The organism is Enterobacter sp. PL1 (assembly GCF_945957325.1).
GTDB lineage: Bacteria > Pseudomonadota > Gammaproteobacteria > Enterobacterales > Enterobacteriaceae > Enterobacter > Enterobacter roggenkampii.
In genome coordinates this window covers 1-56996 of the sequence record NZ_CAMFKT010000011.1, presented here as the reverse complement: position 1 = coordinate 56996, position 56996 = coordinate 1, and the positions used below count along the sequence as shown (strand labels likewise).

The 56996-nt window shown below is 58.2% G+C and carries 56 protein-coding genes and 1 pseudogene (1 of these 57 running past the window's edge); 31 read left to right on the top strand and 26 right to left on the bottom strand.

Translation table 11 applies throughout. From position 1 onward, the window contains the following. From mrdB to lipA, 7 genes are all read left to right on the top strand, one after another. A protein-coding gene (gene mrdB / locus N6P30_RS12005; protein WP_008501037.1) for a peptidoglycan glycosyltransferase MrdB crosses the window boundary here: on the top strand, positions 1 to 520 show its final stretch. The gene continues 593 nt to the left of window position 1, outside the view; the window shows 520 of its 1113 coding nt (coding positions 594-1113); its start codon lies beyond the left edge, outside the window; the stop codon is at positions 518 to 520. A 16-nt stretch (positions 521 to 536) separates the two neighbouring features. After that, positions 537 to 1649, top strand: a complete 1113-nt coding sequence (gene rlpA, locus N6P30_RS12000; RefSeq protein WP_023293035.1) for an endolytic peptidoglycan transglycosylase RlpA — start codon at positions 537 to 539, stop codon at positions 1647 to 1649. A gap of 139 nt (positions 1650 to 1788) precedes the next feature. Next, positions 1789 to 3000: a D-alanyl-D-alanine carboxypeptidase DacA gene (dacA, locus tag N6P30_RS11995; RefSeq protein ID WP_008501035.1), complete on the top strand. Its 1212-nt coding sequence runs from the start codon at positions 1789 to 1791 to the stop codon at positions 2998 to 3000. A gap of 106 nt (positions 3001 to 3106) precedes the next feature. Next, entirely contained in the window at positions 3107 to 3370 is a 264-nt protein-coding gene (ybeD, locus tag N6P30_RS11990; protein WP_003858718.1) for a DUF493 family protein YbeD, read from the top strand. A 94-nt stretch (positions 3371 to 3464) separates the two neighbouring features. Continuing rightward, a complete protein-coding gene (gene lipB, locus N6P30_RS11985; RefSeq protein ID WP_023293036.1) occupies positions 3465 to 4106 on the top strand; it encodes a lipoyl(octanoyl) transferase LipB in 642 nt (213 codons plus the stop codon). Between the two features lie 291 nt (positions 4107 to 4397). Then, positions 4398 to 5351: a YbeF family transcriptional regulator gene (locus tag N6P30_RS11980; protein WP_021242582.1), complete on the top strand. Its 954-nt coding sequence runs from the start codon at positions 4398 to 4400 to the stop codon at positions 5349 to 5351. A 207-nt stretch (positions 5352 to 5558) separates the two neighbouring features. Beyond that, positions 5559 to 6524 carry a lipoyl synthase gene (gene lipA, locus N6P30_RS11975; RefSeq protein WP_023293037.1) on the top strand — a complete coding sequence of 322 codons (966 nt, stop codon included), beginning with the start codon at positions 5559 to 5561 and terminating at the stop codon, positions 6522 to 6524. 81 nt (positions 6525 to 6605) lie between these two features. Here the strand turns inward: lipA and tatE are convergent, their stop codons facing one another. Together tatE and N6P30_RS11965 are read right to left on the bottom strand one after the other, a co-directional pair. Beyond that, positions 6606 to 6809: a twin-arginine translocase subunit TatE gene (tatE, locus tag N6P30_RS11970; protein WP_008501031.1), complete on the bottom strand. Its 204-nt coding sequence runs from the start codon at positions 6807 to 6809 to the stop codon at positions 6606 to 6608. Between the two features lie 125 nt (positions 6810 to 6934). Next, positions 6935 to 7723, bottom strand: a complete 789-nt coding sequence (locus N6P30_RS11965; protein WP_021242583.1) for a deaminated glutathione amidase — start codon at positions 7721 to 7723, stop codon at positions 6935 to 6937. 67 nt (positions 7724 to 7790) lie between these two features. Here N6P30_RS11965 and crcB point away from each other — a divergent pair, with 67 nt between their 5' ends. After that, entirely contained in the window at positions 7791 to 8174 is a 384-nt protein-coding gene (gene crcB, locus N6P30_RS11960) for a fluoride efflux transporter CrcB (protein WP_008501029.1), read from the top strand. Positions 8175 to 8393: 219 nt separating this feature from the next. Here crcB and cspE read toward each other — a convergent pair whose 3' ends face one another. Both cspE and pagP read right to left on the bottom strand, forming a co-directional pair. Further along, the gene (gene cspE, locus N6P30_RS11955) at positions 8394 to 8603 is read right to left on the bottom strand and encodes a transcription antiterminator/RNA stability regulator CspE (RefSeq protein WP_002439184.1); all 210 of its coding nucleotides are present in this window, start codon (positions 8601 to 8603) and stop codon (positions 8394 to 8396) included. Between the two features lie 190 nt (positions 8604 to 8793). Then, complete coding sequence (pagP, locus tag N6P30_RS11950; RefSeq protein ID WP_008501026.1) at positions 8794 to 9411, bottom strand: lipid IV(A) palmitoyltransferase PagP; 618 nt, start codon at positions 9409 to 9411, stop codon at positions 8794 to 8796. Positions 9412 to 9805: 394 nt separating this feature from the next. On the opposite strand from pagP, the gene dcuC reads away from it, so the two are divergent. Together dcuC and rna are read left to right on the top strand one after the other, a co-directional pair. Beyond that, positions 9806 to 11173, top strand: a complete 1368-nt coding sequence (gene dcuC, locus N6P30_RS11945) for an anaerobic C4-dicarboxylate transporter DcuC (protein ID WP_021242585.1) — start codon at positions 9806 to 9808, stop codon at positions 11171 to 11173. A gap of 94 nt (positions 11174 to 11267) precedes the next feature. Beyond that, entirely contained in the window at positions 11268 to 12077 is an 810-nt protein-coding gene (rna, locus tag N6P30_RS11940) for a ribonuclease I (RefSeq protein WP_023293038.1), read from the top strand. Here rna and N6P30_RS11935 read toward each other — a convergent pair. Continuing rightward, positions 12071 to 12688 carry a flavin reductase family protein gene (locus N6P30_RS11935; protein WP_008501022.1) on the bottom strand — a complete coding sequence of 206 codons (618 nt, stop codon included), beginning with the start codon at positions 12686 to 12688 and terminating at the stop codon, positions 12071 to 12073. The two genes, rna and N6P30_RS11935, sit on opposite strands and share 7 nt — an antisense overlap. A gap of 246 nt (positions 12689 to 12934) precedes the next feature. Here N6P30_RS11935 and rnk point away from each other — a divergent pair, with 246 nt between their 5' ends. Further along, positions 12935 to 13345: a nucleoside diphosphate kinase regulator gene (gene rnk / locus N6P30_RS11930; protein ID WP_023293040.1), complete on the top strand. Its 411-nt coding sequence runs from the start codon at positions 12935 to 12937 to the stop codon at positions 13343 to 13345. A gap of 139 nt (positions 13346 to 13484) precedes the next feature. Beyond that, positions 13485 to 13574 (top strand): small membrane protein YldA, encoded by a 90-nt coding sequence (gene yldA, locus N6P30_RS24585; RefSeq protein WP_008501020.1) that lies wholly within the window; start codon positions 13485 to 13487, stop codon positions 13572 to 13574. A 10-nt stretch (positions 13575 to 13584) separates the two neighbouring features. Here yldA and N6P30_RS11925 read toward each other — a convergent pair whose 3' ends face one another. Then, positions 13585 to 14823, bottom strand: a complete 1239-nt coding sequence (locus N6P30_RS11925; protein ID WP_008501018.1) for a zinc-dependent alcohol dehydrogenase — start codon at positions 14821 to 14823, stop codon at positions 13585 to 13587. Between the two features lie 180 nt (positions 14824 to 15003). Between N6P30_RS11925 and uspG the strand changes: the two genes are divergently transcribed. After that, on the top strand, positions 15004 to 15432 hold the full coding sequence (gene uspG / locus N6P30_RS11920) for a universal stress protein UspG (protein WP_008501017.1): 429 nt from the start codon (positions 15004 to 15006) through the stop codon (positions 15430 to 15432). A gap of 61 nt (positions 15433 to 15493) precedes the next feature. Here the strand turns inward: uspG and ahpF are convergent, their stop codons facing one another. Together ahpF and ahpC are read right to left on the bottom strand one after the other, a co-directional pair. Then, positions 15494 to 17059, bottom strand: a complete 1566-nt coding sequence (gene ahpF, locus N6P30_RS11915; RefSeq protein ID WP_023293041.1) for an alkyl hydroperoxide reductase subunit F — start codon at positions 17057 to 17059, stop codon at positions 15494 to 15496. 187 nt (positions 17060 to 17246) lie between these two features. Beyond that, positions 17247 to 17810 (bottom strand): alkyl hydroperoxide reductase subunit C, encoded by a 564-nt coding sequence (ahpC, locus tag N6P30_RS11910; protein WP_008501015.1) that lies wholly within the window; start codon positions 17808 to 17810, stop codon positions 17247 to 17249. Between the two features lie 675 nt (positions 17811 to 18485). On the opposite strand from ahpC, the gene citR reads away from it, so the two are divergent. The 3 genes from citR (at position 18486) to N6P30_RS11895 (ending at position 21377) form a co-directional block, all read left to right on the top strand. After that, complete coding sequence (gene citR / locus N6P30_RS11905; RefSeq protein WP_023293042.1) at positions 18486 to 19385, top strand: DNA-binding transcriptional repressor CitR; 900 nt, start codon at positions 18486 to 18488, stop codon at positions 19383 to 19385. Positions 19386 to 19542: 157 nt separating this feature from the next. After that, a complete protein-coding gene (locus tag N6P30_RS11900) occupies positions 19543 to 20766 on the top strand; it encodes a phosphoadenosine phosphosulfate reductase (protein WP_023293043.1) in 1224 nt (407 codons plus the stop codon). Continuing rightward, positions 20751 to 21377: an IbrB-like domain-containing protein gene (locus N6P30_RS11895; RefSeq protein WP_023293044.1), complete on the top strand. Its 627-nt coding sequence runs from the start codon at positions 20751 to 20753 to the stop codon at positions 21375 to 21377. Before N6P30_RS11900 ends, N6P30_RS11895 begins: the two co-directional genes overlap by 16 nt. Here the strand turns inward: N6P30_RS11895 and N6P30_RS11890 are convergent, their stop codons facing one another. After that, positions 21378 to 22538: a pyridoxal phosphate-dependent aminotransferase gene (locus N6P30_RS11890; RefSeq protein WP_032663967.1), complete on the bottom strand. Its 1161-nt coding sequence runs from the start codon at positions 22536 to 22538 to the stop codon at positions 21378 to 21380. A gap of 123 nt (positions 22539 to 22661) precedes the next feature. On the opposite strand from N6P30_RS11890, the gene N6P30_RS11885 reads away from it, so the two are divergent. Genes N6P30_RS11885 through N6P30_RS11875 form a run of 3 tightly spaced genes read left to right on the top strand, consistent with a single transcriptional unit; the run spans position 22662 to position 24501 of the window. Continuing rightward, positions 22662 to 23276: a methylthioribulose 1-phosphate dehydratase gene (locus tag N6P30_RS11885; RefSeq protein WP_008501010.1), complete on the top strand. Its 615-nt coding sequence runs from the start codon at positions 22662 to 22664 to the stop codon at positions 23274 to 23276. Next, the gene (mtnC, locus tag N6P30_RS11880) at positions 23273 to 23962 is read left to right on the top strand and encodes an acireductone synthase (protein ID WP_008501009.1); all 690 of its coding nucleotides are present in this window, start codon (positions 23273 to 23275) and stop codon (positions 23960 to 23962) included. Before N6P30_RS11885 ends, mtnC begins: the two co-directional genes overlap by 4 nt. After that, positions 23959 to 24501 (top strand): 1,2-dihydroxy-3-keto-5-methylthiopentene dioxygenase, encoded by a 543-nt coding sequence (locus N6P30_RS11875; RefSeq protein ID WP_023293046.1) that lies wholly within the window; start codon positions 23959 to 23961, stop codon positions 24499 to 24501. The genes mtnC and N6P30_RS11875 overlap by 4 nt, the downstream gene beginning before the upstream one ends. 53 nt (positions 24502 to 24554) lie before the next feature. Here the strand turns inward: N6P30_RS11875 and N6P30_RS11870 are convergent, their stop codons facing one another. After that, positions 24555 to 25025: an SRPBCC family protein gene (locus tag N6P30_RS11870; RefSeq protein ID WP_023293047.1), complete on the bottom strand. Its 471-nt coding sequence runs from the start codon at positions 25023 to 25025 to the stop codon at positions 24555 to 24557. 42 nt (positions 25026 to 25067) lie between these two features. After that, entirely contained in the window at positions 25068 to 26084 is a 1017-nt protein-coding gene (gene mtnA, locus N6P30_RS11865; RefSeq protein WP_023293048.1) for an S-methyl-5-thioribose-1-phosphate isomerase, read from the bottom strand. Positions 26085 to 26188: 104 nt separating this feature from the next. On the opposite strand from mtnA, the gene mtnK reads away from it, so the two are divergent. After that, complete coding sequence (gene mtnK, locus N6P30_RS11860; protein WP_032663969.1) at positions 26189 to 27388, top strand: S-methyl-5-thioribose kinase; 1200 nt, start codon at positions 26189 to 26191, stop codon at positions 27386 to 27388. A gap of 87 nt (positions 27389 to 27475) precedes the next feature. On the opposite strand, the gene N6P30_RS11855 is transcribed toward mtnK, so the two are convergent. The 4 genes from N6P30_RS11855 to N6P30_RS11840 form a co-directional block, all read right to left on the bottom strand. Next, positions 27476 to 28717 carry an LVIVD repeat-containing protein gene (locus tag N6P30_RS11855; RefSeq protein WP_023293050.1) on the bottom strand — a complete coding sequence of 414 codons (1242 nt, stop codon included), beginning with the start codon at positions 28715 to 28717 and terminating at the stop codon, positions 27476 to 27478. Positions 28718 to 28800: 83 nt separating this feature from the next. Continuing rightward, positions 28801 to 29865: a sugar ABC transporter substrate-binding protein gene (locus N6P30_RS11850; protein WP_021242602.1), complete on the bottom strand. Its 1065-nt coding sequence runs from the start codon at positions 29863 to 29865 to the stop codon at positions 28801 to 28803. A 19-nt stretch (positions 29866 to 29884) separates the two neighbouring features. Next, a complete protein-coding gene (locus N6P30_RS11845; protein ID WP_023293051.1) occupies positions 29885 to 30880 on the bottom strand; it encodes an ABC transporter permease in 996 nt (331 codons plus the stop codon). Further along, a complete protein-coding gene (locus N6P30_RS11840; protein ID WP_023293052.1) occupies positions 30877 to 32379 on the bottom strand; it encodes a sugar ABC transporter ATP-binding protein in 1503 nt (500 codons plus the stop codon). The genes N6P30_RS11845 and N6P30_RS11840 overlap by 4 nt, the downstream gene beginning before the upstream one ends. 159 nt (positions 32380 to 32538) lie before the next feature. On the opposite strand from N6P30_RS11840, the gene N6P30_RS11835 reads away from it, so the two are divergent. The 4 genes and pseudogenes from N6P30_RS11835 (at position 32539) to N6P30_RS11820 (ending at position 35293) form a co-directional block, all read left to right on the top strand. Then, the gene (locus tag N6P30_RS11835; RefSeq protein ID WP_021242605.1) at positions 32539 to 33627 is read left to right on the top strand and encodes an oxidoreductase; all 1089 of its coding nucleotides are present in this window, start codon (positions 32539 to 32541) and stop codon (positions 33625 to 33627) included. Between the two features lie 57 nt (positions 33628 to 33684). After that, entirely contained in the window at positions 33685 to 34428 is a 744-nt protein-coding gene (locus N6P30_RS11830; RefSeq protein WP_008500999.1) for an SDR family NAD(P)-dependent oxidoreductase, read from the top strand. 183 nt (positions 34429 to 34611) lie between these two features. Further along, entirely contained in the window at positions 34612 to 34908 is a 297-nt protein-coding gene (locus N6P30_RS11825) for a type II toxin-antitoxin system RelE family toxin (RefSeq protein WP_023293053.1), read from the top strand. Next, a pseudogene (locus tag N6P30_RS11820) lies at positions 34889 to 35293 on the top strand (helix-turn-helix domain-containing protein). Before N6P30_RS11825 ends, N6P30_RS11820 begins: the two are co-directional and overlap by 20 nt. Here the strand turns inward: N6P30_RS11820 and N6P30_RS11815 are convergent. The 7 genes from N6P30_RS11815 to entC form a co-directional block, all read right to left on the bottom strand. Next, positions 35290 to 35487: a YbdD/YjiX family protein gene (locus N6P30_RS11815; RefSeq protein ID WP_006809671.1), complete on the bottom strand. Its 198-nt coding sequence runs from the start codon at positions 35485 to 35487 to the stop codon at positions 35290 to 35292. The pseudogene N6P30_RS11820 and the gene N6P30_RS11815 overlap by 4 nt on opposite strands. Positions 35488 to 35546: 59 nt before the next feature. Then, a complete protein-coding gene (gene cstA / locus N6P30_RS11810) occupies positions 35547 to 37652 on the bottom strand; it encodes a pyruvate/proton symporter CstA (protein WP_023293056.1) in 2106 nt (701 codons plus the stop codon). Between the two features lie 145 nt (positions 37653 to 37797). Beyond that, on the bottom strand, positions 37798 to 38211 hold the full coding sequence (gene entH / locus N6P30_RS11805) for a proofreading thioesterase EntH (RefSeq protein ID WP_008500995.1): 414 nt from the start codon (positions 38209 to 38211) through the stop codon (positions 37798 to 37800). Further along, positions 38212 to 38964 carry a 2,3-dihydro-2,3-dihydroxybenzoate dehydrogenase EntA gene (entA, locus tag N6P30_RS11800; RefSeq protein WP_032663971.1) on the bottom strand — a complete coding sequence of 251 codons (753 nt, stop codon included), beginning with the start codon at positions 38962 to 38964 and terminating at the stop codon, positions 38212 to 38214. Further along, the gene (locus tag N6P30_RS11795) at positions 38964 to 39818 is read right to left on the bottom strand and encodes an isochorismatase (protein ID WP_023293058.1); all 855 of its coding nucleotides are present in this window, start codon (positions 39816 to 39818) and stop codon (positions 38964 to 38966) included. The genes entA and N6P30_RS11795 overlap by 1 nt, the downstream gene beginning before the upstream one ends. Positions 39819 to 39828: 10 nt before the next feature. Further along, entirely contained in the window at positions 39829 to 41439 is a 1611-nt protein-coding gene (gene entE / locus N6P30_RS11790) for a (2,3-dihydroxybenzoyl)adenylate synthase EntE (RefSeq protein ID WP_023293059.1), read from the bottom strand. A 9-nt stretch (positions 41440 to 41448) separates the two neighbouring features. Then, positions 41449 to 42624, bottom strand: coding sequence for an isochorismate synthase EntC (gene entC, locus N6P30_RS11785; protein ID WP_023293060.1), 1176 nt, complete (start codon positions 42622 to 42624; stop codon positions 41449 to 41451). Positions 42625 to 42812: 188 nt separating this feature from the next. On the opposite strand from entC, the gene fepB reads away from it, so the two are divergent. Then, a complete protein-coding gene (gene fepB / locus N6P30_RS11780) occupies positions 42813 to 43772 on the top strand; it encodes a Fe2+-enterobactin ABC transporter substrate-binding protein (RefSeq protein WP_023293061.1) in 960 nt (319 codons plus the stop codon). 83 nt (positions 43773 to 43855) lie between these two features. Here the strand turns inward: fepB and entS are convergent, their stop codons facing one another. Then, a complete protein-coding gene (gene entS / locus N6P30_RS11775; RefSeq protein WP_023293062.1) occupies positions 43856 to 45091 on the bottom strand; it encodes an enterobactin transporter EntS in 1236 nt (411 codons plus the stop codon). Between the two features lie 108 nt (positions 45092 to 45199). Between entS and fepD the strand changes: the two genes are divergently transcribed. Genes fepD through fepC form a run of 3 tightly spaced genes read left to right on the top strand, consistent with a single transcriptional unit; the run spans position 45200 to position 47984 of the window. Next, positions 45200 to 46204, top strand: coding sequence for a Fe(3+)-siderophore ABC transporter permease (gene fepD, locus N6P30_RS11770; protein WP_023293063.1), 1005 nt, complete (start codon positions 45200 to 45202; stop codon positions 46202 to 46204). Next, complete coding sequence (gene fepG / locus N6P30_RS11765; protein ID WP_072207209.1) at positions 46204 to 47193, top strand: iron-enterobactin ABC transporter permease; 990 nt, start codon at positions 46204 to 46206, stop codon at positions 47191 to 47193. Before fepD ends, fepG begins: the two co-directional genes overlap by 1 nt. Beyond that, positions 47190 to 47984, top strand: a complete 795-nt coding sequence (gene fepC, locus N6P30_RS11760; protein ID WP_023293065.1) for an iron-enterobactin ABC transporter ATP-binding protein — start codon at positions 47190 to 47192, stop codon at positions 47982 to 47984. The genes fepG and fepC overlap by 4 nt, the downstream gene beginning before the upstream one ends. An 87-nt stretch (positions 47985 to 48071) precedes the next feature. Here the strand turns inward: fepC and entF are convergent, their stop codons facing one another. From entF to fes, 3 genes are read right to left on the bottom strand one after another with little or no spacing between them, the layout of a single operon-like run. Beyond that, positions 48072 to 51929 carry an enterobactin non-ribosomal peptide synthetase EntF gene (gene entF / locus N6P30_RS11755; protein ID WP_023293066.1) on the bottom strand — a complete coding sequence of 1286 codons (3858 nt, stop codon included), beginning with the start codon at positions 51927 to 51929 and terminating at the stop codon, positions 48072 to 48074. After that, complete coding sequence (locus tag N6P30_RS11750; protein WP_021242619.1) at positions 51926 to 52138, bottom strand: MbtH family protein; 213 nt, start codon at positions 52136 to 52138, stop codon at positions 51926 to 51928. Before N6P30_RS11750 ends, entF begins: the two co-directional genes overlap by 4 nt. A gap of 10 nt (positions 52139 to 52148) precedes the next feature. Further along, positions 52149 to 53348: an enterochelin esterase gene (gene fes, locus N6P30_RS11745; protein ID WP_023293067.1), complete on the bottom strand. Its 1200-nt coding sequence runs from the start codon at positions 53346 to 53348 to the stop codon at positions 52149 to 52151. Between the two features lie 144 nt (positions 53349 to 53492). Between fes and N6P30_RS11740 the strand changes: the two genes are divergently transcribed. The 3 genes from N6P30_RS11740 to N6P30_RS11730 form a co-directional block, all read left to right on the top strand. Further along, on the top strand, positions 53493 to 55742 hold the full coding sequence (locus N6P30_RS11740) for a TonB-dependent siderophore receptor (RefSeq protein WP_008500981.1): 2250 nt from the start codon (positions 53493 to 53495) through the stop codon (positions 55740 to 55742). A gap of 85 nt (positions 55743 to 55827) precedes the next feature. Beyond that, a complete protein-coding gene (gene entD / locus N6P30_RS11735; protein WP_023293069.1) occupies positions 55828 to 56469 on the top strand; it encodes an enterobactin synthase subunit EntD in 642 nt (213 codons plus the stop codon). 153 nt (positions 56470 to 56622) lie between these two features. After that, on the top strand, positions 56623 to 56996 hold a 374-nt coding region (locus N6P30_RS11730; RefSeq protein WP_260629947.1), incomplete at its 3' end, for a type IV secretion protein Rhs.

Below are 56996 nucleotides of genomic sequence, written 5' to 3'. Positions count from 1 at the left end.
CTGGTTCTTCCTGATGCACGATTACCAGCGCCAGCGCGTCATGATGCTGCTCGATCCGGAAACCGATCCGCTGGGCGCGGGCTATCATATTATTCAGTCCAAGATTGCGATTGGCTCCGGCGGCCTGCGCGGTAAAGGCTGGCTGCACGGCACGCAGTCGCAGCTGGAATTTTTACCGGAACGCCACACCGACTTTATCTTTGCCGTTCTGGCGGAAGAGCTGGGGCTGGTGGGCATCTTAATACTCCTGGCCCTATACGTTCTGCTGATCATGCGGGGATTGTGGATTGCAGCACGCGCGCAAACGACCTTTGGTCGCGTCATGGCTGGCGGGTTGATGCTGATTTTATTCGTTTATGTCTTCGTAAATATTGGTATGGTGAGTGGTATTCTGCCGGTGGTAGGCGTACCGCTGCCGCTGGTGAGTTACGGAGGCTCGGCACTGATCGTGTTGATGGCCGGGTTTGGTATCGTGATGTCGATCCATACCCACAGAAAAATGTTGTCAAAAAGCGTATAAAAATAAGGGGATCGGAATGCGTAAGCAGTGGCTGGGGATCTGCATTGCGGCAAGTTTACTTGCGGCCTGTACTAGTGATGATGGTCAGCAACAGGCAACCGTCGCGCCGCCGCAGCCTGCGGTGTGTAATGGCCCGATCGTAGAAATCAGCGGTGCCGATCCCGTTTATGAACCGCTGAATGCCAGTGCCAATCAGGATTACGAGCGCGACGGCAAAAGCTATAAAATTGTTCAGGATCCTTCCCGTTTCAGCCAGGCGGGCTTTGCCGCCATTTATGATGCCGAGCCTGGCAGTAACCTGACGGCCTCCGGAGAGACGTTCGACCCCATGCAGCTGACGGCGGCACATCCGACGCTGCCGATCCCGAGCTATGCTCGTATCACCAACCTGGCAAACGGCCGCATGATCGTCGTGCGTATCAACGACCGCGGCCCGTACGGAAATGACCGGGTGATCTCCCTGTCGCGCGCGTCTGCCGATCGCCTGAATACCTCGAACAACACCAAAGTCCGTATTGACCCGATTATTGTGGCGCAGGATGGTTCGCTGTCCGGTCCAGGTACCGCGTGTACGACGGTGGCGAAACAGACCTATGCCCTGCCCGACCGCCCCAATCTTGACGGCGGAATGGGCAGCGTCTCTTCTCCGGCCGAGCCTGCTCAGCCGGGGGGAGAAATACGCCCAATCAGCAACGACACGCTGCAAAGCGACGATTCAACGGGCGCACCGGTAAAGAGTAGCGGCTTTCTTGGCGCACCGACGACCTTAGCCTCGGGCGTGCTGGAAGGCAGTGAGCCTACCCCAGCCCCCGCTCCCGTTGCTGCACCAGCGACCCAGTCGGCTCCCGTAACGGCGCCCGCGGCCACGCAAAGTGCAGTGGTGACGGCTCCAACAGCGGCCAGCGGCAGCTATGTGGTTCAGGTCGGCGCAGTGAGCGATCAGGCCCGGGCTAAACAGTATCAGCAGCGTCTGAGCCAGCAGTTTGGCGTACCTGGACGCGTTGAGCAGAACGGTGCGGTCTGGCGCATTCAGATGGGGCCGTTTGCCAGCAAATCGCAGGCAGCTTCCCTGCAGCAGCGTCTGCAGAATGAAGCTCAGCTTCAGTCATTTATCGCTGTTGCGAAATAATTAACCGGCGGTATCCGAATTGTCAGTTTGTGTAAAACACATTCACAAACTCATGCTTAAAGTCGGATGCCTGCCTGAATAGCATTTGCTATAGTAAGGCACTTTTTTTAATTCCATCACGGATGTCGTAGTTCTGACCATGAAGACCACTTTTTCTGCTCGTTTTGTGCAGCGCATGGCGCTGACCACGGCCCTTTGCGCGGCTGCGCTCTCTGCAGCTCACGCCGATGACCTGAATATCAAGACCATGATCCCTGGCGTTCCGCAAATCGACGCGGAATCCTACATCCTGATCGATTACAACTCTGGCAAAGTGCTGGCAGAACAGAATGCCGATGCCCGCCGTGACCCGGCCAGCCTGACCAAAATGATGACCAGCTACGTTATCGGCCAGGCGATGAAGGCAGGTAAATTCAAAGAAACGGATCTGGTCACCATCGGTAACGATGCGTGGGCAACCGGGAACCCGGTCTTTAAGGGCTCCTCTCTGATGTTCCTGAAACCGGGTATGCAGGTTCCTGTTTCCCAGCTGATTCGCGGTATCAACCTGCAGTCGGGTAACGATGCCTGCGTGGCGATGGCCGATTTCGCCGCCGGTAGTCAGGATGCCTTCGTAGGCCTGATGAACAGCTACGTGAACGCGCTGGGTCTGAAAAACAGCCATTTCCAGACCGTACACGGCCTGGACGCAGACGGTCAGTACAGCTCGGCACGTGACATGGCGTTGATTGGTCAGGCGCTGATCCGCGATGTTCCTAATGAGTACTCTATCTATAAAGAGAAAGAGTTCACCTTCAACGGTATTCGTCAGACCAACCGTAACGGCCTGCTGTGGGATAACAGCCTGAACGTTGACGGCATCAAAACCGGTCACACCGACAAAGCGGGCTACAACCTGGTCGCCTCCGCCACTGAAGGCCAGATGCGTCTGATCTCTGCCGTGATGGGTGGCCGCACCTTTAAAGGCCGTGAAACAGAAAGCAAGAAGCTGCTGACCTGGGGCTTCCGTTTCTTCGAAACCGTGAATCCACTGAAAGCAGGCAAAGAGTTTGCGTCTGAACCGGTCTGGTTCGGTGACAACGACCGTGCTTCTCTCGGCGTTGATAAAGACCTCTACCTGACCATTCCGCGCGGTCGTATGAAGGATCTGAAAGCCAGCTACGTCCTGAACAGCACCGAGCTGCACGCCCCGCTGCAGAAAAATCAGGTCGTGGGCACGATCAACTTCCAGCTGGATGGCAAAACGATCGATCAGCGCCCGCTGGTGGTCCTGCAAGAAATTCCTGAAGGCAATTTCTTCGGCAAAATCATTGATTATATTAAATTGATGTTCCACCACTGGTTTGGTTAAAAATCGAACACTTGAAAGTGTGATTTTGATCCCCATATACTAAGTATCCTGATAACTCCCACCTGACGTGGGAGTTATTATTTTTTGACGTTACGCCGGAGCTGACATGAAAACCAAACTTAACGAACTGCTTGAATTCCCTACCCCATTTACCTACAAAGTAATGGGTCTGGCGAAACCTGAGCTGGTTGATCAGGTGGTTGAAGTGGTACAGCGCCATGCGCCGGGTGACTACTCTCCGTCAGTAAAACCAAGCAGCAAGGGCAACTACCACTCGGTTTCTATTACCATCACTGCGACACACATTGAGCAGGTTGAGACGCTGTACGAAGAGCTCGGCAATATCGAAATCGTTCGTATGGTGCTGTAGTCCCTTTGCGGTTACCCGGTTTGCCGGGTAACCCCTCTCCCCGCTGTGATATACTCCCGCATACCTTTTGTCCCTCGTCTTCGGAGACGCAGTTTTGTATCAGGATAAAATTCTGGTCCGTCAACTCGGGCTGCAACCTTACGAGCCTGTCTCCCAGGCTATGCATGACTTCACCGATTCACGCGATGACACTACCCCCGATGAGATCTGGCTGGTCGAACACCTGCCGGTCTTTACGCAGGGTCAGGCGGGAAAAGCAGAACATTTATTAATGACGGGCGATATTCCGGTTATCCAGAGCGATCGCGGCGGTCAGGTCACGTACCATGGTCCCGGGCAGCAGGTGATGTACGTCCTGCTCAATCTGAAGCGCAGAAAGCTCGGCGTGCGTGAACTGGTTACCTTACTGGAACAGACAGTCGTCAATACGCTGGCGGAATACGGGATTGACGCGCATCCGCGGGCCGATGCGCCTGGGGTCTACGTTGGGGAAATGAAGATCTGCTCTCTGGGGCTGCGTATTCGTAAAGGCTGCTCATTCCATGGCCTGGCCTTGAATATTAATATGGATCTCGCGCCTTTCCAGCGCATAAACCCCTGCGGCTACGCCGGCATGGAAATGACGCAAATGCGCCAGTGGGTAGAAACCGCTACGCCAGACACGATTCGTCCCGTGCTTTTGAAGAACGTGTTAGCACTACTTAACAATCCCCCGCACGAATATATCCCTGCTTAATATATCGTACAACAGGGCTCGCTAATTTGACGGGCCACTGTCTATTTACCGTTTTTGCACTTTACAATAATCCATAGATTCTATATTTTCGAAGCGCCCGAATATTACCGCTACATATTATTTAGCCTCCAGCATGCACGGCAAACACGGCATAAGTAACGTGAGCAATTATCACACAAGTGTTTGCTTTTGATAAACAAATGAAACAAAACCAACACTTTACGAATCTCTACAAGCATAATAAATAAATTCAACTATCATTCATATTGTGAATGTATACGGAGTGAAAGCGTGGAGTATAATAATTTACCAGCCAAACGACTGAATGAACCTGGTGGCGAAGACAAGCCGCAAATTTTTCGGACTTTACGTAATATTGATCTCAATTTACTGACTATTTTTGAGGCAGTATATGTCCATAAGGGTATCGTTAACGCTGCGAAAATTCTTAATCTCACGCCATCAGCAATTAGCCAGTCCATCCAAAAGCTACGCGCTATATTTCCTGACCCGTTATTTATCCGTAAGGGCCAGGGGGTAACGCCGACGGCCTACGCCACGCATCTTCATGAGTATATCAGCCAGGGGCTGGAGTCGATTCTGGGCGCACTGGATTTAACCGGGAGCTATGATAAGCAGAGAACCATCACCATCGGCTGTTCTCCTTCTGTGGGTGTGCTGGTGATGCCAGCGATCTTCCAGGCCGTAAAAGAGCATGCTCCGCAGCTCCTGCTTCGCAATGTGCCTCTCCATGAGCCTGACGTTCAGCTTGCCCAGTTCCAGACGGACCTGATTATTGAAAGCGGCAGCTTCAGTGCCAGAGCGCTGGGGCAAAATGTGCTCTATGCGGATAACCTGGTGCTGGTTTGCCGTCAGCAGCATCCTGCCCTCAGCGAGCCGCTGACCATCGAAAACCTGCGCAACTACGACCACTCGTCTTTCATGACCGAAGGGCAGTCCAACCATGGCCTTCGTCAGCGTATTGATGAAATTTTCCCGGAACGTCAGATCAGCTTCAGCAGTTACAATATGTTCACCACCGCATCCCTGATAGGCAGCAGCGATATGCTGTGCATCATGCCATCGCGCCTGTACAGCCTGCTCCGGAAATGCTGGCCGCTGGACAGTATCCCCCTCAGCCAGCTTAATGCGGAATCTATTGAAATTTCACTGCATTACAACAAGCTGAGCTTGCGCGATCCGGTTCTGGAAAACGTCATCCGCATTATCCGTCAGGCCTTCTGACAGGTTGAGCCAGCATAAGCCCCTGCGGCAGGCAGGGAAAAAGGCACAAAACAACAACTATTTTACAAATTGGCGATCTGGCAGGCTGCTTTAACGACCGTTTCAATGATATACTGCCTGTCGTTCGTTCAAAAATAGTTGATAAATACAACATTCCCTTGAATTGAAACGCTTTCCTTCGATATTCGCAACTGGAACACGCACGCTATGAGTAAACCCATTGTGATGGAACGCGGTGTTAAATACCGCGATGCCGATAAAATGGCCCTTATCCCGGTTAAAAACGTGGCTACAGAGCGCGAGGCGCTGTTAAGAAAACCGGAATGGATGAAAATCAAACTTCCGGCCGACTCTTCGCGTATCCAGGGGATCAAAGCGGCGATGCGCAAGAATGGCCTTCACTCCGTTTGTGAAGAAGCCTCTTGTCCGAACCTTGCTGAATGTTTCAATCACGGTACCGCGACGTTTATGATTCTGGGTGCGATCTGTACCCGCCGCTGCCCGTTCTGCGATGTTGCTCATGGCCGTCCGGTCGCGCCTGATGCTAACGAACCCCAGAAGCTGGCGCAGACCATCGCCGACATGGCGCTGCGTTACGTGGTTATCACGTCCGTTGACCGTGACGATCTGCGCGACGGCGGAGCACAGCACTTCGCTGACTGTATTACGGCCATTCGCGAGAAAAGCCCAAACATCAAAATCGAGACGCTGGTGCCAGACTTCCGCGGCCGTATGGACCGTGCGCTGGATATCCTGGCCGCGACGCCGCCAGATGTGTTTAACCACAACCTGGAAAACGTACCGCGTCTCTATCGTCAGGTCCGCCCGGGCGCTGACTATAACTGGTCTCTGAAACTGCTGGAACGCTTCAAAGAAGCGCATCCGCATATTCCGACCAAGTCAGGTCTGATGGTAGGTCTGGGTGAAACTAACGATGAAATCATCGAGGTGATGCGCGATCTTCGCCGCCACGGTGTAACCATGCTGACTCTGGGCCAGTATCTGCAGCCAAGCCGTCACCACCTGCCGGTACAGCGCTACGTGAGCCCGGACGAGTTTGATGAAATGAAAGCCGAAGCGCTGGCGATGGGCTTTACTCACGCCGCATGCGGCCCGTTTGTTCGCTCCTCCTACCATGCAGATATGCAGGCAAAAGGCGAAGAAGTTAAATAATGCTGTAATATTCATTTACAGTAATACAAAAAAACCGGCCTCATGAGCCGGTTTTTTTTCGCATGCCCTCAGGCGTTGCTGTCACTCTTTGTGAGAAAGCTTGTCTGCCGGGACGTCATCCTCAGCGCTTTTCTTCGCGGCTGTATCATCGTCGTTCATCGCTTTCTTAAAGCCTTTGATGGCAGCCCCCAGGTCACCACCCAGCGTGCGTAACTTCTTGGTACCAAACAGCAGGACGACCAGTGCGGCAACCACCAGCAGTTTGGTAATACTAATCTCACCCATAGATACCTTCTTTACTTAAAACAGGCTGCATTCAGCGCCAAAACCTGACTGTATTAACGGTCATTTAGCGCGTGCACACAATAGCAATCTGTAACAAGGTGAATCAAGCATTGTTGAAAAAAACATCACAATAATTGCGGTGGCGCAAACCGACGATTGCGAAGAACGGGTAATTGCTGACGCGCAAGCGCAATTCTGTCTATGTTTATCTCTGCCACCAGCAAATCCGGGGCTTCCGCAGCGGCGGCAATCGTCACACCCAGCGGATCGACCACCCTGCTTTGCCCGATGTTCTTCGTTCCGCATTCTCCTGCAGCAACGACATAGCAGGTGGTATCCAGCGCGCGTGCCGCCAGCAGCGTTGCCCAGTGATGTTCTTTTAACGGCCCTTTAACCCACGCGGCAGGCAGAACCAGCACGTCCGCCCCCTGTAGCGCCAGATGGAGTGCCAGCTCCGGAAAACGCAGGTCATAGCAGGTCATCAGCCCAACCTTTAATCCGTCAATCTCCAGCAGCGGCGGAACACGGTCTCCTGGGTCGACGCGCCGTGATTCCTGAATGCTGAAGGCATCATAAAGATGGAGCTTGGCGTAACGTGCGACTATGGCTCCGCCGCGAATCGCCACCAACGTATTCACCGCCCGACCCGGCGTAGAGGGAACATGGATTGTTAAGATCGTCGTCATCGTATTGCCCACACTCTGGGCGAGCAATTGCTGTAAAAATTCACCGTCCAGCGGCTGCGCGGACTTCACGGATAAATCCGGGTCATTATCATCCCTGGCCAGCAGCGCCTCAGGAAGCACCAGCAGCGACGCGCCTTTCTGTTGGGCCTGCATCATCAGATTGACGCATTTTATCGCGTTAGCCTGCCAGTCAGGCGTGACCGCAAATTGCCCTACCGCAACATACATATTTGTCCCCTCATCATAAACGGCGTTAAACTCGCTTCTCTTACACATCAAATAGCAGGTATTTAGCGTGTTACAACTACTTTTAGCCGTTTTTATTGGTGGGGGAACGGGTAGCGTTGCGCGATGGTTTCTCAGTATGCGGTTTAACCCCCTGCATCAGGCGATTCCCATGGGGACACTGGCTGCAAACCTGATAGGTGCCTTTATCATTGGCATGGGGCTGGCCTGGTTTAACCGAATGACACACATTGACCCAATGTGGAAAGTCCTGATTACCACCGGATTCTGCGGCGGGTTAACCACCTTCTCAACCTTTTCTGCGGAAACGGTTTTTCTCTTTCAGGAAGGCCGTATCGGCTGGGCGCTGATGAATATGGCGATCAATATGCTCGGCTCCTTTGCGATGACGGGGATCGCATTTTGGCTATTTTCTTCCGCAAGCGCGCATTAACAGCCGAACCGTTAATGTTGGCTTAATTTTTCTCTGTCACTCTGGATGCAGTACTGAACGAGGGTGACAGAATGAAACAGAGTCTGATGAGCGTAGGCATGGTGTTGTTAAGCGTGCTGATCGTGGCCAGCTTCCTGAAAATGTATCTGCTTGGCTGATTCAAAACGAAAAAAACCCGCTCAGTGAGCGGGTTTTGAAATTCTTGCTGACGCGTCTGGATTACAGAGCGATTACGTTAGCAGCAGAAGGGCCTTTGGCACCGTTAGTGATTTCGAACTCTACACGCTGACCTTCAGCCAGAGTTTTGAAACCATTAGACTGGATTGCAGAGAAGTGTACGAACACGTCTTTGCTGCCATCTTCAGGAGTAATGAAACCGAATCCTTTGGACTCATTAAACCACTTAACGTTACCTTTAATCTTAGACATCAAAATTACCTTTACATTAAAAAACGACACAAATGCTGTGTCGGTTACCAGTACATCAATTGTGAGACCTTTTGTCCAGCGGATCTTTGATAAAAAGTGACTAAAGTCGCGTTAATTTTCACTGGCAGATTTTTATCGTTTATGAATCAACGGCTGCGCGTTTTATCACCAACAGGTAAAGTTTTTTCAGTTAAAACTGAAAACGCATCCAGGCGAAGTAAACGTTACCGTTGTTGTACGTGCCCGGGATGTAGGTCATCTGGAACGTTGCGGGGCCGTAACCGATAGAGGCCAACGGCAGCAGCACCGGGATCGGAATGTAGTTCCAGTTGTCACGTGCGGTGACCCCCGCGGTATAGCCCAACCCGACATGGAAGTTCTCGTCGGCTAGCGGGCGCCAGGTTTTCTCCCAGCCGTAGCCCCCAATCGGCTCCCATTTATTAAAGGAGTCTTTAAAGGCCATCAGATAGATGCCATGCCAGTTTCCCTTATCATCCCAGCGCGACTGACCGAAACCAGCGCCCCACGGACGCTCGTTATATTTATCGGTTTTCTCTTTGTCGTAAGCAAAACGCGCATGCCACGTTATTGCCGGAACATAGAGATCATAATGTTCGGGCGCCGTCCAGGTCTGAGAGACATTATCCGTAAAGGTTGAGAACCACCCTTTATCCGTCGCGTTGTCCTCTGCCTGTGCAACAGAAGAAAACGTTAACTGCCCAAAAATAAACAATAAAATTGAGAAAAATGTATTACGTACGATCACAATGCAATTACCATTCTTAGTATTCGAGGCAAAGTTTACCATAAAGTAGTTGAATCAAGGCTTAACGACATCAGCGTTATTCCTAATTATTCGGCCTTTTTCCGGGAATATTCTCAATAAACTGGACCGCAAGTCTGAATAAGCCCATTCAGAGTGAGCCTTTAACCTATTTAGCCTTGTATATCAGCAACATGCTGAGTTACACAAAATATTAACAATCTGTTATCATTGTAAGGACATATTGCGCTATTTCTGACGGTCAAGACTCTCATGGCGTAAATGTAAGAGCCATGGCAAAAACACGGTTGTTCTGCTCTCTAGTCGTCTGTTTATTGATTTTAATCAGCAAGAACAGGCCATTTATTCGGCACATTTTCATCCTTCTTATTTTTATTGATTTTTTGTGCTCCATTGCAGCAGAGATACAGGGGAAATCATGCTTACGTTATTCGAACTCCTTATTGGGGTCGTCGTCATTGTCGGTGTCGCACGCTACATCATTAAAGGCTATTCGGCCACGGGCGTATTATTTGTTGGCGGTTTAACGCTGCTGATTATCAGCGCCATAATGGGACATCAGGTATTACCTGCCAGTGCAACCAGTACGGGTTACACCGCCACTGATATTGTTGAATACATTAAGATATTACTCATGAGCCGCGGCGGCGACCTGGGTATGATGATCATGATGCTGTGCGGTTTTGCCGCCTACATGACCCATATCGGTGCCAACGACATGGTCGTTAAGCTTGCCTCAAAACCGCTGCAATACATCAACTCACCCTATCTGCTGATGGTCGCCGCCTATTTCCTCGCCTGCCTGATGTCGCTGGCCGTGTCGTCGGCAACCGGACTTGGCGTACTGCTCATGGCCACGCTGTTCCCGGTCATGGTGAACGTCGGTATCAGCCGCGGCGCGGCAGCAGCCATTTGCGCGTCTCCGGCAGCCATTATTCTCTCCCCGACCTCCGGCGACGTTGTGCTGGCGGCAAAGGCTGCGGAGATGTCGCTCATCGACTTCGCCTTTAAAACCACGCTGCCAATCTCTATTGTCGCCATTGTGGGAATGGGAATCGCGCATTTCTTCTGGCAGCGCTATCTGGACAAGAAAGAAAACATCAGCCACGAGATGATGGATGTGAGTGAGATCACCACCACCGCACCCGCGTTTTATGCCATTCTGCCCTTCACGCCGATTATCGGAGTGCTGATTTTTGACGGCAAATGGGGCCCGCAGCTGCACATCATCACCATTCTGGTGATCTGCATGCTGCTGGCTGCCGTGCTGGAGTTTGTGCGCGGTTTCAACACGCAAAAGGTGTTCTCGGGTCTGGAAGTCGCCTATCGCGGTATGGCGGATGCCTTCGCTGGCGTGGTGATGCTGCTGGTGGCAGCGGGCGTTTTTGCTCAGGGTCTGAGCACCATCGGCTTTATCCAGAGCCTGATCTCTATCGCCACCTCGTTCGGCTCGGCCAGTATTATCCTGATGCTGGTCCTGGTGGTACTCACCATGCTGGCGGCCATGACCACCGGTTCCGGCAATGCGCCTTTCTACGCTTTCGTGGAGATGATCCCGAAACTGGCCCACTCCTCCGGTATTAACCCGGCCTATCTCTCCATTCCCATGCTGCAGGCGTCAAACCTGGGCCGTACCATTTCCCCGGTATCGGGCGTGGTCGTCGCCGTTGCCGGGATGGCAAAAATCTCGCCATTTGAAGTGGTAAAACGCACCTCAGTGCCCGTTATGGTTGGGCTGATTATCGTGATTATCGCCACGGAAGTGCTGGTGCCCGGCGCAGCTTAAGCTAAATTCCTGATATCCAGAAAGCGCCTGCGGGCGCTTTTTGTGCTTTAATAACCCCCAGAAATCAATCACGCTCATTCGATCAGGAAATCATATGTTCAGGAAGGATATCGTTATCCCGTCTGGGGCAATCGCGCTTGCCCTCTGTGTTTTCTCCACACAGGCAGAACCGCTCAAGGCAACCCAGTATGGCGATTTCGATCGCTATGTGCTGGCCCTGTCCTGGCAAACCGGGTTTTGCCAGAGCATGGTCGAGCGCAACCGCAATGAACCTGACGAATGTCGCCTGCAAAAAGAGCGCGAAAATAAAGCCGATTTTCTGACCGTTCACGGGCTATGGCCCGGCCTGCCGAAATCCATTGCCGCACGCGGGGTGGATGAACGTCGATGGATGCGTTTTGGCTGCGCCACGCGCCCCATTCCGAACATGCCGGAAGTGAAGGCCAGCCGCAAATGCGATGCCGCCGAAACCGGGCTGTCGCTTTCCGCTGCCGCTAAGCTCAACGACGTGATGCCGGGTGCGGGCGGTAATTCCTGCCTGGAACGCTACGAATACGCCAAACATGGCGTCTGCTTTGGTTTCGATCCGGATGCCTATTTCGGCACGATGGTGCGGATGAATCAGGAAGTTAAAAACAGTGCGGTCGGTAAATTCCTTGCCAATAACTACGGAAAACCCGTCAATCGCAGCGACTTTGACAGTGCCGTAGCCAAAAGCTGGGGCAAGGAGAACGTCAAAGCGTTCAAGCTGACCTGCAACGGCAATCCGGCTTATCTGACCGAGATGCAGATTTCGCTGAAGGCTGACGCCATTAACAACCCGCTTTCTGCGGCCTCATTTGCCCCGCAGCCACATCCGGGTAACTGCGGTAAACAATTCGTGATTGATAAAGCCGGTTACTGATCCGCGCCCGGGCGCACCATATCAAACCGGTTTTCATCGCTGATGCCATAGTACGCCGTCGGCCCACCCGCACGCAGGATGGGCTGCGCTTTCGCCGTCTGGTATATCCCCTCTTCCAGCAGCGTTTCGGCAATATGGATACCGACCACTTCCCCCAGCACCAGCCACGTGTCCACCGGCGTACCGTCGGCTCCGGTAAGCTGAATGCACTGGGACAGTCGACACTCAAAATTCACCGGGCTTTCTGCAACGCGGGGGGCGTTAACCAGCTGGCTGGCCGCTGGCGTGAGCCCGGCAAAGCTAAATTCATCCCGATCGTGGGGAAGCATCGCAGAGGTTTGATTCATCGCCTGCGCGAGATCGCGCGTTGCCAGGTTCCAGACAAACTCCCCGGTTTCCGTAATATTACGCACGCTGTCCTTCCAGCCATTGCTGGAAAAGCCGATGATCGGCGGGCGGTAGTTAAAGCAGTTGAAGAAACTGTACGGTGCAAGGTTCAGCTGACCGGCCTTGTCGCAAGAGGAGATCCAGCCTATCGGACGTGGACCAATAATGGCGTTCAGCGGGTCATGCGGCAGGCCGTGCCCCTGAGACGGTTGATAGAAGTACATAATTCTCTCTCGTTGGTGGGCAACGCCCGGGTTCAGGACACTCAGCGTAACGTATTCCGTCAGGAATGAAGACTGAATAAATTTCAGCGAAAATTCATATGGCCCATGAATGTGACTTTCATCACTTCAAACTTGCGCGCTCAGCCAGTATCATCGGGAGAGTTAAACCCTCGCTGCCAGACGGCGAGGGTTTTCTTTTGGATCAGTTTCTGCGTTAGACGCAGCATTAACGACATGGAGTAAAAAATGTCCAGACCTACCATTATCATCAATGAGCTCGACGCAGAACGTATCGACAGGCTGCTGGAAAAAGCGGAGTTCGCCTCGCTCCCCGTGGCCGACGCCCTGAATGAGGAGCTCGACCGGGCACAGATGTGCACGCCTGAGACAATGCCGCATGACGTGGTCACCATGAACAGCCAGGTGAAATTCCGCAACCTGACCACCGGTGAAGAGTTGACCCGTACGCTGGTATACCCGACTCAGATGACCGACAGCAGCACACAGCTTTCTGTTCTGGCCCCTGTGGGTGCCGCACTGCTGGGGCTGCGTACGGGGGATACGATCCACTGGGAATTACCGGGTGGCGCGTCAACCCATCTGGAAGTGCTGGAGCTGCTCTACCAGCCAGAAGCCGCGGGCGATTACCTGCGTTAATCTCTTCTGAATAAGCGCCTACCCGCTTTGCACAGAGGATGCAGCCGCATCCTCTTTCCGCAAATTCACCCAATTTTCCTATACCGCGCAAAATGGCCTTAATCCACGCTTAACCTGTTTTGGTGCCGCGGGGACGGTCATGAGTGAGATAGGCGTTATCACACTTATCTTTCTGATTTTTGTGGCGATTATCGTCACGGCCGTGCTCTATCTTGAACGCCACTGGTAAGCGAACATTCTCAGGCAACCCCGCCCGGGAAGGCATTCACCAGCCCTTTAACGGTCTGCTCTGCGGCTTCGGGGGTCTCTGCGCCCGGGACCAGAATCACCTTCCGGCACTCCTCCTCCCGTTTTTCGAAAATCTTATAGGCGCGTTCCGCATCCGCAAGGGGGAGATAATGGGTCACGATCTCTTCCGGCGTAAGCAGCCCTTTTTCGATCAGCGGTAACAGTTCACCCAGCCAGGCATGGACGTGCGTCTGACCCATCTTAAACGTCAGCCCCTTATCAAAGGCATCGCCAAACAGGAAGCCATGGATAAACCCTGCGTATACGCCGGGTACGCTGACCACCCCGCCGCGACGCACGGCAGCAATGCACTGACGCAACGCTTTGCCGCTGCTGCCTTCGATTTTAAGATTGCTGAGGATCGTTTCCGTGGTGCTGCCTTTCGCTTCAAACCCGACCGCATCAATCACGGCGTCAACGCCGCGCTGGCCCGCGGTCTGCTCGATGATTTTTTCCGCCGCGTCGTTGTCATCATCGAAGTTGATGGGGATAGCGCCATAGCGCGCCTCGGCAAATCGCAACCGGTAGGGATGGTGATCGATAACAAAGATCTGCTCAGCCCCCAGCAGCCGCGCACAGGCGATGGTCAGTAGCCCCACCGGCCCGGCGCCGAAAACGGCTACGCTTGAGCCTTTTTCAATCTGCGCATTTTTTGCCGCCTGCCAGGCCGTGGGTAAAATGTCGGACAGGAACAGCGCTTTATCATCAGAAAGAAGCTGCGGGACTTTAAACGGCCCGACGTTACCCTTCGGCACGCGAACGTATTCCGCCTGCCCGCCCGGCACGCCGCCGTAGAGGTGGCTATAGCCAAACAGCGCCGCAGGCGCGGGAATTTGCTTTTTGTTCAGTGCGGCACCCTGCCCGGCGTTGGTATTCTCACAGGCCGCATACTGCTGGAGGCGACAGAAGAAACAGTCCCCGCAGGCGATAACAAAGGGGATCACCACGCGATCGCCCTTTTGCAAATTCTTCACCTCTGCGCCGCACTCGACGATTTCCCCCATAAACTCATGGCCAAAAATATCGCCGTGCTGCACCTTTGGGATCTTTCCGCGGTAGAGATGCAAATCGGAGCCGCAGATAGCCGTGGCCGTGACGCGCAGAATAATATCGTCGGGCTGTTCGATGATGGGGTCGGGGACATTCTCGACGCGAACATGGTGTGGACCGTGATACGTAAGTGCTTTCATGCGACCTCCGAAAGGTTCCGGGTAAGTGTATAAGGGTAGCTACCCCTGAAGGTCTGCCTGTGAATACGGGTCTTTTGAGATTTATCCTGGCAAGATAAGAAAACTGACGGAGCGCTTACAGAAACCATGACTATTTTGTGGTTGAATGAGTACAGCGTTTATAAACAAGGAGAAACGGGTATGTATCAGAGAATCATTATGCCGGTTGATGTTTTTGAAATGGAGCTGAGCGACAAGGCCGTACGCCACGCGGAGTTTCTGGCGCAGCAGGACGGTGTCATCCATCTGCTACACGTGCTGCCAGGCTCCGCCAGCCTGAGCCTGCACCGCTTTGCCGCCGATGTGCGTCGCTTCGAGGAACATTTGCAGCACGAGGCGGAAAATCGCCTGCAAACCATGGTAAGCCACTTCAGCATCGACCCTTCACGGATCAAAACACACGTCAGATTCGGCAGCGTACGCGATGCGGTAAATGAACTGGCGACCGAACTGAAGGCAGACGTGGTGGTTATCGGTTCGCGTAACCCGTCCATTACCACGCATCTGCTGGGCTCTAACGCCTCCAGCGTCATCCGCCACACCCATATACCGGTGATGGTCGTCAGATAAAAAAAAGAGGCCACCTTTCGGTGGCCTCTCGCTATTGCAGGTGTAGCCTTACTTTCTTTTCTTATGCGGTTTTGGTGCGGATCAGGTAGTCAAACGCGCTCAGAGACGCCTTCGCCCCTTCGCCCGTGGCGATAATAATCTGTTTGTACGGCACGGTGGTGCAGTCGCCGGCCGCAAACACGCCCTTCACGCTGGTTTCACACTTGGCATCGATGATGATTTCGCCCATGCGGTTGCGCTCAATCGCCCCTTCCAGCCAGGTGGTGTTTGGCAGCAGACCAATCTGCACGAAGATCCCTGAAAGCTGCACGCTGTGCACGTCGCCGCTCACGCGGTCGCGGTATTCCAGACCGGTGACCTTGCTGCCGTCGCCCTTCACTTCCGTGGTCTGCGCGTTCAGTATGATGTCGACGTTTTTCAGGCTGCGCACTTTATCCTGCAGAACCTGGTCGGCCTTCATGTCTGGCGCGAACTCCAGCAGGGTTACATGTTCAACAATCCCCGCCAGGTCGATCGCCGCTTCCACGCCGGAGTTACCGCCGCCGATCACCGCCACGCGCTTACCTTTAAACAGCGGGCCGTCGCAGTGCGGGCAGTAGGTCACGCCTTTGGTGCGATACTGATCTTCGCCCGGCACGTTCATGTTGCGCCATTTCGCACCGGTGGCAATGATGATGCTGCGCGCTTTCAGCACCGCGCCGGAGGCGGTTTCAATCTGGTGTAAACCACCCTCAACCGCAGCAGGTACCAGCCTGCTGGCGCTCTGGCTGTCGATCACGTCTACGTCATAGTCGCTGACGTGCGCCTTCAGCGCGCCGGCCAGCTTCTGGCCTTCGGTTTTCGGCACGGAGATATAGTTTTCAATGTCCACGGTATCCAGTATCTGGCCACCAAAACGTTCGCCCATCAGACCGGTACGGATCCCTTTACGTGCGGAGTACACTGCCGCCGCCGCACCCGCAGGGCCGGAACCGACAATCAGCACGTCGTAAGCATCGCGTTTGTTCAGCGCTTCTGCGGCACGTTTTTCGGCACCGGTATCCACTTTGGCGACGATTTCCGTCAGCGTCATACGGCCCTGGCCGAATTCCTGACCGTTCAGATATACCGCCGGAACGCCCATCACGTTGCGATCGGTGATTTCATTCTGGAAGGTACCGCCATCAATTGCCGTGTGTTTGATGCGCGGGTTGAGGACCGACATCAGGTTCAGCGCCTGCACCACGTCAGGACAGTTGTGGCAGGAGAGCGAGTAATAGGTTTCAAACTCAAAATCACCGTCGATATCGCGGATCTGCTCCAGCAGCGCCTGCGCCTCTTTCGACGGATGACCGCCGGTCCACAGCAGCGCCAGCACCAGCGAGGTAAACTCGTGCCCCAGCGGTGAGCCGGCAAAACGCGGCCCCAGCTCAGAGCCTGGGTTAGTGATCAGGAAAGACGGCTTACGGACGTTAAGCGAGTTATCCTCTTTGAAGGTCACTTTTGGTGACAGTTCAGCGATCTCTGCCAGCAGTTCCTTGATCTCTGCCGATTTCGCGCTGTCGTCCAGCGTGGCAATCAGCTCAACGGGTTTGGTCAGTTTCTCAAGGTAGGCCTTGAGCTGGGTTTTCATCGTGGTGTCGAGCATGGTTCTTCCCTCTCTTAAAACGTCATCATGCAAGCTGCCTTATACGGGCGGCCTGAATGCAACTTGCATCATGGTGCTGGAATGAAATGGGCGCGGGTGCGCCCATTGATTGCCGGGTGGCTCGTCGTTTACCCGGCCTACGATACTGTAGGCCTGTGCAAGCGCAGCGCCGCCAGGCTTTACAGACTTAGATCTTGCCGACCAGGTCTAAAGATGGCGCCAGCGTTGCTTCGCCTTCTTTCCATTTAGCCGGGCACACTTCGCCTGGGTGAGAAGCGACATACTGCGCTGCTTTTACTTTACGCAGCAGGTCAGACGCATCACGGCCGATACCTTCAGCGGTAACTTCGATAGCCTGGATAATGCCCTGCGGGTCAACAACGAAGGTCGCACGGTCAGCCAGGCCTTCATCTTCACGCATGTTGTCGAAGTTACGGGTCAGGGCGCCAGTCGGGTCACCGATCATCGCGTATTTGATTTTGGCGATGGTTTCAGAGCTGCTGTGCCATGCTTTGTGGGTGAAGTGGGTATCGGTAGACACAGAGTAAACGTCTACGCCCAGCTTCTGCAGTTCGTCGTAATGGTCAGCCACGTCGCCCAGTTCGGTCGGGCAAACGAAGGTGAAGTCAGCCGGATAGAAGAAGAAGACGCTCCAGCGACCTTCGGTATCTTTCTCGGTTACTTCGATGAACTCACCGTTTTTGAACGCCTGGTTTTTGAAAGGTTTAATTTTAGTGTTAATCAAAGACATCTGTACTTCCTCCGTGTTTTCGTTGAGATGTAAGGTAACCAACTTTATCCATCGGGGCTAATGCGTATGCTTTATCAAATCAATCAGCCAAACCTTACAACGCCAACAAGACAACCTTGTGAACGGAACTAACGGAAAGCCTGAACGTAAAAAGGCCGCCCTGGTGGGCGGCCCTGATACCTGAACTTTCCACAGGAACTTTCAGTGCCAGCCTGGGCTGGCGTTGCGTTGCGCTCTACATACCTTATTTCAGGCCGTAACAGCGGTTTGATTACAGCACCGGTTTTCAGTTTGGGCAATGCGTCACGCCGGCATTCCGCCCTATGGCTGTGATAGGTTTTACCGAATAGCCTCCGCGTCTGCCTGACTCAACGAGAGGCTTAATAATGAGAATGAGTTGCAATAAGTGGTCTGCCTGGCGGCCAGAACGAAAGTGACAATAATGAGTCACAGCGAATGTATAACCAATAATGGTTATTTGAGAACAACGCCGCAAGTTTTAAAGATAAAAATATCTTAATAACGGCTGAAGTTCTATTTCAATAATCCAGCCTCGTGATATATTAAGCTCGTATTTAAAACAAATTAAGTAGGTTAATCACAAGGATTGTAAATGATTAACTTCGAACTATAGTTATCAGTAATGTGATGACAACAACACACTCAGGATGATTTATGGCAAATCTTTACGACCTTAAAAAAATCGATCTTAATCTGTTAGTCATTTTTGAGTGCATTTATCAGCACCTTAGCATTAGCAAGGCAGCGGAAACACTCTATATCACGCCCTCAGCAGTGAGCCAGTCCCTGCAACGCCTGCGCGCGCAACTGAATGACCCGCTTTTTATTCGTTCGGGTAAAGGCATTACCCCGACGACAGTGGGGATCAATTTGCATCACCATCTGGAAGAAAACCTTAATAGCATTGAGCAAACCATTAATATCCTGAATAACGCGCAGATCAAAAAGAGCTTTGTCATCTACTGCCCGCAGATTGTGGCCCATGGGCGCTTCGGCGGCCTGCTAAGCTCTCTGCTTGCCGAAGGGAATTACGACATAGAACATAATGATGTGGTCTTATCCCCTGAGTCAGCCGAGGATTTGCTCGCCTACCGCAAGGCCGATCTGGTGTTTAGCTTTGCTCCGGTTAACAGTCGCTCTATCGTCTGTACCCGCTTTATGAAGTTTTCAATACAGGTGGCGTGCAGCAAAGATCACCCCCGCCTCGGCGATAGCGCAACGCTCGAGGAACTCAGCCAGGAAAAATTCACGCTGATGCGCAGTCAGGAGAATGGCATAAAAGAGTTCCAGCTGCAGTCAAACATTCTCCTTCCGGAACGCAATGTCTGTTTCCGCAGTGACTCACTGCTTTCGATTATGAATATTATTGGCGTGAGTGATTTAATAGGCTTTGTACCAACAATATTGTTTGAACGATATAAAGACCATCTCAACCTGAAGAGCATTTCCTTGCCTTTTGAGACTCCGCAATTAGATGTTTATATGCTTTACAATCGCTCAGCGCTAAACAGCAGCGTGTTTTCGAAATTCATTGAAAAAATCGAAGCAGAATAATTTTCGATATTTCCTGAGGGTTTTTTAATTACATTTTGGCAACAAATCCTTTAATGGAAGATCTTATTCTTCCGGTTTCTCCTTAATATCTTTACTATTCATGGTTAATCAGCGTAAATAAAAGCCCCCGACAGTCATACTCAGGAAGAGATTGAACATGTCACTGTATAAATATCCCCTGCAGCTTAACGTGCTGGAGGCCGCGCAGGAGCGCATCGGCTGGACGTTCGCCACCTTTTCCCGCATCTGCGTCTCCTTCTCCGGCGGCAAAGACTCCACCGTCATGCTGCATCTCACCGCGCAAATGGCCCGGGCGCAAAAACGGAAAATCAGCGTGCTTTTTATTGACTGGGAAGCACAGTTCTCCTGCACCATAGAGCACGTTAATGCGCTGCGCGAAGGCTACCGGGACGTCATCGAGCACTTTTACTGGGTGGCGCTTCCGCTGACCACGCAAAATTCCCTCTCACAGTATCAGCCTGAATGGCAATGCTGGGCGCCGGACGTGCGCTGGGTGCGCCAGCCGCCGGAAGGCGCCATCACCGCTGCGGATTATTTTGATTTTTACCAGACGGGAATGACCTTTGAAGCCTTTGTCCGCTCGTTTTCCGACTGGTTTGCCCTGCACCGTCCGGCTGCCATGCTGGTGGGCATTCGCGCCGATGAATCCTATAACCGATTTTTGACCATCGCCAACAACCGCAAGCATCGCTTCGCGGACGATAAGCCCTGGACAACCACCGCGCCCGGCGGGCACGCGTGGTACGTCTATCCTCTTTACGACTGGAAAACCGCAGACATCTGGACATGGTTTGCAAAATCCGGAAGCAGCTATAACCCGCTCTACAACCTCATGTTTCAGGCGGGCGTCCCGCCGCGCTATATGCGCATCTGCGAGCCCTTCGGCCCGGAACAGCGCCAGGGACTCTGGCTCTATCATGTTCTCGAGCCCGAGCGCTGGGCCGCCATGTGCGAGCGCGTCAGCGGCGTGCGCAGCGGCGGCTTCTACGCCGGGCAGGACAACCACTTTTATGGCCACCGGAAAATCCTCAAACCCGATCACCTCGGCTGGCGCGACTACGCCATGCTCCTGCTGAACAGCATGCCGCAAAACACGGCTGAGCATTACCGTAATAAAATCGCGATCTATCTGCACTGGTATCAGAAGAGAGGCATGCCGGATATCCCAGAGACGCAGGACGGCGATATCGGCGCCAAAGACATCCCCTCATGGCGCCGTATTTGTAAGGTATTACTTAATAATGACTACTGGTGCAGGGCGCTGTCGTTCAGCCCGAATAAACCTAAACATTATCAGCGCTACAGCGAACGAGTGAAGGCGAAGCGCAAGGAGTGGGGCATTTTATGCAACAAAGAATAATTACCGAGATCGAAACGTACCTTCAGTCACTTTGCGAGGAGGATCGGATTACTGCCATCAATGCCTTTCGCGAAGCGATCCATAAAAACAGCCCTTTTCGCGAGCAACCGATAGACTGCGTTCTCTGGATCAAACAGGACGCGATTATCGCTAACGACTACAACCCCAATAACGTTGCCCCTCCGGAAAAACGGCTGCTCAGCAAGTCGCTCGAACTCGATGGATTCACCCAACCTATTGTTGTGACGGAAAGTGAAGCCCATCACTACGAAATTGTGGATGGCTTTCATCGCCACGAAATCGGCAAAAATCGGGCGGCGTTGAAGCGTCAGCTCAGAGGATATCTCCCCGTCACCTGCCTGCGCCAGCACCGGCAGGATAAACATGACCGTATGGCCGCCACGATTCGCCACAATCGGGCGCGGGGTCGGCATCAAATCAACGCCATGTCAGATATCGTGCGCGAACTGGCACAGCTCGGCTGGAATGATGAGCGAATAGGCAAAGAGCTGGGCATGGACAGCGATGAGGTGCTGCGCCTCAAGCAAATCAACGGTCTGCTGGAGCTGTTTGCAGACCGCCGTTACTCAGAAGCGTGGACGGTGAAATAATCAGAGCGTGTTCAAACGCTCCGCCGCCGCCAGCAGCGTCGATTCCTGCTTCGCAAAGCACAGGCGGATCAGCCTGTGCGGGAAGGGATCGGCGCAGAACACCGACAATGGAATGGCGGCCACGCCGACCTCTTTCGTTAGCCACTGGCAAAAGCTGACGTCGTCCAGTTCGGAAATCGCGCTGTAGTCGGCGAGCAGGAAATAGGTTCCTTCAGACGGCAAAATTTCCAGGCGGCTTTGGCTCAGCGCCGCCACAAATAGATCCCGACGTTCACGATAGAAGTGCGGCAGCTCGCGGTAATGCGCGGGTTCCGCGCGCAGCATATCCGCCAGCGCCAGCTGAGCCGGCGTGTTCACGGCAAACGTCAGGTACTGATGCACTTTGCGCAGCTCAGCGCTGATGGCCGCCGGGGCCACGCAGTACCCTACCTTCCAGCCAGTCATATGGTAGGTCTTACCAAACGAAGAGACGGCGATAGCACGCTCGCGAAGCTGCGGATGGGCCAGCACGCTGGCATGCCCTTCCTCAGCAAAGCAGATGTGCTCGTAGACTTCATCGCTCAGGACGTAAATTTCCCGTTCGGCGATAGCCTGCCACAGCGCGGCAAAATCGGCTTTTTGCCACACCGTCGCCGACGGGTTATGCGGCGTATTCAGGATCACCAGACGGGTTTTGTCACTCAGCAGCGCAGCAAACGCCTGCCAGTCAGGGCGGAAATGCGGCGGCTGGAGCGCCACGCGTTTCACCACGCCGCCGGAGAGTTCAACCGCAGGCGCATAGCTGTCGTAGCTCGGATCAAAGCAGATGACTTCATCCCCCGCGCGCACCAGCGCGGTGATGGCCGCGTACAGCGCTTCGGTTGCCCCTGCCGTCACCGTGATGTCGGTGTTCGCATCGGGCTTATGGCCATACAGCTCCGCCGTTTTGTCGGCAATCGCTTCCCGCAGCGCCTGCACGCCCGTCATCGGCGCATACTGATTCGCCCCCTGCGCCACGTGATACGCCAGACGCGCCTGCAGATAAGCCGGGCCGTCGAAATCCGGGAACCCCTGAGAAAGGTTAATGGCGTTGTGCTGCTGCGCCAGGGCGCTCATCTGCGTAAAGATGGTGGTACCGAGGTTGGGAAGTTTACTTTGCGGAATCAAGGCGTTAATGCTCATTGTGTTGTGCCTGCTTGTAATACTTATGTTGCTGCCACTATAACACGATGTTAGTCTTTGGCAATCAAGACGCTTAGACGTCTATACCATATGAATATTCCTGGCCGAGAGGGTAAAAGGAAAATGACAGACAACCTGCAACTCACGCATCTGGTCGACGCCTGCCGCTGGATCGGTGCCAAAGGCTGGGCGCCCGCTACCGGCGGTAACATGTCGGTGCGTCAGGACGAACATCTCTGCTGGCTCAGCGAATCCGGCAAAGACAAAGGTAGCCTCACAACCGATGACTTTCTGCAGGTGGAGATCGCCACCAACCGCGCGCCGTCCGGTCGTAAACCGTCGGCGGAGACCGGTCTGCACACGCTGATTTATCGCCTGTTCCCGGAAGCCAACGCCGTGCTGCACGTTCACACGGTTAACGCCACGGTGCTGTCGCGTCTGGTCAAAGAGGCCGAGCTCACCATCAGCGGCTTTGAGATGCAAAAATCCCTCACCGGACAAACCACGCATCTGGACACGGTGGCTATCCCGGTCTTTGATAACGACCAGGATATCGACGCCCTCGCCTCACGCATCGCTCATTACGCCCAGGAACGGCCGCTTAATTATGGTTTTCTTCTGCGCGGTCATGGCTTAACCTGCTGGGGACGCGACGTGGCCGAAGCCCGGCGTCATCTGGAAGGATTAGAGTTCTTATTTGAATGCGAAATGCGTTTACGACAACTGGAGAGAGTATGATTCGCGCGATTGTGACGGATATTGAAGGGACCACCAGCGATATTCGTTTTGTCCATGATGTTTTGTTCCCCTACGCGCGTGAGCGACTGGCGGCCTTCGTGACCGCGCAGCAGTACGCCGAGCCGGTCAAATCCATTCTGGACAACCTGCGTGATGAAATCGCTAACCCACACGCCAGCGTCAGCGAACTTATCGACGCCCTGTTTGCCTTTATGGATGAAGACCGTAAATCCACGGCACTTAAAGCGCTGCAGGGGATCATCTGGCACGACGGCTACGTTAACGGCGACTTTACCGGCCATCTCTACCCGGACGTGCTCCCGGCGCTGGAAAAATGGAAAGCGCAAGGGATTGATCTCTATGTTTATTCCTCTGGCTCCGTCGCCGCGCAGAAACTGTTATTTGGCTACAGCGACGAAGGTGATATTACTCATCTGTTCAGCGGCTATTTCGACACCCATATCGGCGCCAAGCGCGAGGTGCAGTCTTATCAAAACATTGCGGCGCAAACGGGCATTGCCCCGTCGCAGATCCTGTTCCTCTCCGATATTCATCAGGAGCTGGACGCGGCTGAACAGGCAGGTTTTCGTACCCTGCAGCTGATTCGCGGCGATGATGACGGTGCAAGCCACCACCATCAGGTCCACCAGTTTGACGAGATTAACCCGGAGCAGATCCCTTCATGAGCGCATTGACCATTTATTCCGACAAAGATGCCAGTCAACACCAGTGGCACAGCACCGACGCCGCCGAGATTGCCCAACAGCTCAACGCGAAAGGCGTGCGGTTTGAACGCTGGGCGGCGGATCGCGATTTAGGACACGATCCCGCGCCTGAAGCCGTGATCGAGGCGTATCAACATGCGATCGACAAACTGGTGGCAGAGAAGGGTTACCAGAGCTGGGACGTGATCAGCCTGCGCGCCGACAATCCGCAGAAAGACGCGCTGCGCGCGAAGTTCCTGAACGAACACACCCACGGCGAAGACGAAGTACGCTTTTTCGTGGAAGGCGCGGGCTTGTTCTGCCTGCACATCGGCGATGAGGTATATCAGGTCTTGTGCGAGAAAAACGACCTGATCTCCGTGCCCGCGGGCACGCCGCACTGGTTTGATATGGGCTCAGAGCCGAACTTTACCGCCATTCGTATTTTCGACAATCCGGAAGGCTGGGTTGCCCAGTTTACCGGTGACGCAATTGCGGATGCGTATCCACGCCTGGCCTGATCTTTTCTCCCTCTCCCTGTGGGAGAGGGTCGGGGTGAGGGCACCAGCGCGCACTAAGCGTTAAGCCCTTTCACATACTCCACCAGCTGATCCAGCACAATCCCCCACCCTTCGTGGAAGCCCATCTGCTCATGCTGCTCGCGGATTTCCTTCGTGGGGTGGCGCGCAATCGCCGTATAGCGGGTTTTGCCCTCCCCGACGTCTTCCAGCAGCAAAATTGCCGTCATAAACGGCTTCTCGGCCGGTTTCCAGCCTTCGGTATAGCCGTCGGTAAACACCACCTTTTTTCCCGGGTCGATTTCAAGAAACACGCCCCGGTTATCCATCCGCTGGCCGTCCACCTCAAACACGGTGTTGAACCGCCCGCCCACGCGCAGATCGAGGTCGCAGTCGAGCACCTTATGGGGAGCAGGAATGAAGAAGTTTTTGATGTGTTCGGGCGTGGTCCAGCAGAGCCACAGGAGGTCGCGCGGTGCGTCCACCACGCGCTCCAGTTTTAAGTCTGTTTCAGGGTCGAGCGTCACGATGTTGTCCTCTTAAGGGAGCCCCTTAAAGGATAGCCGGACTCAGGCAAATTTCCCTTCTGCAACCTCTTCCGGCGTGACCACGCCCGTATCCAGCACCCAGCCGCTAATCAGCGAGGCTGGGGTCACGTCAAACGCCGGGTTGTAGACCTTCGCGTTTTCAGGTGCCCACTGCACCGCGCCAAAGCTTCCGGCGACGCCCGTCACCTCGCTGGCGGCGCGCTGCTCAATCGGGATCGCTTCGCCGTTCGGGCAGTCCGGGTCGAGGGTCGTTTGCGGCGCGGCCACGTAGAACGGAATGCCGTGGAATTTTGCCAGCACCGCCAGGGAGTAGGTGCCGATTTTGTTCGCCACGTCGCCGTTGGCCGCAATGCGGTCTGCGCCCACCCACACGGCGTCGACCTGCCCTTTCGCCATCAGGCTGGCGGCCATGGCGTCGGTAATCAGCTGATACGGCACGCCCAGCTCGCCCAGCTCCCAGGCGGTCAATCTACCGCCCTGCAGCAGGGGGCGGGTTTCATCCACCCAGACGTTGCTGACGTTTCCTTCCTGGTGCGCGCGAGCAATCACCCCCAGCGCGGTGCCGACGCCCGCCGTTGCCAGCCCGCCGGTGTTGCAGTGGGTCAGCAGACGGCTGCCGGGCTTCACCAGCGCGCTGCCTGCGCTGGCAATCGCGTCGCAAAGTCGTTTGTCTTCGTCAATCAGCCGCAGCGCTTCGGCCACCAGCGCCGGAACAAAATCTTCCTGCCACAGCGCCCGCTTCATGCGGTCGAGGTTGTTCATCAGGTTCACCGCCGTCGGGCGGGACGCGCGCAGGGTTTCCAGCGCAACCGCCAGCTCGTCGCGGCTTTTGCCGTTTTCCGCCAGCAGCGCCAGCAGCAGGCTTGCAGAGAGACCGATCAGCGGCGCGCCGCGCACCCGCAGGGCGTGAATATGTCCTACCAGCGCCTCTACCGTTGAGGCATCCAGCCAGCGTTTCTCCTGCGGAAGGGCCTGCTGGTCGAGAATAAAGAGCTGATTATCCGCTACCCGCAGGCTGGTCGTCTGTAATGTCTGCATGTCGTTAATTCCCTGTTGCGTTGTTGTAGCACATTGTGTCAGGATGAAATCCAGATGTATAGACGTCTACATGTCTTTATTAGCAAACCCGTGAGGAGCAGGCCATGTCGCAATACCGTACCTTTACCGCTCAGGACGCCGTGGAATATGCCAGGCAGTTTGGCGGCCTTGACGATCCTTCATCGCTGGTGGAGGCGCAGGAGGTAGGCGACGGCAACCTCAATCTGGTGTTTAAAATTTTCGACAGCGCGGGCGTGAGCCGCATCATCGTCAAGCAGGCGCTGCCCTACGTGCGCTGCGTCGGCGAGTCCTGGCCGCTGACGCTGGATCGCGCCCGTCTGGAGGCGCAAACGCTGGTCGCGCACTACCAGCACAGCCCGCAGCACACCGTGAAAATCCACCACTTTGACCCGGAACTGGCGGTAATGGTGATGGAAGATCTCTCCAGCCATCGCATCTGGCGCGGCGAGCTGATCAAAAATAATTATTACCCGCAGGCGGCGCGTCAGCTGGGTGAATACCTCGCGCACGCGCTGTTCCACACCAGCGATTTCTTCCTGCATCCGCACGAGAAGAAAGCGCAGGTGGCGAAATTCATCAACCCGGAGATGTGTGAGATCACCGAAGATCTGTTCTTCAACGATCCGTACCAGGTTCATGAGCGCAATAACTACCCTGCCGAGCTGGAAAATGACGTCGCCGCGCTGCGCGACGACGCCCAGCTGAAAATTGCCGTGGCCGCCCTCAAGCACCGTTTCTTTTCTCAGGCTGAAGCCCTGCTGCACGGAGACATTCACAGCGGCTCGATTTTTGTGGCCGACGGCAGCCTGAAGGCCATCGACGCCGAGTTCGGCTATTTTGGCCCGATGGGCTTTGATATCGGCACCGCCATCGGCAACCTGCTGCTCAACTTCTGCGGCCTGCCGGGGCATCTGGGCATTCGTGATGCCGCCGCCGCGCGCGAGCAGCGCCTGACCGATATTCAGGAGCTGTGGAACACCTTCGCGGAGCGCTTCCAGGCGCTGGCGCACGAGAAAACGCGCGACGCGGCGCTCAGCGCGCCGGGCTATGCCTCCGCGTTCCTGAAAAAGGTCTGGCATGACGCCATCGGCTTCTGCGGCACCGAACTCATTCGCCGCAGCGTCGGGCTTTCCCACGTCGCGGATATCGACACCATTCAGGACGAGGCGATGCGCCACGAATGCCTGCGCCACGCGATAACGCTCGGCAAGGCGCTGATCGTGATTGCCGAGCGTATCGACAGCGCGGAAGATCTGGTGGCGCGGGTGCGGCAGTACAGTTGAGAACGTTTGCCCGGTGGCGCTGCGCTTACCGGGCCTACGAGAGCAAAATGTAGGCCGGGTAAGGCAAAGCCGCCACCCGGCAAAAACTCACCCCAGATACTCAATTACCGACAGCCCGCCGTTATAGTCCGTGCTGTAGATAATTCCCTGCGCATCCACAAACACGTCACACGACTGAATCACCTGCGGGCGATTCGGGCGGGTATCCATCATTTTCGCCGGCGCGGCGGGCACCAGCGCCCCCGTTTCAACCGGCCGATACGGATTAGAGATGTCATACGCGCGCACGCCCGCATTCTGATAGGTGGCAAAAATCAGCGTTGAGCTGACAAAGCTTCCCGGCCGGTTCTCGTGCAGGTTGTGCGGGCCGAAATGCGCCCCTTTCGCCACGTAGTCGATTTCATCCGGCTGCGGGAAGGTAGAGATGCTGACCGGGTTCGACGGCTCGCGGATATCAAACAGCCAGATCAGCTTCTCGCCGTCTTCCTGGTTATCGAGCACCGCTTCGTCCAGCACCACCAGCAGATCGCGGTCCGGCAGCGGCAGCGCGGTGTGCGTGCCGCCGCCAAACGGCGGACTCCAGTTACGGTGGCTAATGAGCTTAGGCTGGGTACGATCCTTCACGTCCAGCAGCGTCAGGCCGCCGTCGCGCCAGCTGCCGTACGCGGTATCGCCGGCAATAATCGCGTGGTGCAGCGCGTAGCGTTTCCCTTCCGGCCAGTTAGGCTTCTCCCCTTCTGCCTGATTCATCCCCGGCAGCCACCAGCGCCCTGCCACCTCAGGCTTACGCGGGTCGGCCAGGTCAATCGTCAGAAAGATGTAGTCGGTAAAGCCGTCAATAAGCGCCGACACGTACGCCCAGCGGCCCCCGACGTACCAGATGCGGTGAATGCCAATGCCGCTCAGCGGCAGAAAGCCGATTTCACGCGGCGCGTCCGGCGTGGAGATATCAAACACGCGAAGCCCGGCGCTCCAGCCTTTGTCCTGCACGTCGCTGACGGTCTCGCCCACCTGCCGGGTGTAGTAGACCTTCTCGTCGGCAAAACGCGCATCGGCAAACAGATCCCGGGCGTTGATGACCAGCAGGAGATCGTCATGCGCCTGGAGGTGCACGTTCCAGGTGCCCGGCGGCGCGGGAACATAGCCCGCGGGTTTCGGGTTTTTCGGGTCGCGCACGTCTACTATCGAAAAGCCCTGCGACACCATATGGCCGATCCAGGCGAAACCGCGGTGCACCATCAGCTGCACGCCGTCCGGGCGACCGCCCTGATCGCTATGGCCAATCAGCCGCATATTGCGGCTGTATTCGGGAGGGGGTAAATGAGTCACCTTGAGCTCCTTTCGCCGGGTGGCGGCTGCGCCTTACCCGGCCTACCAAACCGTAGGCCCGGTAAGCGCAGCGCCACCGGGCATTATTTTGACCTGGCTTCCAGCGTCGCAAACCACGGCGCGATAAAATCTTCCGTCTGGCCCCAGCCCGGAATGATTTTCCCCAGCGACGCCACGTTCACCGCGCCCGGCTGGGCGGTCAGCAGCGCCTGCGGGATAGCCGCGGCTTTAAAATCGTAGGTGGCCGGGGTCGGTTCACCGGCAATCTTGTTCGCCACCAGACGCACGTTCGTCGCGCCAATCAGCTTCGGATCCACCGCCACGCTCACCTTCCACGGGCTGCCCGGCTCGCGCATCAGCTGCAGATCCTGATTGGAGATGTCGATGCTGTAGAGTTTGATCTCGGTACGGCCGTTCTCCTTCAGCGCCTTATACGCGCCCTGGCTGAAGGCGTCCCAGGTTCCCCAGATGGCGTCGATTTTGCCTTTCGGGTATTTCGCGAGGATCGCGCCCACCTTGTTGGCGGTGTCGCCCTGCACGTCAGAGGAGACCGCGCCGATAGACTCCAGCTCTTTGATGTCCGGGTACTGTTTTTGCAGCTCTTTATACGCCACCTGACGACGCTCCATCGGCGGGAAGCCCGCTACCCACAGCTTGACGATATTGGCCTTGCCGTTGAAATCTTTCGCCAGCTGGCCGAAGGAGAGATTCGTCAGAGAGGCATCGTCCTGTTGGGTAACGGTCACGCCTGGAATCTCGCCGTTGACGGCGGTATCAAACACGGCAACCTTAATTCCGGCGTCCACCGCCTTCTTCACCAGCGCGGTGGAGTACGGATCGCGGCCCTGAGACAGGATAATCCCGTCGTACTTCTGGCTGATGGCCTGGTTCACGAAGTCCTGGAATTTGGCGTCGTCCCCGTTGCTTAAAAAGGTGCTGACCTTAAAGCCAAGCTTCTTCCCTTCCTGAATGGCCCCGGCAATAAACTGCGTGGTGTTGTCGTCTGAGCCGAGGTTACGGATCACCGCGATGCGGATCGGGCCGTCATGGTTGGCAATGGCCGCCGGGAGCGGTGCGGGCGTGGCCGCGAAGCCAGGCAGAGCGGTGAATAACCCTAATGCCACCAAAGAGAGTGCAATCTTTTTCATTTTTTATCCCGTTGTGTTGTCAGCGTTTTTGTATGTAGGTAATCGCCAGCGCTACCGCGAGCACCAGCCCTTTTATAATGTCCATGGCGTAATACGGCACGGAGAGCATCACCAGCCCGTTCGACAGCACGCCGAGAATCACCGCCCCCACCAGCGTGCCCAGGGCATTCGGCTTGCCGGATCCGGCCAGCGAGAAGCCGATCCACGCCGCCGCCACCGCATCCATCAGGTAACCGCCGCCCGCGTTTACCTGCGACGAGCCAATGCGCGAGGCCAGCAAAATCCCGCCCAGGCCCGCCAGCAGGGAGGCAATCACGTAGGCCGCCACCTTGTAGCGGGTGGTGCGAATCCCCGAGAGACGCGCCGCTTCCGGGTTACCGCCAATGGCGTACATCCGGCGTCCGTGAGTGGTCAACGAGAGGCCAAGCTGCGCCAGCACCGTCACCACCAGCATGACGATCACGATAGTCGGTACCTGTCCCAGCAGGCTGAACGTCGCAGGGATGGTGCCTTCCGCCATGTCGCCGCTCGGCAGCACCATGTTCTCGGTAATCGACCCGCCGTAGCTGTAGGTCATCGCCACGCCCTGGATCACAAACAGGCTGGCCAGCGTCGCGAGCATGTCCGGAATGCGCAGGATGACGATCAGAAAGGCGTTAAACAGCCCCACCAGCGTGCAGAGCGCGAGGGTGATCAGAATCGACTCGGTGGTGCCAAAGCCGTGCCAGACGAAAAGGGAAATCACCAGCGCGTTCGCCAGCGACGCGGTAGACCCCACGGAGAGATCGAACCCGCCGATGGTCAATGAAATCGACACGCCGATGGCAATCACCGTCACGATGGCAATCGAGCGCAGAATATTGATGATGTTGTTCGGATCGAGGAAGCTGTCCGACACCAGGCCAAAGACGGCCACCAGCGCGACGACGGTTAACAGCATGCCCCACTTGTAGAGAAAATCGAAAATCTGCTGACGGCCAGACGCCGTCGCGTTTACTGAAAGGGCCTTGCTCACGACGCCGTTCCTCCGGTTGAATAATAAAGTAGTGTCTCTTCACGGGCCTCGGCCCCGGCGATCTCCGCCACGATGCGCCCGTCCCACAGCACGCAGATGCGGTCGCACAGCCCGACCAGTTCGGCAAATTCGCCCGAGGCGTAAATCACCCCTTTGCCCTCGCGCGCCAGGCCGTCTATCAGCTGGAACAGATCGGTTTTGGCCTTCACGTCCACGCCTTTGGTCGGCTCGTCGAAGATCAGCACGCTCGCGTCATTGCGCAGCCACTTGCCGATGGCGACCTTCTGCTGGTTGCCGCCAGATAAGCGACGCAGCACCTGTCCCGGCCCACGCGCACGAACGCCGACGCGGGCGATCACCTCCTCCGCCCAGCGCCACGCCTGACGATGGCCGAACAGGCTCCAGCGCGAGAAGCTGTTATCGGCGCACACGGCAAGGTTCATGCTTACCGGCTCGTCGATAAAAATGCCCTCTTTGCGCCGCTCTTCCGGCACCAGCGCCAGGCCGCGCAGCACCGAGTCCGCCGGGTCGCGCGGTTTCCAGTCCTGATGGTTCAGCTCGCCGTTCGCGACGCGGCTTTTGCTGGCGCCAAACAGCGCCTTACAGAGTTCGGTTTTGCCCGCGCCCGCCAGCCCGGCAATGCCGAGAATTTCGCCCTTGCGCAGGTGCAGCGAGATATCTTTCAGCAGCGCGTCGTCGTGCAGCCCTTCAACCCGCAGCAGCGTTTCGTCGCCGTGCGGCGGCCGCGCGGGCGGATAGATATCGCTCAGCACGTGGCCGAGCATCTTCTCGACGATCGCTTCGCCGCTGAGATCGGCCATCGGGCCGGACTCAATCAGCTTGCCGTCGCGCAGCACCGTCAGGGTGTCGCAGATGGCCTTCAGCTCGTGAATACGGTGGGAGATAAACACCACGCCGATGCCCTGCTGCTTTAACCGTCTCACCACGGCAAACAGGCGCTCGCTCTCGTGCGCGTCCAGCGGCGCGGTGGGCTCATCAAGAATGAGAAAACGGCAGTGGTGTGACAGGGCGCGCGCCAGCAAAATCTGCTGCTTTTCGGCAAGCGTGCAGCTGTCGATGGAGCGGCGAACGTCCAGAGAAACATCCAGCTGCGCCAGCGCCTGTCTCGCCTGCTGGCGGACGGCGCGCCAGCTGAAGCGATGCCCCGGCTGCGCCAGCTGGTCGAGCATGATGTTCTCGGCGATGCTTAATCCCGGGATCAGCGCCACGTCCACCTCCTGCTGCACGAGGTGGATCCCCAGCCGTTTGGCGTCCAGCGGCTCGCGGATGCTTACCGGCTGGTTATTGATGGAGATTTCGCCTTCATAGTGGTCGTGCGTCCCGCACAGCACCGCCATCAGCGTCGATTTCCCCGCGCCGTTGGCGCCGGTCAGCGCATGTACCGATCCGCCGGTTAAGGTGAAGTTCACGCGCGACAGCGCCTGAAAGCCGGAAAAGGCCAGGCTGATACCGCGCATCTCAAGGCGACTGGAAACCATCCGCGTAAATCCTTCATAACTTTTCTGATTTATCGAATTTTTCACAGCTCCGGTTGACTGACAACGACGGAAAAGGCATAAGTTAAAGCGAAATATTATTAGCCATCCGGATGTCCAGACATAACATCGGGTTAGCGCTTGCTAAAAAAGGACAACACCATGAGCAACACCGATATCCGCGTCGTGCCTGGCCCGGCGAACTACTTCTCCCATTCCGGAAGCCTTGCGCGTCTGAATGACTTCTTTACCCCGGAGCAGCTTTCCCGCGCGGTGTGGATTTACGGCGAGCACGCTATCGACGGCGCGCGCCCGTTCCTGCCGGAGAGCTTTCACGCGCCGGGAGCGAAACACCTGCTTTTTAAAGGCCACTGCAGCGAGCGCGACGTCACCCATCTGGTGGACGAATCCGGCAGCGACGCCAGCGTGGTGATTGGCGTCGGCGGCGGCGCGGTGCTGGATACGGTCAAGGCCGTAGCGCGTCGTCTGGGGGTGCCGTTCGTGGGCATCCCCACCATTGCTGCCACCTGCGCGGCGTGGACGCCACTCTCCGTCTGGTACAACGATGCCGGTCAGGCGCTGCAGTTTGAGATCTTCGATGACGCCAACTTCCTGGTGCTGGTGGAGCCGCAGATCATTCTCAACGCCCCGGCCGAATACCTGCTGGCGGGTATCGGCGATACGCTGGCGAAGTGGTACGAAGCGGTGGTGTTGGCACCTGAGCCGGAGAACCTGCCGCTGACCGTGCGGCTTGGCCTTAACGGCGCGCTGGCGATCCGCGACGTGCTGCTGGAACACAGTGAGGAAGCGCTGGCCGACCAGCAGCGCGGCGAACAGACGCAGGCGTTCCGGGACGTGGTGGACGCGATTATCGCCGGCGGCGGGATGGTCGGCGGTCTGGGCGAGCGCTATACCCGCGTGGCGGCGGCGCATGCGGTGCACAACGGCCTAACCGTGCTGCCGCAGACGGAAAAATACCTGCACGGCACCAAGGTGGCCTACGGCATTCTGGTTCAGAGCGCCCTGCTCGGCCAGGACGACGTGCTGGCGCAGCTGGTGGCGGCGTACCGCCGCTTTAACCTGCCGACCACGCTTCGCGCGCTGGACGTCGATATTCACAACCGTGACGAGCTGGATAAGGTGATAGCCCACACCCTGCGTCCGGTGGAGTCAATTCACTCTCTGCCGGTGACGTTAACGCCCGACGTTCTGCGCGCCGCGTTTGAGAAGGTGGAATCCTTCAGCCGTTAATCGCGCCGACAGGCTATACCTAATGATGATTCTCACCACTCTCGTCACGAGGTCATCATGCAGATCGATTTAACAGGTAAAAAGGCGCTGGTTACCGGCGCCAGCCGTGGATTGGGTCGGGCTATCGCGCTGTCGCTGGCACGCGCCGGTGCCGATGTGGTTATTACGTATGAAAAATCCGCCGATAAAGCCCAGGCGGTCGCCGATGAAATTAAGGCGCTTGGGCGGCACGGCGAAGCGATTCAGGCCGACAGCGCCAGCGCGCAGGCGATTCAGGATGCCGTCACCCATGCAGCGCGTTCCCTTGGCGGGCTGGATATTCTGGTCAACAACGCGGGTATCGCGCGCGGCGGCCCGCTGGAGTCCATGACCCTGGCGGACATCGACGCGCTGATCAACGTCAACATTCGTGGCGTGGTGATCGCCATTCAGGAAGCACTGGTGCACATGTCCGACGGCGGGCGCATCATAAACATCGGCAGCTGTCTGGCGAACCGCGTGGCGATGCCGGGCATTGCCGTTTACTCGATGACCAAGTCTGCCCTTAACTCCCTCACTCGCGGCCTGGCGCGCGATCTGGGCCCGCGCGGCATTACCGTTAACCTGGTGCATCCCGGCCCCACCAACAGCGATATGAACCCGGAAGACGGCGAACAGGCGGAAGCCCAGCGCCAGATGATCGCGGTCGGCCACTACGGCCAGCCGGAAGATATCGCGGCGGCGGTCACCTTCCTTGCCAGCCCGGCCGCCGGGCAGATCTCCGGCACAGGGCTGGATGTCGACGGCGGGTTGAACGCCTGATCGCACCTTTTCTGCAAGCCTCTGTCGCCCGGCAGAGGCCTTGTCGAGCCGCCTCGATGTTTCGCTTTTTACCGCTTACTTCCGTTTTATGTCCGCTCTACAGTACCTCATAAGAAATTCGGAATTTATCTAATAGTCTTATTATTTCCTTATAATTTGTGTGGGCGTACAGTGGAGGTACGGATGAAGATTGTCTGGTCTAATGGTGCAAAAAAAGCTTTTTCCAGAATTGACGAGCGGTATCAACGCCGCATTGAGGTAAAGCTTGCCGAACTGGATGACCTCTCGGCACCCCGGCCCGATATCAAAAAAATATCGGCGACAGAAAATCATTTCCGGCTACGCGTTGGCGATTACCGCATCATCTATACGCTTCGGGACGATCCCGATAACCATTGTTATGTTTTAGCCGTCAAGCGCAGAACTTCAACGACTTACCTGCATGAGGAGAAAGCCACCTATGGCTGTTCAGCTAATTAAGGACGATAACGGTAAAACGCAGTATGTGGTTATTCCTTATCACGAATACTTCCGCATGTGCTCACAGATGGCAGAGATCGACGACTAAACCGATGACGATCTGGAGGATATTGAGGTCGAACACGATAGTCTGGATGACGTGGAATTGCCCGGAGACGTGTGCAGCATCATGACCTGGCAGAACGTCAGCCTGCAGGCCGCGTGGCGTATCCTGCGCGGGCTATCCCAGCAGGAGGTGGCGGAGAAACTCGGCATCAGCCAGTCCGCCGTGTCACAGCTGGAAGCGCTGGACTCCCGTCCGCAAAAGCGCACCCGCGAAAAGCTGGCGGCGATCTACGGCTGTAAGCAGGAGCAGATCAGCCTCTATCTCCCGAAAGAGGGTTAACAGCACTTCGCCCCGCCCTTGCCGCCGTAGCGGGCGTCCTGGCGGTCGCGGAAAAATTCTTCGTAGGTCATGGGCGTCTGGTCTGGATGATTGACGCGCATATGCTCGACGTAGTTGTCGTAGTCCGGCACGCCAATCATCATTTTGGCGGCCTGGCCCAGGTACTTACCGGCTTTGGAAAGGGTGTCGAACATAGTTCTGATCTCACAAGAAATGTAGGCCGGGTAAGCGCTAGCGCCACCCGGCACAAAGGTTAGTGCGCCCCTTTCGCCTGGGTCACAATCTCTTCCAGGTTTTCAGGCATGGGCTCATACGGCGTCTCTTTCGCCGTTGGCGCGTCGACTTTCAACGCCGCCAGCGCGGTCCTGAGAGAATACAACGCCAGCACCACGACCACCACCATAAAGAAGATGGTCAGCCCGGCGTCCAGACGGTTGTTAAACACCAGCTGCGACAGCTGCGATTCGGTGTACTGCGCCGGGATCTTGCCGCTGTCGATCATCGCCTGGAACTTGTTGGCAATCGCCAGGAAGCCCACCTTGTTGTCCGGGCTGAAGGCCTTCTGCCAGCCCGCCGTCAGGGTACAAATCAGCAGCCACGCGGTCGGCACCAGCGCCACCCACGCATAGCGCTGGCGCTTCATCTTGAACAGCACCACCGCACAGAGCATCAGCGCCATGCCCGCCAGCATCTGGTTGGCGATGCCGAACAGCGGCCACAGGGTGTTAATCCCGCCCAGCGGATCGACCACGCCCTGATGCAGGAAATAGCCCCACGCCAGCACGCACAGCGCCGTCGCCAGCAGGTTAGCCGGGAGCGAGTCGGTCCGCTTCAGGTTCGGGGAGATGACGCCCAGCAGATCCTGCAGCATAAAGCGCGCCGCACGGGTTCCCGCATCCACCGCCGTCAGGATAAACAGCGCTTCAAACAGAATGGCGAAGTGATACCAGAACGACACGTCCATCAGCCCGCCCAGCGCGCCGTGGAGAATATACGCCATGCCGACCGCCAGCGTCGGCGCCCCGCCCGCGCGGGAGATAATCGACTGCTCGCCCACTTCGCTGGCGATATGCGTCAGCGTTTCCGGGGTAATGGCAAAGCCCCAGCCGCTCACCACCTGCGCGGCAGACGCTACCACGTCAACGGTTCCGGCCGGGGCCAGTACCGCCATCGGGCTGTTCATCGCAAAGTAAACGCCCGGGTCGATAATACAGGCGGATACCAGCGCCATAATCGCCACGAAGGACTCCATCAGCATGCCGCCGTAGCCAATCAGGCAGGCCTGATTCTCGTTGGCCAGCATCTTCGGCGTGGTCCCGGAGGCAATCAGCGCGTGGAAGCCCGACACCGCACCGCAGGCAATGGTAATAAACAGGAACGGGAACAGGTTGCCGGTCCAGACCGGGCCGGTACCGTCGATAAATTTGGTTAATGCCGGCATGGTCAGCGTTGGGCGCATAATCAGAATACCGATTGCCAGCCCGACGATGGTGCCGATTTTCAGGAAGGTAGAGAGGTAGTCACGCGGGGCCAGCAGGAGCCATACCGGCAGCACCGCCGCCACAAAGCCGTAGCCCACCAGCATCCAGGTCAGCTGTACGCCGGTAAAGTCGAAGAACGGGGCCCAGGTCGGGCTTTCCGCCACCCAGCCGCCGGAGATAATGGCGAACACCAGGAATACCAGGCCAATCACCGACACTTCACCAATGCGGCCCGGACGCAGGTAGCGGATGTAGATCCCCATGAACAGCGCCAGCGGAATGGTAAAGGCAACGGTGTACGTCCCCCACGGGCTGTGGGTCAGCGCTTTCACCACAATCATCGCCAGCACCGCGAGGATAATCACCATGATCATAAAGGTCGCCACCAGCGCAATCACCCCGGCAGTGGCCCCCATCTCCTCTTTCACCAGCTCACCCAGCGAACGTCCGTCGCGGCGGGTAGAGACGAACAGCACCATAAAGTCCTGCACCGCCCCCGCCAGCACCACCCCGGCGAGGATCCAGATCATCCCCGGCAGGTAACCCATCTGCGCCGCCAGCACCGGCCCCACCAGCGGGCCTGCCCCGGCAATCGCCGCAAAATGGTGACCGAACAGCACTTTCTTGTCGGTCGGCACATAGTCCAGACCGTCGTTATGGCGGACGGCAGGCGTCATGCGCGTTGCATCAACGCCCAGGACGTTCTTGGCGATATAGCGGCCATAAAAACGATAGGCGATCAGGTAAACGCAGACCGAGGCAACGACGATCCAGAGCGCGTTGATCTGCTCCCCTCGGTTGAGGGCGATATAGCCCAGGGCAAAAGCTCCCACAACGGAGAGCCCTGCCCATGTAAGGTATTTCCCTGAGTTGTTCATAGTTGTTGTCCGTTGTCGTGAAACAGTGAGATGTTACATTTTGTTTCTAGAACAACCGGAAAAATTTAACAACTTTGAAACGCAATAATGCGTGGTCAAACCAGAGATTTACACCACAGTGTTAAGCCGATCACTTTGATCTGAGTTAGCCCAACACCATCGTACTCAACCGGCAGGTACAGCACCGCCGCCCCTGCTCGTCGAAGACCCCAATCTCCCAGCTCTGGCTCGAACGCCCAAGATGCAGCGGCTGACACACGCCGCGAACCTTGCCGTGGGATACCGCCCGATGATGCGTGGCGTTCAGCTCCGTGCCCACCACGCTCTGCCCGTCGCGGGTCATCAGAAATCCGGCCATTGAGCCGAGCGTTTCCGCCAGCGCCGCCGACGCCCCGCCGTGCAGCAGGCCAAACGGCTGATGGGTACGCGCATCCACCGGCATCTCCGCTTCCAGGGCGTCATCCCCGAGGCGGGTATAGACGATGCCCAGGTTCGCCACCAGGGTATTCACGCTGGTGGCGTTCAGCTCCTCAAGCGATAAATGACGTTTCCAGATCATTTACGCCCCCAGCGTGGAGCCGCCGTCCACCACGATATCCTGCAGGGTGATATGGCTGGCGGCATCGGAGGCAAGGAACAGCACGGTCGCAGCTATCTCCTGCGGGCGGGCAATTTTGCCCAGCGGGATACCGAGCTTAAACTGCTCGCCGAAGCCGCGAATGCGCTGCTGCTCCGCATCGTCGCTTTTCCACAGGGTGCGTTGCATATCGGTGTCCGTTGAGCCTGGCGACACCAGGTTACAGCGCACGCCGCTGCCCGCCAGCTCCAGCCCGACGGTCAGGGCCAGGCTTTTCAGCGCCGCTTTCGATGCGCCATAGGCGCTCATGCCGATGCGCGGCGCGTGCGCCGCGTCGGACGCCACGGTAACAATCGCCCCGCCCTGCTGACGGCGGAACTGGCCCATGGTCTGCTGGAACAGGTTGAATGCGCCGCCGACGTTGACCGCAAAGGTATCCTGCCAGTCTTCCTGCGAAAGCTGGTCCGTCGCCCCCATGCGCAGAATGCCCGCCGCGTTGACCAGCACGTCCAGGCGGTCGAGCGAAGCCAGCACGCGCCCGCACACCTCATGCACCTGCCCGGCATCCGCCACGTCCAGCGTTTCGGTGGCAAACGGATAATCATCCTGCGGGAAGGCCAGATCGAAGCCGGTCACCTGCGCGCCGGCTTCGGCAAACGCCAGCGCCGTCGCGTAGCCAATCCCCTTCCCCGCGCCCGTCACCCAGACGGTTTTACCGGTGAAATCAAACACCATCACTTCACCTCGCGGGAGAGCAGCGCCCACCAGGCGTCGAGTGTGGGATTTTTGGCCAGCATCACGAAATCGATATCGCCGTGTACTTTGCGCCAGCGGGCGGCCAGCGCCATCATGCGCACTGAATCCAGGCCGTAGTCGATCAGGTTTTCGTCATCCATCGGCTCGTCGGACTCGTCCAGCAGCGGCAGGATCAGCGCGCGCAGCGCGGCTTTCGTTGCCGGAACGGACGGCAGCAGCTCGTCGGTCATCACCACGCGGCCAGAACGTCCTGCCACGTATTTCAGCGACATCAGGTGCTCGTCGCGGGTGAAGTCCGCCAGCGCGTCGGCAATAAAGAACGGCTTGATGTCGCGCATAAAGGCATCTGTGGCGGTGGTCATGCAGCCGATGTGGGCGTAAACGCCGGTAATCAGCAGCTGGTTGCGGCCGGTCTCCTTCAGCATCTGCTCCAGCGGCGAGCGGTGAAACGCGCTGTAGCGCCACTTCACCAGCACGGTGTCCGCTTCGTCCGGCGTCAGTTCAGCCACGATGCGCTGCTGCTCCGGCGAGCGGGTCAGGCCCGGCCCCCACATGTCGTTCAGGAGGGCGCGGTCTTCATCGCTCTGCTCTTTCGGCTGCGCGGTGTAGTACACCGGAATATTGTGTTCTTTGCAGTACGCGCGCAGTCTGGCGATGTTCGCGACTACCTGCTGCATCATGTCGCTATTTTCACCCCAGAAGTTCAGGAAATACTCCTGCATATCGTGGATCAGCAGCGCGGCGCGCTCCGGTTCAAACGCCCAGTTCACCTTGCTGGTCGGCAACTCTGCGGCGGTCGGCAGCGCGTAAGCGGTTAATTTTGGAATGGCCATACTCTTTTCCTCAGCCCCGGGCGCGTTCAGCAAGCCACAGGCGCAACTGTTTCTTATCAACTTTGCCGACCGGCGTCAGCGGGAGCGCATCCACGCTCTCCACGCGGTCCGGCAGCTTAAATTCGGCGACGCCCTGCTCGCGCAGGAAGCGACGCACCTCGACCGCGCGCAGGGGCTGTTTCACCACCAGATACGCGCAGCTCTTCTCGCCCAGCAGGCTGTCCTCCATGCTCACCAGCGCGGCGTGGATCACCGACTCATGGCGCAGCAGCAGGTTTTCGATCTCCTCGGCGGCGATCTTCTCGCCGCCGCGGTTGATCTGATCTTTCTCGCGCCCCTGCACGGTGATGTAGCCCTGCTCGTCAATGGCGATCAGATCCCCGGAGCAGTAAAAGCCGTCGGCGTCGAAGGCGCTGGCGTTGTGTTCCGGGCTGTTGAAATAGCCGCGGAAGGTGTACGGGCCGCGCGTCATCAGGCGTCCGACCTCCCCACGCGGCAGCGGGTTGCCGTGCTCGTCCGCCACCCACACTTCGTCGTCCGGGCACATCGGGCGGCCCTGGGTGTTGATGATGCGTTCCGGGGCGTCGTCGAGCGCGGTGTAGTTCACCAGCCCTTCCGCCATGCCGAACACCTGCTGCAGCTGGCAGCCAATTTCCGCCGGAATACGCGCCGCGAGCGTGGCGGAAAGGCGCGCGCCGCCCACCTGCAGCAGCTTCAGTGATTTAAGCTGCGCGCTGTCCGCCCCGTCGGCAATCGCCTGCAGCCAGAGGCTGACGGCAGGCGGCACCAGCGAGGTGACGTTAATCTGATGCTGTTCAATCAGCGGGAAGCAGAGCGTGGCGCTCGGATCGTTCGCCAGCACCACGCAGCCGCCCGCGGTAAAGACGCCTAACGACCCCGGCGAGCTCATGGCGTAGTTGTGCGCCGCGGGCAGCGCGTTCAGGTAACGCGTTTCGGCGGTAATGCCGCAGATCTCGTTGCTGCGACGAATGCTGTAGTCATAGTCGTTGTGCGTTCGCGGGATCAGCTTCGGCGTGCCGGTGCTGCCGCCGGAGAGCTGGAAAAACGCCACCTCGTCGGCGGGCGTCGGGTTGGCAATAAAATTGTCCGCCGGGCGGGTAATCGCCGCCTCCAGCGCATGCTCGCCCCCGTCACCGCGAAGCAGGACGACGCGTACCGAACGGTGTTCACCCACGAAAGCGTTGAGGAAGTCATCGCCCGCAAACAGCGCGTGGTCGCGATCGGCGATCAGCACGGCGGGTTTGATCTGCGCCGCGTAGGCGTTGAGTTCGCTGCGCTGATGGCTAAAGAGCGCGTTCACCGGCGCGACGCCGATTTGCAGCAGCGCGAAGAAGGTCATGTAGAACTCGGCCACGTTGCCAAGCTGCACCAGCGCCGTCTCGCCGCGCTGCAATCCTCGCGCCTGAAGGGCTGAGGCCAGGTTGCTTACGGCCTGATTCAGCGCGCGGTAGGTAATGCGGCGATCGCCATCGATAATCGCCACCGCATCGCTGTCCGCCCGATCCGTCAGGATGTGGGTCAACGGCAGATCCTGCCAGTAGCCTTTTTCACGGTAGCGGCGGGCAAAATCCTCAGGCCAGCGGGTAAAGGGAATGGTCATGAGTCTTCCTTAGTGCAAACCAAAAACGTTAAGCATGGTGGAGAGCTTCACGCCCGTCTCGCGCCACTCGCCCACCGGGGAGGAGGCAGGCACAATGCCCGCACCGGCAAACAGGCGAACGGTATTTTCGCGAAGACGCGCGCAGCGGATGGTCACCACCCACTCGCCGTTGCCTTCGCTGTCGCACCAGCCAACGATGCCGCCGAACAGCTCGCGGTCGAACGGCTCCAGCTCGGCAATCAGCTCTTTCGCCGCCTGATGCGGGAAGCCGCTCAGCGCCGGGGTCGGGTGCAGCAGGCAGGCCAGCGTCAGGGCGTTCTCGTTTTCACGCGCCTCGCCTTCTACCGGCGTTGCCAGATGCCACAGCGTCGGCGTGGTAATCAACTGAGGAGAATCAGGCATGCTGAGATGGTGGCTGCGCGGTGCCAGAATGGCCTTCATCGCCTGGGTGACCAGGTCGTGCTCGTGACGGTCCTTTTCGGAGGCCAGCAGCTTGTTGCCCGCCTCGCGATCCAGCACATCGTCAGGCTGACGGCGCGCGGAGCCCGCCAGCGGCAGCGAGCTAAAGTGCGCCCCCTCTTTGCGCAGCAGCAGCTCCGGGCTGGCGCCCAGCAACACCCCGCCGTCTTCCAGCGGCACGTGGAAGTTGAAGCTCGCCGGGTTCTGGGCGATCAGGCGCTCCATCAGAGCGCCGCTGTCCAGGCGTTTGTCGGTCGCGATATCAATCAGGCGCGACAGGACCACCTTGTTCACCTGCGGCGTGGCGGTCAGCGACGCGGCGCGAGCGACCATCTCTTCGAAGACGGGCTGCGGCGGGATCTCGGCGCGTTGTGCCACCTTCAGGGCCTGCGCGCCGGAAAAATAGCGTGCGGACTGCTGACGTGCGGGACGGGAAAAGGTCTCCCAGCGTTGCGGAATAAACAGCGACGAGGGCTTGCGGGTATCGAACGGGATCGCCCCCACCATCACCGGGTGAGCAATACCGCTGGCTTTTGCCGTGCGGAAGGCCTGGGCTAATTTTTGCTGGAAGCGACCCGCCGGATCGTCACCGCCGACGGCGGGTTCACTGAAGCGGGAAAAGCAGCCGGACGTGGTAAAGCTGCGGTAAGGCGACATAAAGAAAAAACGGTCTGATTCCAGCGTGGTTGCGGCGTGCTGAACTTCCTCAGCCAGGGACGTATCCATATCATCCTCCTCAAAATGATAAAAGAAGCAATAATGATTATCATTTATATTTTCGTCGGCTAACCTAATCCCACATCGCTTCGCTGTCAACCGTCGGGCAAATAACTTGCGCGACAAAAGCTTGCATCCCGTTGCGGCAAATATGAAAATGAGAAGCATTATCTCCAACAAAAACAGGATCCCGCGCTGTGAAATTCCCTGCCGTTTTCCGTAATCCCCTGCTTTTATTATCACTTTTTGTTTTAGGACTTACCTCAGCCGCTGCCGCCGACTGGCCCCGTCAGGTGACCGACAGCCGCGGCGTTCACACGCTTGAGAGCAAACCGACGCGCATTGTCTCCACCAGCGTGACCTTAACCGGCTCCCTGTTGGCCATTGACGCACCGGTCGTCGCCAGCGGCGCGACCACGCCGAACAACCGCGTGGCGGATGGACAGGGTTTCCTGCGCCAGTGGGGCGATATCGCGAAGCAGCGCAAGGTTGCCCGGCTGTATATCGGCGAGCCGAGCGCTGAAGCGGTGGCCGCGCAAATGCCTGACCTGATTTTGATCAGCGCCACCGGCGGGGATTCCGCGCTGGCGCTGTACGATCAGCTTTCCGCCATTGCGCCGACGCTTATCATCAACTACGACGACAAGAGCTGGCAGGCGCTGCTGACCCAGCTGGGCGCGATCACCGGACACGAAAAGCAGGCCGCCGGGCGCATTGCCGCGTTTGATAAACAGCTCGCGCAGGTGAAACAGCAGATGACGCTGCCGCCGCAGCCGGTGAACGCCATCGTCTACACCGCCGCCGCGCATTCCGCCAACCTTTGGACCGCCGAATCGGCGCAGGGCAAACTGCTGCACCAGCTGGGCTTTACGCTGGCGGACCTGCCTGCCGGGTTGCAGACCTCAACAAGCCAGGGCAAGCGCCACGACATTATCCAGCTGGGCGGTGAAAACCTGGCGACGGGGCTGAACGGCGAAGGGCTGTTTGTGTTTGCCGGCGACGAGAAAGACGTGGCGGCGATTTACGCTAACCCGCTGCTGGCGCACCTGCCGTCGGTGAAAAACAAGCGCGTGTGGGCGTTGGGAACCGAGACGTTCCGCCTGGATTATTACAGCGCGATGTTGGTGTTGCAGCGTTTAGAGGCAATTTTCGGGTAATGCCTGCGCCCGGTGGCGCTTTGCTTACCGGGCCTACGGGTGCAAAATGTAGGCCGGGTAAGGCGCAGCCGCCACCCGGCAAATCACACAGGGGCACTCTCCTGCCTGAACCGGCGCAATTCCACCAGCGCCACCAATAAGATCACACCAACCATTGCTAACACAAACCCGCTGCTGCTCGCGGACGCCGCCGGGGTCATTATTGCCCCCAGCCCGCCGAGGATCGCCGCGCCAATGGCATCGCCCGTGACGTTCTGCGCGGTCCACAGGCCGTTAATGCGCCCGAGCATTCCTTCCGGCGTCTGGGTCTGGATCAGGGTGTACTGCAGCAGCGAGCTGATGGCGCTCAGCCAGCCGAAGATCACCAGACACATCACCCCCAGCACCCAGACCGGCATCAGGCTGAAGAAGCCAATGGCGATAAACGAGGCCAGCGTGGCAAGCAGCATAATCAACCCCGGCCGCGCGCTCTGCGCCAGGTTGCCGCTGGTGAGCGCCCCGCAGGCCGCACCGAGCGGAATGGCGGCGTAGAGAATGCCTATTTCCGAGGCGCTCATCTGCCACTCGCCCGCCAGCGCCGGGTAGAGCACGCGCACCGCGCTCGCCATCGTCAGCAGGCCGCCGAGCAGCGCAATCCCGCCAATCAGCGGGTTGCTGAACAGGAAACGAATCGCGGCCATCAGGGACTTCAGCGGATGCTCGCGCGGCTGCGGCGGAGGTGGCAGCAGCGGCAGGCGCAGCAGCGTCAGCGTGGTGATAAAGGTCCCCGCCGCGGCCAGGCCGTAGTTCCACGCCACGTTGCCGGTTGCCAGCAGCAGGCCGCCCACCATCGGCGAAATCACCGAGCCGAGGCGCACGGTGAGCATGGTGATCGCCCCCGCCTGCATCAGGTTCTCGCGCCCGACCAGCGCGGGCGTCGCCGCCAGCAGCGCCGTCACGCCTAAGGAGGCAAAAAAGCCGTCCCACAGCCCGAGGGCATATATGGCCATCAGCGACGGCTCCGGCAGCATGGCGTTCAGACACAGCCCGATAAAACCCACGCCGCAGGTGCCGCGTGCCAGCAGGATCAGCTTTTTACGCTCGTAGCGGTCCGCCAGCACGCCGCCGACCATCAGGCCGATAAACATCGCCCCGCCGGTTAACGTCACCGATAACCCCACCAGCCAGCTGGAGTGGGTCATCGTCTGGATTTGTACCGGCACGGCCACGCCGAGCAGGCCGAGGGATAAAATGGAGATAAAGCGGGCAATAAACACGGCGCGATACGCCGGGTGCGTTTTAAGCAGGCTGAGGTTGAGCAGCCAGGATTTTTGATTCATGACAAAGCCTTGAGTGTAATTCTACCCATTCCATGGGCGCACATGCTAACATAGCCAAATAAGATAGATAACGATAATCACTATCATTATCAAATCATGGATGTTGCTATGTCGTTTTCCTCATCTTCGGTGCGCGCCGTTGCCGTGCCCGTTTTATTGCTGCTATTGAGCCTCGCGATTGCACTCAGCCTGCTGGTTGGCGCCAGGCCGCTGCCTGCGTCCGTTATTGTCGATGCGTTCTCCGGCACCTGTCAGAGCGCTGACTGCACTATCGTGCTCGACGCCCGCCTGCCCCGCACCCTTGCTGGACTGCTGGCCGGCGGCGCGCTCGGTCTTGCCGGTGCCCTGATGCAAACCCTCACCCGCAACCCGCTGGCGGACCCCGGCATTCTCGGCGTTAACTCTGGCGCCAGCTTTGCCATCGTGCTGGGCGCGGCGCTGTTCGGCTTCACCTCTCCGTCTGAGCAGTTGGTAATGGCCTTCTGCGGCGCGCTGGCCGCCTCGCTGCTAGTGGCGTTTACCGGCAGCCAGGGCGGCGGACAGCTGAGCCCGGTACGCCTGACGCTGGCGGGCGTGGCGCTTGCCGCGGTGCTGGAAGGCTTGTCCAACGGCATCGCCCTGCTCAACCCGGACGTTTACGACCAGCTGCGCTTCTGGCAGGCCGGTTCGCTGGATATCCGCACTCTTGAAACGCTGAAAGTGGTGGCGATCCCGGTGATGATTGCCGCCGCCGTAGCGCTGTCGTTAAGCCGGGCGCTGAACAGCCTGAGCCTCGGCAGCGACACCGCCACCGCGCTCGGCAACCGCGTCGCGCGCACGCAGCTGATTGGCCTGCTTACCATCACCGTCCTGTGCGGCAGCGCGACCGCCGTGGTTGGCCCGATTGCCTTTATCGGCCTGATGATGCCCCATATGGCGCGCTGGCTGGTGGGGGCGGATCACCGCTGGTCCCTGCCGGTCACGCTGCTGGCAACCCCTGCCCTGCTGCTGTTTGCCGACGTGCTGGGCCGCCTGCTGGTGCCGGGCGAGCTGCGCGTCTCGGTGGTCAGCGCCTTTATCGGTGCGCCGGTGCTGATCTTCCTGGTACGACGCAGACGCGGAGGTGGCGCATGATGGCTCCCTCCCGGCGTTTAGTCGCCTGCGTCTCCCTGCTGGTTATCGCCATTCTGCTGCTGGCAACGTGGAGCCTGCGCAGCGGCGCGGTGACGCTTGATTTCACCCAGGTGTTTGACGCCCTGCTCGGCAGCGCGCCGCGTAACATCACCATGGTGGTCACCGAATGGCGGCTGCCGCGCGTGGCGATGGCAATCCTGGTCGGCGCGGCGCTCGGCGTCAGCGGCGCGATATTCCAGTCGCTGATGCGCAACCCGCTCGGCAGCCCGGACGTGATGGGCCTCAATACCGGGGCCTGGAGCGGCGTGCTGGTGGCGATGGTGCTGTTCGGCCAGCACCTGACGGCCATTACCTTCACGGCGATGGCGGGCGGCATTCTGACGTCGCTGGTTATCTGGCTGTTGGCCTGGCGCAACGGCATCGACACCTTCCGGCTGATCATTATCGGTATCGGCATCCGTGCGATGCTGATGGCCTTTAATACCTGGCTGCTGCTGCAGGCCTCGCTGGAAACGGCGCTTTCCGCCGGGCTGTGGTACGCAGGTTCTCTCAACGGCCTGACGTGGGGCAAAACCTGGCCCGCCGCGCCGCTGATTGTGCTGATGTTTATCGGCGCGCTGCTGCTGGTGCGACGCATGCGGCTGCTGGAGATGGGCGACGACAGCGCCTGCGCGCTGGGCGTGAGCGTCGAGCGCTCGCGCCTGATGCTGATGCTGGTGGCGGTATTGCTGACCGCCGCCTCCACCGCCATCGCCGGGCCGATCTCGTTTATCGCCCTTGTCGCGCCGCATATCGCACGACGTCTAAGCGGGACGGCGCGCTGGGGATTAACCCAGGCGGCGCTGTGCGGCGCGCTGCTGCTACTGGCCGCCGATCTCTGCGCCCAGCGGCTGTTTATGCCTTACCAGCTTCCGGTGGGCGTGGTGACCGTCAGCCTCGGCGGCATTTACCTTATCGTCTTGCTCGTTCAGGAGTCACGCAAGAAATGACAGATTCAATCACCCGCTTGCGCGGCGAAAATCTCACCCTTGGCTACGGCAAAAAAATCGTTGCCCGAGACTTAACCGTTGCCATTCCGGACGGCCACTTCACGGCGATTATCGGCCCGAACGGCTGCGGAAAATCGACCCTGCTGCGCACGCTGAGCCGCCTGATGACGCCGGTGGAGGGGAGTGTCTTCCTGGACGGGGAGCAGATCCAGCGCTTCGCCAGCAAAGAGGTGGCCAGGCGCATCGGGCTGCTGGCGCAAAACGCTACCACGCCGGGGGACATCACGGTGCAGGAGCTGGTCTCGCGCGGGCGCTATCCGCACCAGCCGCTGTTTACCCGCTGGCGCAAGGAAGATGACGAAGCGGTGAACCGCGCGATGCGGGCGACGGGCATTACCGATCTCGCCCAGCAGAGCGTGGACACCCTCTCCGGCGGCCAGCGTCAGCGGGCGTGGATTGCGATGGTGCTGGCGCAGGAAACGTCGATCATGCTGCTGGACGAGCCGACAACCTGGCTGGACATCAGCCACCAGATTGATCTGCTGGAGCTGCTGAGCGAGCTGAACCGCACGCAGGGCTATACTCTGGCGGCGGTGCTGCACGATTTAAACCAGGCGTGCCGTTACGCCACGCACCTGATTGCCTTGCGCGACGGGGAGATTGTTGCGCAGGGTGCGCCGAAAGAGATTGTCACACCGGAGCTGATCGCGCGGATCTACGGTATGCGCTGCATGATTATTGACGATCCGGTGGCGGGAACGCCGCTGGTGGTGCCGTTAGGTCGGCGGTAATTGCCGGGTGGCGGCTACGCCTGACCCGGCCTACACTCGGCTCCCGTAGGCCGGGTAAGGCGTAGCCGCCACCCGGCGCTTTTGACGTTACCCCAAAATATTCCTCAACACTGGCCCAATTTTCTCAAACGCCTGCGGTGAAATGATATCCACGTGGGCGCAGTCCTGGCTGTAGACCTCCAGCTCGCCCACCCACGGCGCCCAGGCCGTATGCGGATCCATCGTTCGGGTACGTTCGGCAACAAACAGCGTTGCTTTACCGTCAAAGCGCGAACTGTGCGCCGTGGTGAGCAGCCGCACCGCATCGGCGTAGTTGTCTTCGATAGCGTTAAACAGCTCGCTGGAGCCCTGTCCCTGCTGGGCGGCGATAAACGCCTGCCGCTCGCGCTCGATCTCCGCCAGCACCGCCGGGTCGAGGCCGTTGGCCTCTTTTTCCGCCCAGTTCTGGGTTTCCGGCGGCCAGGTATCCAGCAGGCCGAGGAACGCCACCGCTTCACCCTGCTCGCGCAGGCGGGCCGCAATGCCCTGCGCCAGCGTGCCGCCGAGGGAATAGCCGAACAGGTAATACGGCCCCTGCGGCTGCTGCTTACGCAACGTTTTCAGGTGATGATCGATCGCTCCATCGAGATCCGCGCACTGCTGCATCGGGCCGTTTGGCCGCGGCGACTGAATGCCGACGATTGACCAGCGCGGGCTGAGGTAGCGCGCCAGGACGCTAAACTGCCAGGCAAAGCCGGACGCCGGATGGAAGCAGAACAGCGTCGGGCCGTCGCCCTCACGCAGCGGCAGAAGCGTTTCAAACCCCAGACGCTGCGCCTGCTCGTCGCTCATTTGCGAGTCCAGCAGCGCGCTAAGCTTACTCACCGTGGAGGCGACCATAATTTGCCCCGGCGTGACCTTGCGGTTGAACGCGCGGCTGAGCTGCGCCGCGAGGCGCATCGCCAGCAGCGAGTGGCCGCCGAGGGCGAAGAAATCCGCCTCAATGTCGCTGATCTCACAGCCCAGCAGCGCGGCAAACGCCTGCGCCACGGCGATTTCAGTTTCGCTTTCCGGCGCGCGACCGGAGGTTTTACCGGTCAGTTCCGGCAGCGGCAGCGCCTTGCGGTCGAGCTTGCCGTTGGCGCTCAGCGGCAGCGCGCTGATTTGCAGCACCACCACCGGCACCATATGCGGCGGCAACTGGGTTTTGAGCGAGTCCAGCAGCGCGTCGCGGTCCAGCGGTAAGCCAGATTCAGAAACCACGTACCCCACCAGCTGGCGGGCATCGCCGCCCGTCGCCGCCGCCTGGTTGAACACGCAGGCGTGCGCCACGGCCTGGGCCACGTCCGGCAGCGACAGCATCGCCCGGTCGATTTCACCCAGCTCGATGCGCTGGCCGCGGATTTTGAGCTGGTCATCGCTGCGGCCCAGATATTCCACCGCGCCGTTATCCAGCCAGCGGGCAACGTCACCGGTGCGGTACATGCGCTCGCCCGCAGCGAACGGGTCGGCGATAAAGCGGCTGGCGGTGAGATCGGGGCGTCCCAGATATCCCTGCGCCAGCTGGATGCCGGTGAGGTAGAGATCCCCCGCCACGCCGAACGGTACCGGGCGCATCATCGCATCCAGAATGCGCAGCCCCGTGTTCCACACCGGGAAACCGATCGGCACGCTGTTGCCTTCCACCGCCGCCAGCTCGGGCCCAAACGCCGGATACCAGCTGACGTCCACCGCCGCTTCCGTCGGGCCATAGAGGTTATGCAGCGGCACGTGCGTCAGCTGTTCCCACTCGCGGCACAGCGCGGTCGGCAGCGCTTCGCCGCTGCAGAACACCTGCTTAAGCGTGTTGCAGCACCCGACGTTTTCCGGCGTCAGCGAGGCAACAAACGCCGCCAGCATCGACGGCACGAAGTGGGTAGTGGTCACGCCGTAGTGCGCGAAGAAGCTCTGCATTGCCTGCGGGTCGCGGTGCGCGTCCGGCTCCGCCATCACCAGCTTCGCCCCGGCGATAAACGGCCACCAGAACTCCCACACCGACACGTCAAAGCTGCACGGCGTTTTCTGCGCCACCACATCGTTCGCGCCCAGCGGATAATGGTCCTGCATCCACTTCAGGCGGTTAACGATGGCGGTATGGCCGACCATGACCCCTTTTGGACGCCCGGTCGAACCGGAGGTAAAGATGATGTACGCCGTCTGCTCCGGCTTTGCCAGACGCAGCGGTTCAGCATCGGTGGCCGGTAAAAGCGTGTTGTAACTAAACGTCTCGACGGACAGATCGCTAAAGCGCGGAAGCTGTTCGTCGGTGGTAATGAGCAGGGACGGCTTCGCGTCCTCGAGCATCATCCGCAGGCGATCGTCCGGGTAGCCGGTGTCGAGCGGCAGCCACGCGGCGCCCGCCTCCACAATGCCGTGCAAGGCTAACGTCAGGAATACCGAGCGCGGCAGGGCCACCGCCACGCTGTCGCCCGGCTTCACGCCGCGCGCGCGCAGCAGGTTTGCCAGCGCGACCACCTGCTCGCGCATCTGGCGGTAGTTCAGTTCAGTATGGGCATCCGCCAGCGCGGGGGCGTCCGGCGTTCTGCTCGCCTGTTCCGCCACCAGATCCGCGAGCGTGGTGGACGGCAGCGCCAGCCCGGTATCGTTGATGCGCGTGAGCTTTGCGTATTCCTGCTCTGAAACGGTTTCCACCTCGCCGCAGCGCAGGTCAGGATTGGCCGCAAACTGCACCAGCATCGCGTTCAGGCGCGCCACGTGACGCGTCAGCGTCGCCTCGTCGTAGCGCTGCTTATTGGCGAGGATCTCCATGCTCAGCCCGCCCTGCTCGTCCGGGAACAGCGCCAGCTCAAGATCGTTCACCGGGCCGGTCGCCAGCGTGTGGGTAATGGCCTCCACGCCGTCGATATCCAGCTGGTAGTCGAACACTTTAACGTTCAGCACCGGACCAAACAGCGCTTCATCGCCTGCGGCACGTCCGCTGTCGCGCACGATCTGCTCGGCGTCGTAGCGCTGGTGGCGGCGCATTTTTTTCAGCTGGTTCGCCAGGCGCAGCGCCAGCGAGGGCAGGCTCTCCTGGGGATCGATATTGACCGCCAGCGGCAGGACGTTAAGCACCGGCCCGGTCGCGGTGAGCGCCGCGGATCCCATCCGGCGCATAAAGATAAACCCGGCGGCGTAGTCCAGCCGTCCGGTGAGGCGCCCCAGCCACAGCGCCACCAGCGCAAGCGCCAGGTCGGTGCGCTGTACCTGCCCTGCCGCCTGTGCAAGCTTGCTGAAAGCGCGGCCGTCGGCGGTAATTTTCAGACGCAGAATGTCGGTCGTGGCGGCGCGGCCCGGCAGCGGCGCGGAGGAGAGCGAGACCGGAGAAGGCAGCTCTTTGCGCTGCCCGGCCCAGAAGGCGCCGTCGCGCCGGTACGCCTCGCTGTCGCGATAGCGCTGATACTCGTCCACCACCTCTGCGAATGGCGTAAACGGGGATTCCGGCGTGGGTTCGCCCTTTTTCCACGCGGCATAAATCGCGGCGATCTGGCGGGTTATGGCCGGGAAGCTGAAGCCATCCACCACCAGATGGTGATAGCGTTGATACCAGTACCAGTGTTTTTCACCGACCTGAATCAGCTGATGGAAAGCGAGCGGCTGACCGGTGTCGACGCGCAGGTTCTGGTTAAGATCGGCGTCCATCAGCGCCACGGCGGCGGCGTGGGAATCAACGCGAACGATGGACGGTTCCGGCAGAATGAAGGTGTCATCCACCCACTGCCACGCCTCACCGTTGTCTTCCGCAAAGCGCATGCGCAGGGTATCGGCCTGCATCATGCCCGCGGCAATGGCTTTTGCCAGCAGCGGCGCGTCAATGTCGCCTTTCAGCTCGGTGTAGTGCGCCACGCTCCAGGCGTTTGGCAGCGTGGACAGCTGTTCCGCCATCCAGATCCCCGGCTGGGCGGCGACGAGAGGAAGACGGTTCATGCGTTCTCCCCCGCGAAATAAGACGGCTCAAGCGTCTGCCAGCGTTCCGCCAGCCACTGCTGGCACGCCTCCTGAGACTGTGCTTCGCACACCACGCCCCACCCTGCCGGCAGTTCGCACTGCTGTGGCCACAGGCTGTACTGCCCCTGGTCGTTTTGCAAAATGGCGAACTGTCCCTGCGGATTATCGAAAGGATTGCTGAATTCCATACAGACTCCGTTAGTGAATAAGCGGCTGCCAGAGGGTGATAAGCCCCTGCGTCAGCCCACCGCGCCAGCAAAGCGCATCGTGTCCGCCGTCAACCTGACGCCAGATAACCGGTTGGTGTGTGTGCAGTTCGGCATAAATCGCCTGATTCGCGCGGAAGATGAGCGGCTCGTTGCGCCCGGCCTCAAGAAGGATGCGTAACCCGCGAGGGGATATTTCGCCGGCTTTAAGTTGTTCGATTAACAGCCCGTCCTGCTGGCCGCCGCGGTGCGGCCACCAGTAGGAGCCGGACTGGCTAAGCACGCAGCCAAAACGCTGCGGCCAGTGCAGTGCGGCATAAAGGGAAGAGAGACCGCCAAAGCTTTGCCCTGCGACCACCGTACGGTCGGCGCGGTCGCTAAACGGCACGCGTTTTTTAACAAGGGGGAGAAGTTCTTCCTGCACCGCCAGCCAGAAATCGGAATTGCACGGCAGCTCGCGGTTGCGATGCTCCATGTCGATAACATCGATTAAGACGTAGACCGCAGGCGGCAGTTTGCGCTCGCTGGTGAGCGACGCCAGCGCAGGCCAGACCGGCATACTTTCGGCCCAGAACTGCCCGTCAAGCAGCACCGCCAGCGGACGTTCCGGGTCGTCGCCCCCGGTAGTGAAAATCCAGACGCGACGGCGATTTTTCAGGCGCACGCTTTCCCACTCAATGCAGACTGGCGGCTGATACGGCGTATCGGGATGATTCCACCCCGGCTGAACCGGTGCTTGCGGCATCTCCAGCGCGGAGACGGCATGGCCGCGCCCGCCGCGCCAGCTCTGCGGGTTCAGCGGGTCAGAAACCGCATGCGGCAGCAGCTTGCGCCACCCTTCGCGCAGCGCCATGCGCTCCGGCTGCTCACCTTCAAACACGACGCTGGCAAAATCGTTTTCATTCACGGAAGGGATAAAACAGTAGCTTCCGCGCCACTCGGGGCTGAACTCGCCCTGCCACTGCCAGACGTCGGTATCGGGAATGCGTTCGAGGGACTGCGGGCGGGCATTTTGATGGTGATCGGTCACGCCGGTGACGTAGAGCCAGACGCGTTTGATCGGTGACGTTCTTTGCGTTCCTGCCGGGTCACGCCACCAGAACGTGACGCGATAGTTTCCCTTTTCCGGCGTCCATTCAGGCCCGTTTTTCGACTGCCACCACGCTTCACTTCCCGTTGTTAACGCCGTCACCCTTATAACCTCATGTTTAACAGTCTTTTTTGTTTCAGAGCAAATTTTATTGATAATATTATTGATAACTATTTGCATTTGCAATAGCGTAGTGCCCGCGCTGTGGGAAGCGCTCATAAAACAACCACAAAAGCAGGACGTACAATGAATAAGAAGATTCACTCTCTGGCCTTGCTGGTCAATTTAGGGATTTATGGCGTCGCGCTGCCTGCTCTGGCAGACGACAACACCGCCTCTGCGCAGCACGAAGATACGATGGTGATCACCGCCGCCGAGCAGAATCTGCAGGCGCCGGGGGTATCGACCATCACCGCCGATGAGATCCGCAAAAACCCGCCCGCGCGCGACGTGGCGGAAATCATTCGTACCATGCCGGGCGTTAACCTGACCGGTAACTCCACCAGCGGCCAGCGCGGGAATAACCGTCAGATTGATATCCGCGGCATGGGGCCAGAAAACACCCTGATCCTGATCGACGGCAAGCCGGTGACCAGCCGTAACTCCATCCGTCTGGGCTGGCGCGGCGAGCGTGACACCCGCGGCGATACCGGCTGGGTGCCGCCGGAGATGATCGAGCGCATCGAAGTGATCCGCGGTCCGGCCGCCGCGCGCTACGGCAACGGCGCGGCAGGCGGCGTGGTGAACATCATCACCAAAAAATTCGACGACCAATGGCACGGCTCCTGGAACACCTACCTGAATGCGCCTGAGCACAAGGATGAAGGTTCCACCAAACGCACCAACTTCAGCCTGAGCGGCCCGCTGGGCGGCGACTTCAGCTTCCGCATGTTCGGTAACCTGGACAAAACCCAGGCCGACGCGTGGGACATCAACCAGGGTCACCAGTCTGACCGTACCGGTGCCTACGCCGACACGCTGCCCGCGGGCCGCGAGGGTGTAGAAAATAAAGACATCAACGGCGTGGTGCGCTGGGACTTTGCGCCGATGCAGTCTCTGGAATTTGAGGCGGGCTACAGCCGCCAGAACAACCTCTACGCCGGTGATACCCAGAACACCAACAACGACAATAGCTCCAGCGGCCTGGTGAAAAAGAACTACGGCAAAGAGACCAACCGTATCTATCGCCAGAACTTCGCGGTGACCTGGAACGGCGGCTGGGATAACGGCATTACCACCAGCAACTGGGCGCAGTACGAGCACACCCGCAACTCCCGTCTGGGTGAAGGGCTGGCGGGCGGTACGGAAGGCTTGTTCAACAGCAATAAATTCACCGACACCGATCTGGCCGACGTGATGCTGCACAGCGAAATCAACCTGCCGATTGATTTCCTCGTTAACCAGAACCTGACGCTGGGTACCGAGTGGAACCAGCAGCGCATGAAAGATTCCACCTCCTTCACGCAAACCCTGCAGGGCGGCACCATTCCGGGCATGAGTAACGATCGGAGCCCGTACACGTCGGCAGAGATTTTCTCCCTGTTCGCCGAAAACAACATGGAGCTGACCGACAGCACCATGCTGACCCCTGCCCTGCGCTTCGACCACCACACCATCGTCGGCAACAACTGGAGCCCGTCCCTGAACCTGTCGCAGGGTCTGGGGGATGACTTCACGCTGAAGATGGGTATCGCCCGCGCCTATAAGGCGCCAAGCCTGTATCAGACCAACCCGAACTACCTGCTCTACAGCAAAGGTCAGGGCTGCTACGCCAGCTCCGACGGCGTGGGCTGCTACATGATGGGTAACGACGATCTTAAGGCCGAAACCAGCATCAACAAAGAGATTGGTCTGGAGTGGAAGCGCGACGGCTGGCTGGCGGGCGTGACCTGGTTCCGCAACGACTACCGCAACAAGATCGAAGCGGGCTACGCGCCGATCGGCCACACCTCATCTGGTAAAGTGCAGACGGATATCTACCAGTGGGAAAACGTACCGAAAGCGGTGGTTGAAGGGCTGGAAGGCTCCCTGAACGTGCCGGTCAGCGACACCATTAACTGGACCAACAACATCACCTACATGCTGCAGAGCAAGAACAAGGAGACCGGCGACCGTCTGTCGATCATTCCGGAGTACACGCTGAACTCGACCCTGAGCTGGCAGGTTCATCAGGACGTGTCGCTCCAGTCGACCTTTACCTGGTACGGCAAGCAGCAGCCGAAGAAGTACAACTACAAAGGTCAGCCTGTGACCGGGTCTGAAAAAGACGAGGTCAGCCCGTACAGCATCGTTGGTCTGAGCGCGACCTGGGACATGACCAAAAACGTCAGCCTGACCGGCGGCGTGGATAACGTCTTCGACAAGCGCCAGTGGCGTGCGGGTAATGCCCAGACGACCGGGAACGCCACCACCGGCGCGTATATGTACGGCGCGGGGGCTTATACCTATAATGAGCCAGGCCGTACGTGGTATATGAGCGTGAATACGCGATTCTGATAAAGGCAACAACGCAGCCCTCTCCCTGTGGGAGAGGGCTGGGTGAGGGCATCAGGCCGGACTATTTATTGATAGAGGGGAAACCATGCACACCACCCACCGCACGTTCATTCTCGCCGGCCATACCGTACACCACGTCACCTTCGACCCAACCACCTTCACCGACGCCGATCTCCTCTGGCTCCCCCACCACGCTGAGCTTGCAAACGCCGGGCGCAAACGCAAAGCCGAGCATCTGGCAGGCCGCATCGCCGCCGCGCATGCCTTACCTGACCACACCGTGCCCGGCATCGGCCCCAGCGGTGAACCGCTCTGGCCGGAAGGCGTTTCAGGGAGCATCACCCACAGCGGCACGCAGGCGATGGCGGTTGCCGTCCGTTATCCAGACGCGCTTGTGGGTATTGATTGCGAAGCCATTCTTCCTGACCGAGAAGCCCGAGAAATCCAGGACGGCATCATTAATGCACAGGAAGCGATGTGCCTGACGCGCTCGGGCTACCCCTTTGCGCTGGCGTTGACGCTTGCATTCAGCGCCAAAGAGAGTCTGTTTAAGGCGCTCTACCCACGGGTGAAGATTTACATGGGTTTTGACTGTGCCCGCATAACAAGACTCAATGAGAAAACACTCACGCTGGCGCTGACCTACCCACAGGCTGAGTTTAAAGTAGGAACTCTATTTACACTTCACTGGCTGCTTCATGGCTACCACGCGATCACTTTGCTGTAACGCTCATCAGGTTTCGAAAATCTTCTTTCAGTCCATATTTGATTTATTTCTCACAACGCAAAAATCGTTTTTTAGGAATATATCAATCTTCTTTTCCATTTCGACAGGAGTAGGATAAAAACTCAATAACCATATTATTACAATGGATTTATAATGCCGGTAAATGAACGCATTATTCCCACCTCAGGAACCCCGATTAACCCAGGCGGTATCCGACAACTCACCATCGGTGAGATAGCCCTCGCGAAGACGCTTTACGGTTACAGTATCCATTATCATCTGGTGTGGGTGCACAGGGAAAGTTATCTTCCTTTTAATCTCCAGCCTGTCGATATAGCGATGAGTCCCAATGGTGAAATGTGGTTTAGAGAAGAAACTTATTCACCTGATTTCTCATTAGAGGACGACTTAGTTAAGAAGCATAGATTTATGCATGAAATGATGCACGTCTGGCAAACACAAAAAGGGATGTTTGTCAGGACCAGAGGATTATTTTCAGGTATTGCTGACTATACTTATAGTTTAGG

Coding starts and splice junctions, on each gene's coding strand:
- rlpA (WP_023293035.1), top strand. CDS start 537: ATGCGTAAGCAGTGGCTGGGGATCTGCATTGCGGCAAGTTTACTTGCG.
- dacA (WP_008501035.1), top strand. CDS start 1,789: ATGAAGACCACTTTTTCTGCTCGTTTTGTGCAGCGCATGGCGCTGACC.
- ybeD (WP_003858718.1), top strand. CDS start 3,107: ATGAAAACCAAACTTAACGAACTGCTTGAATTCCCTACCCCATTTACC.
- lipA (WP_023293037.1), top strand. CDS start 5,559: ATGAGTAAACCCATTGTGATGGAACGCGGTGTTAAATACCGCGATGCC.
- tatE (WP_008501031.1), bottom strand. CDS start 6,809: ATGGGTGAGATTAGTATTACCAAACTGCTGGTGGTTGCCGCACTGGTC.
- N6P30_RS11965 (WP_021242583.1), bottom strand. CDS start 7,723: ATGTATGTTGCGGTAGGGCAATTTGCGGTCACGCCTGACTGGCAGGCT.
- cspE (WP_002439184.1), bottom strand. CDS start 8,603: ATGTCTAAGATTAAAGGTAACGTTAAGTGGTTTAATGAGTCCAAAGGA.
- pagP (WP_008501026.1), bottom strand. CDS start 9,411: ATGGTAAACTTTGCCTCGAATACTAAGAATGGTAATTGCATTGTGATC.
- dcuC (WP_021242585.1), top strand. CDS start 9,806: ATGCTTACGTTATTCGAACTCCTTATTGGGGTCGTCGTCATTGTCGGT.
- rna (WP_023293038.1), top strand. CDS start 11,268: ATGTTCAGGAAGGATATCGTTATCCCGTCTGGGGCAATCGCGCTTGCC.
- N6P30_RS11935 (WP_008501022.1), bottom strand. CDS start 12,688: ATGTACTTCTATCAACCGTCTCAGGGGCACGGCCTGCCGCATGACCCG.
- rnk (WP_023293040.1), top strand. CDS start 12,935: ATGTCCAGACCTACCATTATCATCAATGAGCTCGACGCAGAACGTATC.
- yldA (WP_008501020.1), top strand. CDS start 13,485: ATGAGTGAGATAGGCGTTATCACACTTATCTTTCTGATTTTTGTGGCG.
- N6P30_RS11925 (WP_008501018.1), bottom strand. CDS start 14,823: ATGAAAGCACTTACGTATCACGGTCCACACCATGTTCGCGTCGAGAAT.
- uspG (WP_008501017.1), top strand. CDS start 15,004: ATGTATCAGAGAATCATTATGCCGGTTGATGTTTTTGAAATGGAGCTG.
- ahpF (WP_023293041.1), bottom strand. CDS start 17,059: ATGCTCGACACCACGATGAAAACCCAGCTCAAGGCCTACCTTGAGAAA.
- ahpC (WP_008501015.1), bottom strand. CDS start 17,810: ATGTCTTTGATTAACACTAAAATTAAACCTTTCAAAAACCAGGCGTTC.
- citR (WP_023293042.1), top strand. CDS start 18,486: ATGGCAAATCTTTACGACCTTAAAAAAATCGATCTTAATCTGTTAGTC.
- N6P30_RS11900 (WP_023293043.1), top strand. CDS start 19,543: ATGTCACTGTATAAATATCCCCTGCAGCTTAACGTGCTGGAGGCCGCG.
- N6P30_RS11895 (WP_023293044.1), top strand. CDS start 20,751: ATGCAACAAAGAATAATTACCGAGATCGAAACGTACCTTCAGTCACTT.
- N6P30_RS11890 (WP_032663967.1), bottom strand. CDS start 22,538: ATGAGCATTAACGCCTTGATTCCGCAAAGTAAACTTCCCAACCTCGGT.
- N6P30_RS11885 (WP_008501010.1), top strand. CDS start 22,662: ATGACAGACAACCTGCAACTCACGCATCTGGTCGACGCCTGCCGCTGG.
- mtnC (WP_008501009.1), top strand. CDS start 23,273: ATGATTCGCGCGATTGTGACGGATATTGAAGGGACCACCAGCGATATT.
- N6P30_RS11875 (WP_023293046.1), top strand. CDS start 23,959: ATGAGCGCATTGACCATTTATTCCGACAAAGATGCCAGTCAACACCAG.
- mtnA (WP_023293048.1), bottom strand. CDS start 26,084: ATGCAGACATTACAGACGACCAGCCTGCGGGTAGCGGATAATCAGCTC.
- mtnK (WP_032663969.1), top strand. CDS start 26,189: ATGTCGCAATACCGTACCTTTACCGCTCAGGACGCCGTGGAATATGCC.
- N6P30_RS11850 (WP_021242602.1), bottom strand. CDS start 29,865: ATGAAAAAGATTGCACTCTCTTTGGTGGCATTAGGGTTATTCACCGCT.
- N6P30_RS11840 (WP_023293052.1), bottom strand. CDS start 32,379: ATGGTTTCCAGTCGCCTTGAGATGCGCGGTATCAGCCTGGCCTTTTCC.
- N6P30_RS11835 (WP_021242605.1), top strand. CDS start 32,539: ATGAGCAACACCGATATCCGCGTCGTGCCTGGCCCGGCGAACTACTTC.
- N6P30_RS11830 (WP_008500999.1), top strand. CDS start 33,685: ATGCAGATCGATTTAACAGGTAAAAAGGCGCTGGTTACCGGCGCCAGC.
- N6P30_RS11825 (WP_023293053.1), top strand. CDS start 34,612: ATGAAGATTGTCTGGTCTAATGGTGCAAAAAAAGCTTTTTCCAGAATT.
- N6P30_RS11815 (WP_006809671.1), bottom strand. CDS start 35,487: ATGTTCGACACCCTTTCCAAAGCCGGTAAGTACCTGGGCCAGGCCGCC.
- cstA (WP_023293056.1), bottom strand. CDS start 37,652: ATGAACAACTCAGGGAAATACCTTACATGGGCAGGGCTCTCCGTTGTG.
- entH (WP_008500995.1), bottom strand. CDS start 38,211: ATGATCTGGAAACGTCATTTATCGCTTGAGGAGCTGAACGCCACCAGC.
- entA (WP_032663971.1), bottom strand. CDS start 38,964: ATGGTGTTTGATTTCACCGGTAAAACCGTCTGGGTGACGGGCGCGGGG.
- N6P30_RS11795 (WP_023293058.1), bottom strand. CDS start 39,818: ATGGCCATTCCAAAATTAACCGCTTACGCGCTGCCGACCGCCGCAGAG.
- entE (WP_023293059.1), bottom strand. CDS start 41,439: ATGACCATTCCCTTTACCCGCTGGCCTGAGGATTTTGCCCGCCGCTAC.
- entC (WP_023293060.1), bottom strand. CDS start 42,624: ATGGATACGTCCCTGGCTGAGGAAGTTCAGCACGCCGCAACCACGCTG.
- entS (WP_023293062.1), bottom strand. CDS start 45,091: ATGAATCAAAAATCCTGGCTGCTCAACCTCAGCCTGCTTAAAACGCAC.
- fepD (WP_023293063.1), top strand. CDS start 45,200: ATGTCGTTTTCCTCATCTTCGGTGCGCGCCGTTGCCGTGCCCGTTTTA.
- fepG (WP_072207209.1), top strand. CDS start 46,204: ATGGCTCCCTCCCGGCGTTTAGTCGCCTGCGTCTCCCTGCTGGTTATC.
- fepC (WP_023293065.1), top strand. CDS start 47,190: ATGACAGATTCAATCACCCGCTTGCGCGGCGAAAATCTCACCCTTGGC.
- entF (WP_023293066.1), bottom strand. CDS start 51,929: ATGAACCGTCTTCCTCTCGTCGCCGCCCAGCCGGGGATCTGGATGGCG.
- N6P30_RS11750 (WP_021242619.1), bottom strand. CDS start 52,138: ATGGAATTCAGCAATCCTTTCGATAATCCGCAGGGACAGTTCGCCATT.
- N6P30_RS11740 (WP_008500981.1), top strand. CDS start 53,493: ATGAATAAGAAGATTCACTCTCTGGCCTTGCTGGTCAATTTAGGGATT.
- entD (WP_023293069.1), top strand. CDS start 55,828: ATGCACACCACCCACCGCACGTTCATTCTCGCCGGCCATACCGTACAC.